This window comes from Bacillus sp. (in: firmicutes) (assembly GCA_012842745.1).
Classification (GTDB): domain Bacteria; phylum Bacillota; class Bacilli; order Bacillales; family Bacillaceae_J; genus Schinkia.
Genome location: DUSF01000027.1, coordinates 1 through 40597 on the forward strand (window position 1 = coordinate 1; position 40597 = coordinate 40597).

63 protein-coding genes are annotated in these 40597 nt (G+C 34.8%); 45 read left to right on the forward strand and 18 right to left on the reverse strand.

Annotated features, from left to right (window positions below; translation table 11 throughout):
- The coding region (locus tag GX497_03240) for a transposase (GenBank protein HHY72235.1) at positions 1-335 on the forward strand (335 nt) is incomplete at its 5' end.
- Between the two features lie 240 nt (positions 336-575).
- Here the strand turns inward: GX497_03240 and GX497_03245 are convergent.
- Positions 576-974, reverse strand: a complete 399-nt coding sequence (locus GX497_03245; protein HHY72236.1) for a DUF1259 domain-containing protein — start codon at positions 972-974, stop codon at positions 576-578.
- Positions 975-1237: 263 nt separating this feature from the next.
- Between GX497_03245 and glpK the strand changes: the two genes are divergently transcribed.
- Entirely contained in the window at positions 1238-2728 is a 1491-nt protein-coding gene (glpK, locus tag GX497_03250; GenBank protein ID HHY72237.1) for a glycerol kinase GlpK, read from the forward strand.
- An 83-nt stretch (positions 2729-2811) separates the two neighbouring features.
- Here glpK and GX497_03255 read toward each other — a convergent pair whose 3' ends face one another.
- Positions 2812-3408 (reverse strand): polysaccharide deacetylase family protein, encoded by a 597-nt coding sequence (locus GX497_03255; protein ID HHY72238.1) that lies wholly within the window; start codon positions 3406-3408, stop codon positions 2812-2814.
- A 334-nt stretch (positions 3409-3742) separates the two neighbouring features.
- Between GX497_03255 and queG the strand changes: the two genes are divergently transcribed.
- The 5 genes from queG to GX497_03280 all read left to right on the forward strand — a co-directional run bounded on the left by queG (position 3743) and on the right by GX497_03280 (position 7876).
- The gene (queG, locus tag GX497_03260) at positions 3743-4882 is read left to right on the forward strand and encodes a tRNA epoxyqueuosine(34) reductase QueG (GenBank protein ID HHY72239.1); all 1140 of its coding nucleotides are present in this window, start codon (positions 3743-3745) and stop codon (positions 4880-4882) included.
- Positions 4882-5403, forward strand: a complete 522-nt coding sequence (locus GX497_03265; protein ID HHY72240.1) for a methylated-DNA--[protein]-cysteine S-methyltransferase — start codon at positions 4882-4884, stop codon at positions 5401-5403. Before queG ends, GX497_03265 begins: the two co-directional genes overlap by 1 nt.
- A 66-nt stretch (positions 5404-5469) precedes the next feature.
- Positions 5470-6393 carry an amidase domain-containing protein gene (locus GX497_03270; protein HHY72241.1) on the forward strand — a complete coding sequence of 308 codons (924 nt, stop codon included), beginning with the start codon at positions 5470-5472 and terminating at the stop codon, positions 6391-6393.
- 82 nt (positions 6394-6475) lie between these two features.
- Positions 6476-6949: a tRNA (uridine(34)/cytosine(34)/5-carboxymethylaminomethyluridine(34)-2'-O)-methyltransferase TrmL gene (gene trmL / locus GX497_03275; GenBank protein HHY72242.1), complete on the forward strand. Its 474-nt coding sequence runs from the start codon at positions 6476-6478 to the stop codon at positions 6947-6949.
- 435 nt (positions 6950-7384) lie between these two features.
- Positions 7385-7876 (forward strand): serine protease, encoded by a 492-nt coding sequence (locus tag GX497_03280; GenBank protein ID HHY72243.1) that lies wholly within the window; start codon positions 7385-7387, stop codon positions 7874-7876.
- Here GX497_03280 and GX497_03285 read toward each other — a convergent pair.
- The 4 genes from GX497_03285 to GX497_03300 form a co-directional block, all read right to left on the reverse strand.
- The gene (locus tag GX497_03285) at positions 7838-9289 is read right to left on the reverse strand and encodes a recombinase family protein (protein HHY72244.1); all 1452 of its coding nucleotides are present in this window, start codon (positions 9287-9289) and stop codon (positions 7838-7840) included. The genes GX497_03280 and GX497_03285 overlap by 39 nt on opposite strands.
- Positions 9255-9758 carry an ImmA/IrrE family metallo-endopeptidase gene (locus GX497_03290; GenBank protein HHY72245.1) on the reverse strand — a complete coding sequence of 168 codons (504 nt, stop codon included), beginning with the start codon at positions 9756-9758 and terminating at the stop codon, positions 9255-9257. Before GX497_03290 ends, GX497_03285 begins: the two co-directional genes overlap by 35 nt.
- A gap of 87 nt (positions 9759-9845) precedes the next feature.
- Positions 9846-10235, reverse strand: coding sequence for a hypothetical protein (locus tag GX497_03295; protein HHY72246.1), 390 nt, complete (start codon positions 10233-10235; stop codon positions 9846-9848).
- Between the two features lie 419 nt (positions 10236-10654).
- Positions 10655-10999 carry a helix-turn-helix transcriptional regulator gene (locus tag GX497_03300; protein HHY72247.1) on the reverse strand — a complete coding sequence of 115 codons (345 nt, stop codon included), beginning with the start codon at positions 10997-10999 and terminating at the stop codon, positions 10655-10657.
- Positions 11000-11144: 145 nt separating this feature from the next.
- Between GX497_03300 and GX497_03305 the strand changes: the two genes are divergently transcribed.
- From GX497_03305 to GX497_03475, 35 genes are all read left to right on the forward strand, one after another.
- Positions 11145-11387, forward strand: a complete 243-nt coding sequence (locus GX497_03305) for a helix-turn-helix transcriptional regulator (protein ID HHY72248.1) — start codon at positions 11145-11147, stop codon at positions 11385-11387.
- A gap of 69 nt (positions 11388-11456) precedes the next feature.
- Positions 11457-11723: a hypothetical protein gene (locus tag GX497_03310; GenBank protein HHY72249.1), complete on the forward strand. Its 267-nt coding sequence runs from the start codon at positions 11457-11459 to the stop codon at positions 11721-11723.
- A 17-nt stretch (positions 11724-11740) separates the two neighbouring features.
- Positions 11741-12061, forward strand: a complete 321-nt coding sequence (locus GX497_03315; protein ID HHY72250.1) for a hypothetical protein — start codon at positions 11741-11743, stop codon at positions 12059-12061.
- A 72-nt stretch (positions 12062-12133) separates the two neighbouring features.
- The gene (locus tag GX497_03320) at positions 12134-12277 is read left to right on the forward strand and encodes a hypothetical protein (GenBank protein ID HHY72251.1); all 144 of its coding nucleotides are present in this window, start codon (positions 12134-12136) and stop codon (positions 12275-12277) included.
- Between the two features lie 85 nt (positions 12278-12362).
- Positions 12363-12686 (forward strand): hypothetical protein, encoded by a 324-nt coding sequence (locus tag GX497_03325; protein HHY72252.1) that lies wholly within the window; start codon positions 12363-12365, stop codon positions 12684-12686.
- A gap of 79 nt (positions 12687-12765) precedes the next feature.
- Positions 12766-15111: a DNA primase gene (locus tag GX497_03330; protein HHY72253.1), complete on the forward strand. Its 2346-nt coding sequence runs from the start codon at positions 12766-12768 to the stop codon at positions 15109-15111.
- 1 nt (position 15112) lies between these two features.
- Positions 15113-15532: a hypothetical protein gene (locus tag GX497_03335; protein ID HHY72254.1), complete on the forward strand. Its 420-nt coding sequence runs from the start codon at positions 15113-15115 to the stop codon at positions 15530-15532.
- Between the two features lie 89 nt (positions 15533-15621).
- Positions 15622-15768, forward strand: a complete 147-nt coding sequence (locus GX497_03340) for a hypothetical protein (GenBank protein ID HHY72255.1) — start codon at positions 15622-15624, stop codon at positions 15766-15768.
- A 37-nt stretch (positions 15769-15805) separates the two neighbouring features.
- Complete coding sequence (locus GX497_03345) at positions 15806-16261, forward strand: hypothetical protein (GenBank protein ID HHY72256.1); 456 nt, start codon at positions 15806-15808, stop codon at positions 16259-16261.
- A gap of 40 nt (positions 16262-16301) precedes the next feature.
- Complete coding sequence (locus GX497_03350; protein ID HHY72257.1) at positions 16302-16493, forward strand: hypothetical protein; 192 nt, start codon at positions 16302-16304, stop codon at positions 16491-16493.
- Between the two features lie 34 nt (positions 16494-16527).
- On the forward strand, positions 16528-17271 hold the full coding sequence (locus GX497_03355; GenBank protein HHY72258.1) for a hypothetical protein: 744 nt from the start codon (positions 16528-16530) through the stop codon (positions 17269-17271).
- A 199-nt stretch (positions 17272-17470) separates the two neighbouring features.
- Positions 17471-17914 carry an adenine methyltransferase gene (locus GX497_03360; protein ID HHY72259.1) on the forward strand — a complete coding sequence of 148 codons (444 nt, stop codon included), beginning with the start codon at positions 17471-17473 and terminating at the stop codon, positions 17912-17914.
- Between the two features lie 35 nt (positions 17915-17949).
- Positions 17950-18753 carry a DNA adenine methylase gene (locus GX497_03365; protein HHY72260.1) on the forward strand — a complete coding sequence of 268 codons (804 nt, stop codon included), beginning with the start codon at positions 17950-17952 and terminating at the stop codon, positions 18751-18753.
- 59 nt (positions 18754-18812) lie between these two features.
- On the forward strand, positions 18813-19226 hold the full coding sequence (locus GX497_03370) for a hypothetical protein (GenBank protein ID HHY72261.1): 414 nt from the start codon (positions 18813-18815) through the stop codon (positions 19224-19226).
- A gap of 16 nt (positions 19227-19242) precedes the next feature.
- Complete coding sequence (locus GX497_03375) at positions 19243-19857, forward strand: conjugal transfer protein TraX (GenBank protein HHY72262.1); 615 nt, start codon at positions 19243-19245, stop codon at positions 19855-19857.
- Positions 19858-20136 (forward strand): hypothetical protein, encoded by a 279-nt coding sequence (locus GX497_03380; protein ID HHY72263.1) that lies wholly within the window; start codon positions 19858-19860, stop codon positions 20134-20136.
- Between the two features lie 335 nt (positions 20137-20471).
- Positions 20472-20786, forward strand: coding sequence for a hypothetical protein (locus GX497_03385; GenBank protein ID HHY72264.1), 315 nt, complete (start codon positions 20472-20474; stop codon positions 20784-20786).
- Positions 20787-20792: 6 nt separating this feature from the next.
- Entirely contained in the window at positions 20793-21047 is a 255-nt protein-coding gene (locus tag GX497_03390) for a hypothetical protein (protein ID HHY72265.1), read from the forward strand.
- A complete protein-coding gene (locus GX497_03395) occupies positions 21038-21322 on the forward strand; it encodes a hypothetical protein (protein ID HHY72266.1) in 285 nt (94 codons plus the stop codon). Before GX497_03390 ends, GX497_03395 begins: the two co-directional genes overlap by 10 nt.
- Positions 21323-21335: 13 nt before the next feature.
- Positions 21336-21512 (forward strand): PTS ascorbate transporter subunit IIC, encoded by a 177-nt coding sequence (locus GX497_03400; protein ID HHY72267.1) that lies wholly within the window; start codon positions 21336-21338, stop codon positions 21510-21512.
- A 12-nt stretch (positions 21513-21524) separates the two neighbouring features.
- Positions 21525-21728: a hypothetical protein gene (locus GX497_03405; protein HHY72268.1), complete on the forward strand. Its 204-nt coding sequence runs from the start codon at positions 21525-21527 to the stop codon at positions 21726-21728.
- Positions 21729-21808: 80 nt separating this feature from the next.
- The gene (locus GX497_03410; GenBank protein HHY72269.1) at positions 21809-22000 is read left to right on the forward strand and encodes a hypothetical protein; all 192 of its coding nucleotides are present in this window, start codon (positions 21809-21811) and stop codon (positions 21998-22000) included.
- 91 nt (positions 22001-22091) lie between these two features.
- Positions 22092-23306, forward strand: coding sequence for a hypothetical protein (locus tag GX497_03415; GenBank protein ID HHY72270.1), 1215 nt, complete (start codon positions 22092-22094; stop codon positions 23304-23306).
- A gap of 13 nt (positions 23307-23319) precedes the next feature.
- Complete coding sequence (locus GX497_03420; GenBank protein ID HHY72271.1) at positions 23320-25026, forward strand: fibronectin type III domain-containing protein; 1707 nt, start codon at positions 23320-23322, stop codon at positions 25024-25026.
- On the forward strand, positions 25023-25178 hold the full coding sequence (locus tag GX497_03425) for a hypothetical protein (GenBank protein ID HHY72272.1): 156 nt from the start codon (positions 25023-25025) through the stop codon (positions 25176-25178). The genes GX497_03420 and GX497_03425 overlap by 4 nt, the downstream gene beginning before the upstream one ends.
- A complete protein-coding gene (locus tag GX497_03430) occupies positions 25178-25669 on the forward strand; it encodes a hypothetical protein (GenBank protein ID HHY72273.1) in 492 nt (163 codons plus the stop codon). Before GX497_03425 ends, GX497_03430 begins: the two co-directional genes overlap by 1 nt.
- Before the next feature lie 439 nt (positions 25670-26108).
- On the forward strand, positions 26109-26372 hold the full coding sequence (locus GX497_03435) for a hypothetical protein (protein ID HHY72274.1): 264 nt from the start codon (positions 26109-26111) through the stop codon (positions 26370-26372).
- Positions 26373-26521: 149 nt separating this feature from the next.
- Positions 26522-26920, forward strand: a complete 399-nt coding sequence (locus GX497_03440; protein ID HHY72275.1) for a hypothetical protein — start codon at positions 26522-26524, stop codon at positions 26918-26920.
- 2 nt (positions 26921-26922) lie between these two features.
- Positions 26923-27180 carry a hypothetical protein gene (locus GX497_03445; protein HHY72276.1) on the forward strand — a complete coding sequence of 86 codons (258 nt, stop codon included), beginning with the start codon at positions 26923-26925 and terminating at the stop codon, positions 27178-27180.
- Between the two features lie 17 nt (positions 27181-27197).
- Positions 27198-27545, forward strand: a complete 348-nt coding sequence (locus GX497_03450; GenBank protein ID HHY72277.1) for a hypothetical protein — start codon at positions 27198-27200, stop codon at positions 27543-27545.
- The gene (locus GX497_03455; GenBank protein HHY72278.1) at positions 27545-28222 is read left to right on the forward strand and encodes an ATPase; all 678 of its coding nucleotides are present in this window, start codon (positions 27545-27547) and stop codon (positions 28220-28222) included. Before GX497_03450 ends, GX497_03455 begins: the two co-directional genes overlap by 1 nt.
- A complete protein-coding gene (locus tag GX497_03460) occupies positions 28219-28560 on the forward strand; it encodes a hypothetical protein (protein ID HHY72279.1) in 342 nt (113 codons plus the stop codon). The genes GX497_03455 and GX497_03460 overlap by 4 nt, the downstream gene beginning before the upstream one ends.
- Positions 28561-28665: 105 nt before the next feature.
- Positions 28666-29031, forward strand: a complete 366-nt coding sequence (locus GX497_03465) for a hypothetical protein (protein HHY72280.1) — start codon at positions 28666-28668, stop codon at positions 29029-29031.
- Between the two features lie 39 nt (positions 29032-29070).
- Positions 29071-29352, forward strand: coding sequence for a hypothetical protein (locus GX497_03470; protein ID HHY72281.1), 282 nt, complete (start codon positions 29071-29073; stop codon positions 29350-29352).
- A gap of 46 nt (positions 29353-29398) precedes the next feature.
- Positions 29399-29740, forward strand: a complete 342-nt coding sequence (locus GX497_03475; GenBank protein HHY72282.1) for a hypothetical protein — start codon at positions 29399-29401, stop codon at positions 29738-29740.
- Here the strand turns inward: GX497_03475 and GX497_03480 are convergent.
- From GX497_03480 to GX497_03520, 9 genes are all read right to left on the reverse strand, one after another.
- Entirely contained in the window at positions 29730-30296 is a 567-nt protein-coding gene (locus GX497_03480) for a recombinase family protein (protein HHY72283.1), read from the reverse strand. The two genes, GX497_03475 and GX497_03480, sit on opposite strands and share 11 nt — an antisense overlap.
- A gap of 4 nt (positions 30297-30300) precedes the next feature.
- Entirely contained in the window at positions 30301-30609 is a 309-nt protein-coding gene (locus tag GX497_03485; GenBank protein ID HHY72284.1) for a hypothetical protein, read from the reverse strand.
- Positions 30610-30831: 222 nt separating this feature from the next.
- Positions 30832-31080, reverse strand: coding sequence for a hypothetical protein (locus GX497_03490; GenBank protein ID HHY72285.1), 249 nt, complete (start codon positions 31078-31080; stop codon positions 30832-30834).
- A gap of 46 nt (positions 31081-31126) precedes the next feature.
- Positions 31127-31483 carry a hypothetical protein gene (locus GX497_03495; protein HHY72286.1) on the reverse strand — a complete coding sequence of 119 codons (357 nt, stop codon included), beginning with the start codon at positions 31481-31483 and terminating at the stop codon, positions 31127-31129.
- Between the two features lie 405 nt (positions 31484-31888).
- Positions 31889-32074, reverse strand: a complete 186-nt coding sequence (locus GX497_03500) for a hypothetical protein (GenBank protein ID HHY72287.1) — start codon at positions 32072-32074, stop codon at positions 31889-31891.
- A 289-nt stretch (positions 32075-32363) separates the two neighbouring features.
- Positions 32364-32699, reverse strand: a complete 336-nt coding sequence (locus GX497_03505; GenBank protein ID HHY72288.1) for a hypothetical protein — start codon at positions 32697-32699, stop codon at positions 32364-32366.
- 146 nt (positions 32700-32845) lie between these two features.
- The gene (locus tag GX497_03510; protein HHY72289.1) at positions 32846-33100 is read right to left on the reverse strand and encodes a DNA-binding protein; all 255 of its coding nucleotides are present in this window, start codon (positions 33098-33100) and stop codon (positions 32846-32848) included.
- A 126-nt stretch (positions 33101-33226) separates the two neighbouring features.
- Entirely contained in the window at positions 33227-33559 is a 333-nt protein-coding gene (locus tag GX497_03515) for a hypothetical protein (protein ID HHY72290.1), read from the reverse strand.
- A gap of 56 nt (positions 33560-33615) precedes the next feature.
- On the reverse strand, positions 33616-33858 hold the full coding sequence (locus GX497_03520; GenBank protein HHY72291.1) for a hypothetical protein: 243 nt from the start codon (positions 33856-33858) through the stop codon (positions 33616-33618).
- A 237-nt stretch (positions 33859-34095) separates the two neighbouring features.
- Here GX497_03520 and GX497_03525 point away from each other — a divergent pair, with 237 nt between their 5' ends.
- Together GX497_03525 and GX497_03530 are read left to right on the forward strand one after the other, a co-directional pair.
- Positions 34096-35580 carry a protein prkA gene (locus GX497_03525; GenBank protein ID HHY72292.1) on the forward strand — a complete coding sequence of 495 codons (1485 nt, stop codon included), beginning with the start codon at positions 34096-34098 and terminating at the stop codon, positions 35578-35580.
- Between the two features lie 180 nt (positions 35581-35760).
- The gene (locus GX497_03530; GenBank protein HHY72293.1) at positions 35761-36255 is read left to right on the forward strand and encodes a flavodoxin; all 495 of its coding nucleotides are present in this window, start codon (positions 35761-35763) and stop codon (positions 36253-36255) included.
- A gap of 195 nt (positions 36256-36450) precedes the next feature.
- Here GX497_03530 and GX497_03535 read toward each other — a convergent pair whose 3' ends face one another.
- From GX497_03535 to GX497_03545, 3 genes are all read right to left on the reverse strand, one after another.
- Entirely contained in the window at positions 36451-37665 is a 1215-nt protein-coding gene (locus GX497_03535) for a reductive dehalogenase (GenBank protein HHY72294.1), read from the reverse strand.
- Positions 37666-37735: 70 nt separating this feature from the next.
- The gene (locus GX497_03540) at positions 37736-38419 is read right to left on the reverse strand and encodes a response regulator transcription factor (protein HHY72295.1); all 684 of its coding nucleotides are present in this window, start codon (positions 38417-38419) and stop codon (positions 37736-37738) included.
- 8 nt (positions 38420-38427) lie between these two features.
- The gene (locus GX497_03545) at positions 38428-39954 is read right to left on the reverse strand and encodes a hypothetical protein (protein ID HHY72296.1); all 1527 of its coding nucleotides are present in this window, start codon (positions 39952-39954) and stop codon (positions 38428-38430) included.
- 383 nt (positions 39955-40337) lie between these two features.
- Here GX497_03545 and GX497_03550 point away from each other — a divergent pair.
- A partial coding sequence (locus GX497_03550; protein HHY72297.1) for a hypothetical protein occupies positions 40338-40597 on the forward strand: 260 nt, incomplete at its 3' end.

Here is a 40597-nt window from a genome sequence, read left to right on the forward strand (position 1 = left end):
AAGAATTGGTTTCTGACTTTGACGCTGTCGTGATTGAGGACTTGAACATGAAAGGAATGTCTCAAGCCTTTCACTTTGGAAAAAGCGTTCACGACAATAGTTGGGGCATGTTCACGCTCTTTTTAGCATACAAGCTGAAAGAACAAGGAAAACAACTTGTGAAAATTGATAAGTGGTTCCCTTCCACTAAGAAATGTTCTTGTTGTGGTGCAGAAAAACCTATAAAACTATCTGAACGTACCTACCATTGTTCATGCGGTTATTCAGCAGATCGTGACTATAATTCCGCAATCAATATCAAAAATGAAGGCATTCGCCTATTGGCTTTAGCATAGAAACAAAAACTCTTGGAACAAGAGGGTTCGCTCGGTCAATTTTCGTTAGCTAGTAAAAGTAACGATAAGTCGAGAAGCCCCCACTTCAATTAGACCGTAAGGTCAATAAGTGGTGGGAGTAGTTCACTACATATTGAGGAAATTCATAGCCTTAAGCCAGGCCCAATGGCGGGTAAGAAAATTAGCTAATGTGAAAAAAATCACCTTTTGAAAAAACTTCGAAAAGGTGATTTTTTTAATCTAGTTTTGAAATAATCCAGCTTCAATGGCAGCATCAAAGCTATTTCTAGCAAATTCAAACGGATCGCCGATATTTTCCCAATGTATATACATTAATCGTGGGTCATCAAAAAGCCAGTGGTTGTGAACTGCTGTTACGATAATTCCTCTCTTACGTAGGGCAGATAGGAATGGATTTATTTCTTTTTGTAGTATAACAGTTTCTCCAAGATTTAAAGTTTTCCCGTTCCTATTGTTTTCAAAGGAAAGGGCAAATGGAAGTGCTAGTGCGGAACGCGTTCTACGGCCTAAAATAGTAGCGTTAATATTCCGATTACGTTGAACTACACAGGCAGGGCTTGATGTAATTACTTCGCCACCGATAATATTTGCAAGCTTTTGGCATGTGGATGTCCCCATATTTCCGCCATCATGATATTTGGAGTCACTATAGAAACTTTGATTACCAAAGTTATCATATTCTCTCCTTTCCAACTTAAATCACCTCCTCAACCTTGTATTCAATTACCAGTTTATTCCGCAAAATAAAACTTGAATGGTTATTTGTCCATCATTAACAGCCTTTTTATAGTAGTCTCCATTTATTTTTTTACAGCAAAAATCTATAATGATTTCAAATAGGGTGGTAAGAATAGGAATTAACTTTTAAGGGAGAGACTAGAATGGAAAAATATATTTTATCATTAGACCAAGGAACGACAAGCTCACGCGCCATTCTTTTTGATAAAAGTGGGGGAATTGTTCACGTTGCTCAAAAAGAATTTACGCAGTATTTTCCAAAGGCCGGTTGGGTGGAACATAATGCAAATGAAATTTGGGGATCGATTCTTTCTGTCATTGCAGCGGTCTTATCTGAATCTGGCGTAAAACCTGAACAAATTGCCGGAATTGGCATTACAAATCAGCGTGAAACAACGGTTGTGTGGGATAAAGAAACAGGGGAGCCTGTGTACAATGCCATTGTGTGGCAATCCCGTCAAACAAGCGAAATATGTGAGGATCTAAAAGAAAAGGGTTACAATGATTTATTCCGTGAAAGAACTGGCTTGCTCATAGACCCTTATTTTTCAGGGACAAAAGTAAAATGGATTTTGGAACATGTCGAAGGTGCTCGAGAGAAAGCTGAACAAGGAAAGTTATTATTTGGGACAATCGATACTTGGGTGGTTTGGAAGCTTTCCGGTGAAAGAGCCCATGTTACAGATTATTCCAATGCGTCAAGGACCTTAATGTATAATATTCATGAGCTGAAATGGGATGAAGAGCTTTTAGAGATTTTAAGTGTGCCAAAATCAATGCTACCTGAAGTTCGCCCTTCATCGGAGATTTATGTAAATACAAAGGATACTCATTTCTTTGGAAAAGAAGTTCCAATAGCTGGAATAGCAGGCGATCAGCAAGCAGCGTTGTTTGGTCAAGCTTGTTTTAGTGAAGGAATGGCCAAAAACACCTATGGCACAGGCTGCTTTATGCTGATGAATACAGGGGAAAAAGCGGTGCACTCTGAAAATGGCTTGTTAACAACCATTGCTTGGGGAATCAATGGCAAGATCAACTATGCGCTAGAAGGCAGTATTTTTGTTGCAGGTTCGGCCATTCAATGGCTCAGAGATGGCCTTCGCATGATTAAAAACACCAAGGATTGTGAGGGGTATGCTACAAAGGTTGCATCGACAGACGGGGTTTATGTTGTACCAGCATTTGTCGGTCTTGGTACCCCATATTGGGATAGTGATGTCCGCGGAGCAGTTTTTGGACTTACACGTGGTACTTCAAAAGAACATTTTATCCGTGCGATGCTTGAGTCATTGGCCTATCAGACAAAAGATGTTTTATCAGCAATGGAAAGAGACTCTGGGATTGATTTGAAAACATTGCGGGTTGATGGTGGGGTTGTTAAGAACAACTTCTTAATGGAGTTCCAAAGTGACATTCTCAATGTTCCGGTAGAAAGGCCGATTATAAATGAAACAACGGCACTAGGAGCTGCTTACTTGGCGGGACTAGCGGTTGGATTTTGGGAAAGTCAGGGGGAAATTTCAACACAATGGGCGATTGATAAAAAGTTTGCTCCAAAAATGGATGAAGTTAGCCGTGATAAATTATACAATGGCTGGAAAAAGGCTGTTCAAGCCGCTATGGCATTTAAGTAAAAAATTAAGATAATAACCTTGTAGGAGAACGGGAGAGACCACAAAGCATTATCATTCAAGGATCGTGTTTTTGTGGTCTCTTTTTAGAATAATGTAAATTCAAATCCCTTTGCGTGAATTCCATCAATCATTTGCGGCAATACGGAAACGGTTTGCGTTAATTCATGCATAAGAATAATAGAGCCATTTTTTACATTTTCGACGACATTCTCGACAATATTTTTAGGTATATTTTTATGTTCCCAATCAAACGATGTTATTTCCCACATAATGGGCACTAAGCAAAAGTCTTTTAAAATGTCCATCGTATCTTCGTTGTATTGGCCAAATGGCGGCCGGAAATAGCGGATTTTTGTCTTTATAATCCGCTCCATTTTATCAATGCTGTATTTTATTTGTTCGAATTGCTGTTCTTTATTTAACTTGGTGAGGTTTTTGTGATTATAGGCATGTGAGCCAATGAGATGGCCTTCTGCTACCACTCTTTTCCATGGCCTTTCGTCATAAAATAATTTAGATTGCCAGAAAAAAATCGCTTGAACATTTTTTTCTTTTAAGATATCTAAGATTTGATTGAGCTGCCGACTTGGCCCATCATCAAAGGTTAAAACGACTTTATTCTCAACCGTTTTTAGCTGATTTAAATTTTTTAACCAACGTTCATCTTTAAGACCGTACACGATCTGTCCGCTTTCTACTACTCAAGGGCAATGCATTATACATCCCTTCCTTTTTTAATTTACAGTATGACTCGTACTATGCATTTATTATATTATAGCTTAAATATGTTTTAACTTCTTAAATTTCGACATTTTTTTCACTAAACCTATTGCTTGAACAATGGCCTGATGATATAATGTGAAACATCGAGCATTAAAGTACTTGAAAATTGTTATCAACGCAGTGTTTCGTTTCATAGATAAACGAGGCATTGCGTTTTTTAATGATGAAGGAAAATTAACAATATTTTGTCCAGTGAATTTGGGATTTTTGTAGAAAGGTGGGGAAAGAAAGATGGACTTTTCTAAACTAAAAGATGAGCTTATTGCCTATAGCAAGGAAATTGGTATTGATAAGATTGGCTTTACTAGTGCTAACCCTTTTCTTGAATTGAAAAATCGTCTCTATATGCAACAAAAGCTAAATTATCAATCAGGCTTTGAAGAACAGGATATTGAAAAACGAACATCTCCTAAGCTACTTTTGTCTCGTGCCGAGTCCATCATTTCTATTGCTTTAGCCTATCCTTCAAAATTGAAAGATGCTCCACGTAGCACACCGTCTAATCGGCGCGGTCTTTTTTGCCGGGCATCATGGGGAATGGATTATCATCATATTTTACGAGCTCGTTTAAATAAATTAGAAGCATTTATTCTGGAAAAAGTTCCGGAGGCTAAGGTTAAGTCAATGGTTGATACAGGAGAGCTGTCTGATCGGGCTGCTGCGGAACGTGCGGGGATTGGCTGGAGTGGAAAAAATTGCGCCATCATTACACCGGAGTTTGGGTCATATGTTTATTTAGGGGAAATGATTACAACAATTCCATTCCCATCGGATCAGCCTGTTGAAGATATGTGCGGTACTTGTACTAAGTGTTTGGATGCTTGTCCAACTGGCGCTTTAGTGCAGGGGGGACAGATTGATGCAACGAAATGTATCGGATTTTTAACACAAACAAAGGGTTTTTTAGAGGATGAATACCGAGTTAAAATTGGCAATCGTGTGTATGGTTGTGATACGTGCCAAATGGTTTGTCCCCATAATAAAGGGAAGGATTTTCATCTCCATTCTGAAATGGAGCCCGACCCAGAAGTGGTCAAGCCACAGTTAAAATCATTGTTGTTTATTAGCAATAAAGATTTTAAAGAAAAGTTTGGCCCAGTAGCTGGCTCTTGGCGTGGAAAAAAACCAATCCAAAGAAATGCCATTATTGCTTTGGCACATTATAAGGACGTGACAGCCATTCTTGACCTTGCAAAAGTTCTTGTGGAAGATTCTCGTCCGGTTTTGCGAGGAACGGCAGCATGGGCGATTGGAAAAATCGGCGCACCTGAAGGAAGGGCAATCTTAGAACGTGCAAAAGAAAGTGAAAAAGATGAAGTCGTATTGCAGGAGATAGAAAAAGGGCTTCAATTGTTGAAGGAAAGGCTATGATGATCATGACACAAAAAATCTATTACACGGAAATGGATAGCTCGATTGGTCCGCTCACCATTGTCGGTACAATTGAGATGGGCTTGTGTAATATTGAATTCGGTTCTATAGATAGTGTACAAGACAACCTCGCTAATTGGTTGAAAAAACAATCGATTAAGGGCGAGTTACTATACAGCAATGAAGTTTTACAACCAGTTATTGAAGTGCTAAATCAATATTTTGCTGGTAACCATAAGAAGAATTTTGACATTGCTATTGATTTGCACGGAACCCCCTTTCAAAAAAAGGTTTGGAATGAACTTTTAAATATAGAGTATGGAACAACAAAATCTTATAAAGAGATTGCAGAAGCTATTTCCGCCCCAAAAGCGGTGAGAGCAATTGGTACGGCAATTGGGCAAAATCCTATCCCCATCATTGTTCCGTGTCACCGCGTCATCAACAGCAATGGAAAACTTGGTGGTTTTACCGGAGGCTTAGAGAAAAAGATGAAGCTCCTAGAAATCGAAAAACTGTAGGTGCCAGCCCCTAGAAGCTATGCATATACTTTAACTATGAATGTCACGAATGAAAGGATGAATACCGTGTCTACATGGTTAGAGGAGCTAGAACAGCTTGTGAATGACCGACTCAACACATTGGTCGGCAATAGTAAAATGGGAAGAAGAAATCCGTTTTTTAATGAAAAAGACCAACGTATCCTTGATAACAAAATAAATCAATTCCAAAAACGAAAATCACAAATTGTTAAGGCAACCGCAAATGGGCAAATCGTTAGTCAAAAGGAAGTCGATGGCCTTCACTTTATCGATTATGTCCTCCATCAGCAATATTTAGTGAAACAACCGAAAGAACATTTTTATATTGAGGAAAATATCGAAAAGAGACAAGCGGTCATTACAAATAATAAAATTATTAAGGATTTTGTTCTTGAACAAGATCATTCAGCTTTAGAGGAGGAAATTATCCATCCAATTAAGCTCGAAGATGTAAATGATATCCGCGACAACCGCCAAAAGTATACTTATAACCGCCGCGCTGCTGTCCAATATGCTGAAACATGGTGGAACAGCTATAATCCAAAATATATAAGGTTCAAAGATAACTGCACAAATTTTATTTCACAATGCTTACATGAGGGTGGCATCCCAATGACAGGCTTTGGAAATCGGAATAAAGGCTGGTGGTATAGTGGAAAATCCTGGAGCTATAGTTGGGCAGTTGCCAATTCTTTACGCTGGCATTTAAGTGGGAGTAAGCAGGGAATCAATACGCAAGAGGTACCTTCCGCCAGCGACCTCATTGTTGGCGATGTGATTTGCTATGATTTTGAAGATGATGGGAGATGGAATCATAATACAATTGTTGTAGCAAAGGATGCCAACAATGAGCCGTTAGTTAATGCGCAAACCTATAACAGCCGTATGCGCTACTGGGCTTACGAAGACTCGTCGGCGTATACGCCAAATATTAAATATAAGTTTTTTCATATCCTTGATCGAAAATAGCTTACTCTTCCAACGTAACTTGCACTCTATGTTATAATTAAAATGTTAACAATGATAATGGATAGAAATACGGGGTGAAAAAATGGGTATACACGTTGTATTATACCAACCTGAGATTCCAGCTAATACGGGGAATATCGCGAGAACATGTGCAGCTACAAATACGCCATTGCACTTAATCCATCCACTTGGATTTTCAACAGAAGATAAATACTTAAAAAGAGCGGGATTAGACTATTGGGAATTTGTAAAAATCCATCATTATGATTCATTAAATATCTTTTTTGAGCAAAACAAAGGCGGAAAATATTATTTTATAACGAAGTTTGGTGAAAATAGACATACTGATTTTGATTATAGTAATACTGATGAAGAAATTTATTTCATTTTTGGGAAAGAAACAACGGGGCTACCGAAGGATGTTATTGCCGAGCACCCTGAAACTTGTTTGCGTTTGCCGATGACGGAACATGTGCGCTCCCTGAATTTGTCCAATACAGCGGCTATTTTAGTATATGAGGCTTTACGGCAGCAAAATTATCCAGGTTTAGCATAAGCGGAAAAAAGACACGAATTTTGTCATGATTGGGCAAAAATCGTGTCTTTTTTAATCACATCTTTTTAGTTCTTGTTTGGCTTGTCATTATATCCAGCAGTGAAAATAGCTGTTAAAAATGCTAGGATGACAATCATAATTAATGTAAAGCCCATGGAAAAATTCCTCCTTATGTAAGAGTACAATAAGACCAAATATAGTTCTATTATATCCCAACTTGTCCTTGGTGTGAATGAAAAGTATGAAGAAATTTCAACATTATTCAATTAAGGACTCCGATCTTTCATTAACGAAATTCAATATAGCTGCATAGGCTATAGTAACATATCCTTTTAATTAATTTTCCATTCATTAATAAAAGACATGTTAAGTTGGGATAACGCATAGAGTGATATAAACCACTAAATTGATGATCAACTTAGAGGGAGGTACTGTATGGACATCTTAAAAAAGATTCAAATGCATCGTGAAGAAGAGGAACGACTGGCGTGGGAAGGTACCTTCGCAGAATATTTAGAGATTGTAAAGCAAAAACCATATGTAGCACAAACGGCTCATTCCCGAGTATATAATATGATTAAGGATGCCGGAGTTGAGGAGATTGACAGTAAAAAGAAATATTCATTTTTCCGCAACCAAATGTTTGGGATTGACGAAGCCATCGAGCGGTTGGTTGAGGAATATTTTCATCCGGCTGCCAAAAGACTAGATGTAAAAAAACGAATTTTACTGCTGATGGGACCGGTCAGTGGTGGGAAATCCACATTAGTTACTATGCTAAAAAGAGGTTTGGAGGCATATTCAAGAACTGAACAAGGTGCTGTCTATGCCATCAAAGGCTGCCCAATGCATGAAGATGCATACATACGACAAAGCAACCTCAAGCGACTACTTAAAAGAGTAGTCGCTTATTTTAACTACTGCTAATTTATTTGGTTTGCTTGGTTCAACTATTTCTATAGTTATATATTTAAATAATAAATGAATGGCATGTTTTTTTGATTCATAACTAAGTTCCTTCCATTCTTCTTTTATGCTGCTTAATATCTGTTTGATATCTTCTGTAGAGGCATGTTGTTCTTGTTCTTCTAGTAGTCCCCTCAATTCATTTTCCTCAATCGTTAATTGATTCATTTTCTTTCTATATTCCGCTTTCGTCATATCGCCATCAGTATAAATCTCTTTTGTTCTTTCTTTTTTACACAATATCTTCTCTAATTGCTTATTCAGTTTATTGCGATCAATGTCAGTTTCCTGATTTTGCTCAACATCAATTTCATTTACTAATTGATTGATATTTATGTCAAGTATTTCTAAAAATGCTTTTTCAATTGATAACTCAGGGATTACTGGAGCATCACATATACCAAATCTGAATCTACCTTGACATTTATAAAATCTGTGTTCGAAACCATTGCTCCTTACTTTTTTGTTACCAATTATACTTTTTCCGCATTTTGCACATTTACCTATTGATGAAAAAGGATAATGATTTTGTGAACGAAAAGCCATATTGTACCTATCGTCTATAATCTGTTGTATTTCATCCCATTTTTTTTTAGTTATTATTGGTTCAAAATCTTCTTGTTCAAGTTTTACTATTACTTCCTCGCCTGTTTTTTTTCTATGGCCACCAGATACTGATTCATAATTCCATCTTACATATCCGGAATAAATTGGATTTTTCAAAGTATACCTGACAGAAAAGTCACTCCATATTTCGCCCTTTTTCGTAGTTATTCCTCTAGAATTTAGCTTTTTCGCGATATTTTGTGAACCGTGAGTTAAATATTGTGCAAATATGAATTTAACCCATTTCGCTTCGTCATAGTTTAATATAAGTTTCCCATCCTCTAGATCATACCCATAGGGGGCAGGAGCACCGTTTCTTTTCCCTGTCTCTGATCGCTTTAGCATTGCCTCATATACACGTTCAGCAATTGTTTCCCGTTCCCACTGTGCTATTGTAGCAACTAGTGTAATAAACATTCTTCCAGTCGCTGTTGTTGTGTCAAATGCCTCTGTAGATGATTTAAATTTAACGTCATACCTATCCATTAGCTGCAATAGTTTGTGTAGATCCGTAACTGTACGAACAAAGCGATCGAGTCGATAGACTAGGATAACATCAAACTTTTTCTTTTTCATGTCCTTAATCATTCGTTGAATATGAGGACGTTCAAGATTCTTTGCTGAATACCCATCATCACAATAATCATCTACAATCGTCCAACCCTGAGATAACGCAAAGGCCTCTAGGCGCATTTTTTGAGCTTCGAGCGAAAACCCTTCTTCCTTCTGCATTTCAGTAGATACACGTCTGTAAATAGCGACTCTCAAGCAAATACATCTCCCTTCTTCTATTGATTTGTTTTAATCGTTCTACAATTAAATTTTCTGTTACTAAGAAGGTATCAGACAAGTGTTTTATATTAACATATTCGTCATCATTAATTAAATGAATCATGTGGTAAGGAATGGCTGCATTAAGCATAAAGTTTTTGGCATCCCATTCCTGCCGATCAGTAAATGGTTTTGGCATTTTCAATTGATCACCTGCGTGTCTTAATATATGACATAATTCATGATAAAATTGTTCTCTTTGTCCTTTTTTTGTTTCGTATTTATCTATGTTGATAAATTTAAAATCATCTTCCTCATATGCAAATGGTTTATGCCTGCTGTACTCAAGTTTGATTTCTAGCTTATCAGCTATGTAAATTTTATCAATCTCGTAAGGTTGATAGATATGTAGATTTTTAAAAATAGTAGATACATAATGTTCCAGTCTGGTAGGTTTGTACAACATTGTCAATATTTACACCCCCTACCACCATTATAAGAACGTGCGTTTGTTTTGTCGACAAAAAAATAACCCTTTTCAACGAAAAGTGCATTAAAAAGGCTCTTCAAAAAAATTAACTGTTTCAGCGTTTGGATTTTCTGACGTTGCCACAGTTGCTCTTGCATACGTTCCTTTGTTTGTCAACAGCTGTATTTGTATACCATAAACATTTTCATTATTAAAATTAAATTGTTGATTATTTGTATAAACTTTTTGAGATAACAATGATCCTTTTGCTCCATATGTTCTTAAGACGAAAGAACCGTCCGATTGAACGTTAAATGTCAACCATCTGTGCTTATCTTTTATCCCTGCTTGGATTACTGGTGTCTTTTTATTTTTCGCGTCAGCTCCGAAATATCCATAGTCAAAGTCTTCTGCAAAAGCACTTATTGGAGTTAATGAGATTAATAGAGCAAGAGCAATTATAAGTTTTTTCAATTTTATCACCCCAGGTAATAGTTTTCTTTATAGTAAACTATTATCCTAAATTTTACAAACTTATCTTCTTTGCTTTAGATATTATTCCCCATAATATTAACTTTTTAATCGCATTGAACTGTCTAATAAATTTGATTTAAATAAAAAAAGTAACCACCCTGATTAATATGGTGAGTTACAATTTAGACTAATTTCTTTATTTTTTCTTTACGCCATTTTCCAAATTTCTTATTTCGGAATTACTTATTTTATTTGTTCCCCAATTTTTACACTGTACTGCTTTTTTTAACCAAATTTTATATAAACGTTTGTATCCGGGATAATTTTAAATAACAAATACCAACTTCCAGCCAAAAATAATAATGATACAATGCCAGCGATTGTATCCCTATCTCTTTTACTCATTTTATTCACCATTATTATTCTTTTCTTTGTTTTGCTTGCCATTTTACAAATTCAATGTGTTTTTTAATGTCTTCAATATCCTGTTCTGTTAATTCGTCCTTATTAAAAAAGAACAAGTTTGAGTTAGTCTTTTTTTCGTTTATCTGCTCATCCCCAGTAATAAGATAGTCAATCGTTACGTTATATAGTTTTGCTAACTTTTGGAGGATATCATAATCCGGTTGTCTTTTGTCAGATTCGTATTGGGATAAGGTATTGTTTTTCACCCCGATCTTATCCGCAACGTCTTTTTGCTCCATTTCAATCTTCTCTCTAAGTTTTTTTAATCTATTTCCTAATGTCATTAAAATCCCCTCCATTAAGACTTATTTTACCTTTATTTTCTCACTTTGAGAAAATAATTCACAAAGAGAGATTTAGACTATTGACATTCACAAGTTGTGAATTTAAAATAAAGTCATAAGGTGATTCACAAAACGAGAATCAAAAAAAGGAGGTGAAAAGATGAAAAGATTAATCGGTAAAAACATCAAAAAATATCGAAATATTAAAGGCTTTACTCAGGCTTTTGTTTCAAAAGAGTTGGGTTATAAATCATCATCAACAATTTGTGAAATTGAAAATGGAAAAAAAGGTGTAGATGCTGATAATGTGCCAAGAATTGCAAAAATTCTTTGTGTTAATATCGAAAATTTATTTGATGATGAAGACGATAATCACATATTGAGAAAAGGCAATTCGTCATAAGATGAAATAAAAACACCCTGATTTATTACTAAATCATAACTATATATTGAAAGGAAGTGTCTAAGAAAAATGAACTGCTACCACTACACAGTACTGAAAGATGAAAAAGTAATTAAATCCGGCTATTTGCACGCTTCTAATGATGTAGTGCTTGAAAAACGTTTGTCAGATGAGATTTTACCGAAAGTTGGCTCTTGTACCCATATTTCATATGAAAAGGCATTTTGCCAGAAATGCAATAGCAATCACGACGTTACTAATTTATATTTTAATGATCATGAACTAGTCCTTTGCCAAAGTTGCCGCGTTGATATTTTTAAAAATCTTAAAACTTAAAAAAGGAGCTATCTAAATTGACTACTAAAGAAAATGTTATTCCGGCCCACTTAGCAAATGACCGCTACTGGAGAGGAACTTTATATTTATTTCAAAATCATTACAGATTAAATCAATTTTTAACTACAAAATATTTTGATTTCAATGAAGAAACAATAAAAATGCAATCTTTAAAACGTGCATTTGCTCCATTTTCAAACAGTGAAAAGATAATGTTGGATCTTGCACTACATTTGTTCAATGAAAGAAATAAATTTAATTTAAGTCAATTAGATTATCTCGACAGTAATAATACTGCTCTTGCTTTAAAGGCAATATCCTTGAGATTTAACCAATAATGATAGACTTCTAATTTACTAAAAAAATAGTGCATATATTGCTCCAAATACAAAATGGGGGAGCTGATTGAAATGTTACGTATTCAATTGGATAAGGAGCAGACTTTAAAATTTTTAAGCTGTTTTATCGAAGATGCCAGACGAATTGTGATTGAACGAAAGCAAGCTGCCCAGAAAAAAGCTGTTTCTAATCAAAAGGAGGGTACAGCAAGCTAGGGGCCGTGGCTCCTTTTACGCTAGTTTGCAAAAAATGTTGTCGCTTATTTCATTTTAATCTAAATAAAAAATGGAGGTTGTCGAAATGAAGAGAATTGAAAAAAATGTGACTAAAGTGCTAGGTGAAGATGTGGTAAATTATTTTCGCGAAATGGATGTTGCTATCAGCTGCATTGAAGAAATGAAGGATTCATTGCTTGATGGAGATTTGGAAGACGTGTTTCTTTGCGTAAAGGATTTACAAGAAGCTGTTCAATTGCTTCAGGTTATGTTTGTTAAAAAAGAACGGAGGGACAAGCTTATTGAAGTAGTGAATGATTTGAGAAGCAGGGGAATGAAAGTTGATTTTGTGAGCAGGCTGAAAAATGAAGAAGCAGCAAGTGCGGCAACACTTACTGCGACAAACTAATAATAAATATTTCATTAGGTCCATTATATCAAAATTCGAAAGTTTGTAAATGCGGGGTGAGGGTATGCCAGAAGCAGCAATGATTGAAAGAGAAATAGACTATGGAAGTTTATTTCCATCAGCTGACACGATTAAGATTATTCGATTACTAGGATATTCCAAACAAAACAGTGAGCAAGATGCTCACAAAAAATATAACGCTGCCAAGCGCCCTTTTATGAAAGATTGGCAAAACTTTGAAAAGCCAGGGCTTAACGAAGGTGAAGCTGCTGAATGGTTAAACAAAAAGGGATGGACGGGCCTTGTCATTCCAAATGGTTATGACGTTGTAGATATTGATGATGTTAATGAAGGGCGTTTTATATATAAAGCATTGTTGAGAGAAAAATTTAACTTCCATGCGATCAAAACTGTGCGTGGTTTTCAATTCTTTTTTAAATCGTCCAATATGATTACTGGACAAGATGCAGTGGTTCTTATGGCCTGTGGTTGTGTAGGTGATTATCGTCTTGCCGGAAGAGGGCAAGTTGTACTTCCTAGTATCAATACAAATGGGCGTGAATGGATTCATATTTCCGACTGTGAACTTGATGAAATGCCCATATATTTTAACAGATTAAAAAAACTTGACAAAGACGGTAGACCGTTTCCGATTCCGTGCCAAGAAGGGGTTGATGGTCGAAACAATGCATTATATAAACATGCATGTCGTTTAATTGAATTCGGCTATTCTCATGTTGATATATTAAAAATTTGCAATTTTACGAATCAAACCTTTTTCTTTCCACCATTAGAACCACGAGAATTTGAGCCGACTTTAAAAAGTGCTTTAAAAAAACAACCAAGTGGAACGAATTACAGTTTTTCAGGTGGTGGGGCTTCTCCAGAAGTTGCATCTCCACCTTTGGTTGACAAACCAAACTTCAATTTAACTGAAATGGGGAACGCGGAAAGGCTTGTTCATCGAAATGGTGATGACTTGCGATATTGCGTTGAATTTGAAGAATGGATGATCTGGAATGGCAGCACATGGATTGAAGATAAGAAAAAACAGATTGAACGTATAGCAATCAAGACTTTTCGTGAAATGTATATAGAAGCATCAAAAGAGAGAAATGAGGATACAAGAAAAAACTTAGTCAAATGGGCGCAATCGAGTGAACGTTCATCAGTTTTTTTAAACTCTATCGACAGGGCAAAAGCTATTCTGCCTATTTCACAAGATGAGCTAAACACAAATAAATATTTATTAAATTGTTCGAATGGTGTCGTTGATTTACGGACAGGAGAACTAATACCACACGATCGTACATACTTCATGAGCAAAAACACACATATACACTACGATCCACAAGCATCATGTCCAACATGGAATTCATTCCTTGAAAGCGTCATGAAAGATGAAGAAGGTAACGTAAAAGATGAATTGATTAAATTTTTACAAAAAGCAATTGGGTACACACTTTCTGGAGATATAAGTGAACAAGTTGTTTTCTTCTTGTGGGGAACAGGAAGAAATGGAAAATCAACTTTCATTAATATAATTAAAGAGCTCCTTGGTGACTATGGTAAGCAAACAAATTCTGACACGTTTACGAGCAAAGGAAATGAAGGAGGCGGAATTAATAACGATATTGCTAGATTAGTAGGATCTAGGTTTGTTTCTGCTGTTGAGAGTGAGGACGGGCAAAAGCTTTCTGAATCGCTGATAAAGCAGCTCACAGGCGGTGAGCCGATTATGGCTCGTTTTTTACGAAAAGAGTTTTTTGAGTTTACACCTGAGTTTAAGATTTTTTTTACGACGAATTACAAACCCATCGTAAAGGGAGATGATGAAGGGATTTGGAGGAGGATTAGGCTAATTCCCTTCACTGTGACGATTCCAAAAGAAGAAGTGGACAAGCATCTTCCTGAAAAACTACAATCTGAACTTCCCGGAATTTTTCGATGGGCGGTTGAAGGCTTCCTGAAATGGCAAGCAGAAGGTCTTGGAGAGCCAGATGAAGTAAAGAACGCTACGGATGAATATAAGGACGAAATGGACTTATTGTCTAATTTTCTTGATGAATGCTGTGTAATTCTTCCACAAGCTAAAGTTCAAGTGAAAGATTTACATAAACGTTATTTAGAATGGGCTGAGGAAAATAGCGAATATCCGCTAAAGTTACGTTCTTTTTCGTCAAGATTAGCGATGAGGGGCTTTTCTAAACGTAAAAGCACCGGGAACAGGAGTTTCTTTTTTGGTATCGGTATTATTGAATTATATAAAGATGAGTTACCTAAAAGTTACCCAGTTACCCAAAGTTACCTAGATTCAGGTATCCCCCCATATAATAAAAAATTTGGGACGTTGGGGGAAAATGAGCAACTTAGGGTAACTTTTAATCAAAAAGTAACTTCCAATGTAATTGAGGAGGAGATTTAGTATGTTAAATCAACTTCTAAAAGAAATGTATAACAAAAATATACAAATTGAGGTAAAAGAAAAGAATACATTAAATCTTATATATGAACAAGGTGTTTTAACACCAGAACTCAAGCAATTTATTAAAAAAAATAAACAACAATTGATTAAAAGACTAAAAGAGAATGATGCAGCACAAAAAAAAGGATTTCTAGTTTACGAGTTTGGTATGTTATACGAATATCGTTATGGCTTGGGGGCCTTTCTCTTTATCGAAAGAAATCCAGAAGGATCTACAACGTCCTGGAGAGCAAATTATGGAACTGGTGATAGTAAACCTTATAAGATTAAGTTTTTACGTCGTGATGTTGACTTTGAGGATGCTTACCGAGAGGCTGCTAATTTTGTAGATTGGCTGAAAAAGAAAAGGAGGGCTGGGTAGGTGTATTATTTGTTGGCATCGATATTTATCGCTTTGATTTTGCGCCTTGTTTTTGTTTTAGGTGAGTCATTAGAAAATGAAAAGGGTGAATGATGATGGAAACATTAGTTAATCATTTTATGAACGAATATGGAATCACCAGGGATGAAGCTGTTGAGCTTTTATATGAATCTCTATCAGACTTTGAAGTGATGAAATCAATATTGAAAGCAGCATATTTAAAAAATGCTAGTTAAACATTTGATAAAAATTGCGAAGCAAGGAGCGATGAAAATGAAAGTAGAAACAAGGGAAATTATTAAAACGGTGTATATAGCTGATGATGGAACAGAGTTTGATAACGAGGATAATTGCATTTGCCATGAAATGGAACTGGGGCAAGAAAGCCTCGAAAAAAGGGTTGAAACAGAATTAGGAATTAAAACAAAGGCAGATTTTCCATCCATGCTTAATCTTAGGCATAAACATGAATACAAACTGTTTTTAATTAAAAATGAACAAGATTTAGACTTGTTCGTAAAAACATATGAGTATTGGTTTACAAGGTTAGAAACTTATTGGGAAGTAAATAAAGAAACATTTGTTTATCCAGAGGTGCTTTGCATATTAGATTTTCCAACAGGTGGTGACGAACACAGACTGTATAGAATGTCACATTTATGCAATCAATTCAACGCATTTGTAAGTGAAATTTCGATAAAGGCAGAAGATATATTGAAAGAAGTGTAGTTCGCCTTTCGAAACTTTCATCTGGGAAATGGTGAAAAATATGTCAAAAGTAATTTTAACAAAAGAACAAGCGGAATCATTAGAAAGTGAAGTTGCTTACCGTAGTAAAGAGATGATAGTCAGGCTTCACACTTTAGGGCCGAACGGCTGGAAAGGTGAAGCTTGTGGACTTAACGGATTGCCGTTAGAAGTATTAATTAAAGCATTAACACACGGTTATGAAGTTAGTTAAAGATCCAAACTGTAAAGTAAAAGGAGAGGTAAATATGAACTTAGAAAACAGTATTAAAGATGTCATTACTAAAAAGTTAGAAGAAGGATTCGTTGAGAAGCTAATTGCAGAGCAATTAGAAAATGGTGTGAAAAATGCACTTAAAGATTTGCTTGGTACTTATGGTGACGTAACAAAGGTAATTGAAAAGCAAGTTAAATCTGTGATGATTCCTTATCTCGAAAGCTATGATTATAGCCGATACATCACAAAATTAGATTCTGTATTAGTTGACGTATTAAAAAGTTCAGCATTGGAAAATAAAAAACTTCTTGATAACTTCAAAAAATTGATGATTCCAGAGGAAGACAAAGACATAAAAGTGACAGAACTATTTGAACGTTGGAAGAAATATGTTGCAAAATATGTAGAAACGAATGGTCTTGAAGTTTGTTATAACGATGAGCCAACTTACGAAAACGTAGAAGTAAGAATGGAAATCGACTATAACAACGAAAGATCATGGAGCGAAATTGAACGAGCAGTATTGGTATTTGAGTGTGACCATGATGAAGATATGAATTTTGAAATTAATATTCATCGATGGAAAAAAATCAAAAAAGAAAAATGGATAATTGATTATGATTCTATTCATGACTTAAATTCATTAAGAAATTTAGGTGAATTTGAAATTCTGTTGATGAAATTAAAGCAAAATTACACAAGTCTTATTATTGATTCTGATTATGAAACGGACGAAGTGAAGCCTAAAAATAAGCCTGAGCCTACATGGGAATAGTGCGCACTTCGACCAGAAAGGATGTTAATTATGAAAACGGTATATATTGTCCAAGAAAAAGAAACAAAGGAAATTATTTTAGTAACAACAAAAAAAGGAAAAGCATTGTCTTATCTTGATGAAGGTCATACTGTGAGCGGTTTTGAACTAGAAGATTGATAAATGATATGTACTAAGAGAGAAGGTGAAATAGTTGAGTATTAATAATGGTTTATTTACTAGTAATACAGATTTATGGGCTACTCCACAAGATTTTTTCGACAAGATGAATGACGAATTTCATTTTGAATTAGATGTATGCGCTAATTCTGAAAATCATAAGTGTGATCAGTATTTTACCGAGGAAACGGATGGATTAAAACAGGAATGGAAAGGTGTTTGTTGGATGAATCCACCTTATGGTAGAGAAATAGGTAAATGGGTGAAAAAAGCTTACGAATCATCTTTGAAAGGCGCTACAGTCGTATGTTTACTTCCTGCAAGAACAGACACAAAGTGGTGGCACGAATACTGTATGAAAGGTGAAATTAGACTTGTTAAAGGTCGTTTAAAGTTTGGATACAGTAAAAATTCAGCACCGTTTCCGAGTGCGATTGTTATATTTGGAAAACAAGCAAAAGTAAATACAGTAATTGCGATTTAGTTATGTCGCATTTCGACCAGATCGGAGGTTTGAGAATGACAAGATCACCATTAATTTGGTTTGGAGGAAAGTCAAGAGTAGCCAGTCATATTATAAGTAAAATGCCACCACATGATTGTTATGTAGAGCTTTTTGGAGGTGCTGCTCATGTAATTGCTCAAAAGGCTCCAATCACAAATGAAGTGTATAACGATATTGACGATGTTGTTGTTAACTTTTTATTAGTTGCTCGAGTTGAACCTGAAAAATTAACTAAAGCTTGCGAATCATTACCGTATAGCCGAGCTTTATATGAAAAATGGAAACGTGAGCCGTGGCCACAAGATGAATTTGAATGTGCAGTTAGATTTTTTTATATCAATCGTTCTGGAATCGCTAAAGGAAATGCAGACTATAACACTGGATGGCGACATAGCAGGGAACATAACACAGCTAGAACATATCAATCTGCTTGTCAGCTGATAGAAAGTTTTGCAAAACGAATGAGTACAGTGATGATTGATAATCGTGATTTTCGAGAGATTGTAAGAGTGTATGATTCGCCAACAACATTGTTTTATGTTGACCCGCCTTATATTGACAGAGAAAAGCGTTATAAGCTCACAGAAGAAGATAAAAAGAATCCGTTGCAATTACATTATGATTTAGCAGAATTACTTCATAAGGTGCAAGGAAATGTTATTTTATCTTATTACGAGCATCCACTTTTAAATCAATTGTACTCGAGCTGGAACAAAGAGACATTCAAAGCGGTAAGGCAAGTAGTTAACGGCCACAATAATTCATCAGAAGAAATGTTGTTAATGAACTATGAAATTAAGCAACTTAGCTTGTTCTAATGCTGCACATTTCGACCATAAGAGCCACTGGATCAATATTTCGAAGGAGTGAATAAACATTGAGTAAAGAAGGAAAATGGCTTATTAATTGGAATGAAGATGGAATCTGGAACAGTTTAGATGAATTTGAGACAAAAGAAGATGCTATCTCTTATGGAAAAGCCAACTTTGAAGAGATATTTGAAGATGAAATCGGAACTGAGTTTGACAGTGAAATCGAAAATAAAGTATTTTATGTCGGTCAAATCACTTGTTTTTCACCTGGTATTAATGCTGAACATGTTTTAGAACAAATTGCTGAACATGCTTATGATGAGGTAGGAGAAGTTGCAGAAAGCTATTTAGAAAATGTTAGTAAGGAAGATTGCAATATCTTAGAAGAAAGATTGAATAACGCTTTAAATGAATGGCTAAAGGAAACTAAAAACAAGCCTAACTTTTTCAAAATTGAAAAAATTGAAGAAATAAAATGAGGAGGCAAGTAACAAGATGATTGAAATAATCGCTATGCTTTCCATGCTAATTGACCACATCGGGGTTGTGTTTTTCCCCGATGATCCTTTTTTTAGAATCCTAGGTCGGCTTGCTTTCCCCCTGTACGCATGGGGAATCGTTCAAGGTTACTTTTATACTAGGAACATCAAAAACTATCAAAAACGGCTTCTGTGGCTTGCTGTGTTGTCTCAAATTCCATTTATGTTTTTATCATTATTCCGGTTGAACGTAATTTTTACATTTTTACTTTGTATTCTGATATTAAAGATTCTGGATAGCGATTACAGAGAAAAATATTCATTGATTATTATAATTGCTTTATTTACACAATTTTTTAGCGATTACGGAGCCTATGCCATCTTATTAGTTTTGATTTTTAAATTTTTCAAGGGATATAGCATTTTAGCAGCTCATTTGTGTCTTGATTTATTTTATCTTGTCATGTTCGGGTGGTGGTTGCAGCCATTTAGTGTTATTGCGACTTTGATTATTTTAAATAGGGACAAGCTAAAAAAAATCAAAGTGAATAGATTGTTTTACAGATCATTCTATCCAGCTCATTTAGCGTTATTAGTTTTAATTCAATTATTTTTTAAAGGGGGACTGTAAGTGGCTTTTCTATCGTTTGTAAGGTCAAGGGACAATGAATATGTTTATCTAACAGAATACTGCGGATACAAGGATCATTCAACTAAGAAAACAGTACATATATATCCTTTAGGAAAAAAAGTAGAAGCGGTTTTCACTTTGCAAGCCTGGTATTTAAATTATGATAATTTTCCTAATGAATTAAAGCAAAAAGGGTATAAGAAAGAGGATATAAAAAAATGGATTCAATATTTAAAACAAAAGAAAAAAAATATACACCCATCCATGACAAATATATAATTATATATTTGTTTTTTTGTTCACATACGTATCGCGTTTTAATGATATATTTATATCTATTTTAATTAACGCGCGATAAGGTTTGAAAGAACATTCCTTATACTTTTTGAGCGAATTATAATTTCGTAATTTCGATGATATATCTCATATCAACCCCTTTAAAAAAATGATGTTTCAAATTTTTGTTTTTCAAAAAAAAATAATTTTTGAAAAACGATTTTTTGAAAAAAAAGTTATATATGGATTTATGCCAAATTTTTTTTGGCACTTTCAGAAAATTCGAAGTAATTATACACTAAAACAAAATATACGTTCTCATAAAGCAGGTGAAAAACATGCAAGATGAGGAAACAACTATAGAAATGCCTGGTACTGTAACTGTCGATAAAATCGAGAAGCCAGTGAAAATCGAAAATATTGAGAATGGTTCGATAATCATTCAGAATCCAGATGACCAACCTTTAACTATAGATAATTTCAATAAACAACCATTGAAGGTTCAAGAGGTTAATAAAACGATAACTGTTTTCAAAACCGAACATGGAAAAATAAATGTAATACATGAAATGACGTTAGGTGACGTTGTTACTTCAACTCTTTTACTATTAGTACTGATTTTCTTCGTTATCGAAAGATTCATAAGGAGGTAAAAAACTGTGGATGATACAGAAATTCAAGAAATCCCTGCCTCTTTTGATGAAAATATAGACTTAACTGATGATGCTGTTGAGAAATCACAAGAAATGCTAGATGCAATTGACCAGCTTTTATCACAATATGAAATACTGGCTGGTAGTCCTAAAGATGTTTTGTTTACTTATATAGTAATAATTTTAGCTTGTATTGTTATATTTCCACTTGCGCTAATGATTGTAAATAGCATCGTTAAGGGGTTGTCAAGATGGAGATAAATACTGAAAATACTGAACAAGTTGACATTATAGATAGTGGGATAACTCACGATGTTGACTTTGATTCTTTAAATCCAATGTCTAAGCTATTAGATGAATATGAAAATATCAATATTATTGAGCCTTATATGCTACCTGATGAAGTTGGTGGTCTTGTTGCAGAGGCATTTAAAATCATTCTTGGTAATCCAGATGTGATTGTAACGCTAACAGCGTTTTCAATATTTATAGCTTTAAGTTTAACAACCATTGAAATTTACAGAAAGTTTCGTTAGGGGTGAATGACCAATGTATTTATTATCAGTTCCAGCAAATATGGGAAATGTTTTTGATTGGTCATTTTTCTGGGGAACTTTCGGATTTTTGATGGGAGTTGCGGGTCCTTTTGTTATGTTAAGTGTTGCTATTTCCGCAGTAGGTTTATTGATTTTCGTTATTGTAAGAGCTGTTAGAAATAAAAATTAGGGGGCGTTATGAATGCCCGAATTTCAGACGTTTTTTACTGGAGCAAGACTTGCAGATTTTTGGTATTACGTAAAATGGTTTTTGTTCTTAGTCGCGCCAATAGTCATGATTTTTATTGCAGCTGAAGTAGTTGGAAGAATAATAGGAGTCATCAAAAGTGCCTTTAGTAATGACAAAGACAAAGACGATGATGATTATGACGTTTATCGGTATTAACTAGCTGTTGATATCATTTTGATAGCAATAGCTAGTAATAATAAAAAAACAAAATTTTAAAATCTAGGGAGGAATTTTTCATGCCAATTTTAGGTGCAGCAATTGACTTTTCAGGAGTAACGATGCCGTTTAGTGCCAATGATTTATTGAACAGTTCAATGGGGTTAATCGGTCTTGTTGCAGCATTTGTTTTATTAGGTATTGCAATTGGATTTGCCCCACGTATTGTCAACTTTATCAAAGGTGCAATTCTTGGACGTAAGTCTGCTTAATACAGGATTGCGAACGAAAACAATTTAATTATTAGAAAAGAGGGCTAAAATTTGCTCTCTTTTTTACTATATTGACCGTGTGGTGAGTTAATTGATTAAAAAGCTGAGTTTTTTAATAACGTTGGTTGTTAGCTTAGTTTATATATTGAATCCCATGAAATCGTATGCGTGGGATTTAAGATTTACAGAATATGAGATACACAATGATAGATACAAAGTTTCACTAGATTTAACTCCAAGAACAGAAATCGCATATTTTAAAGCAAAATTAACAAAGAACGGTAACGTTATTTCAGATGATAAATATACAGTTCCTGGACAAAACTATCCTAATCTCTATATAGAGTGTAATGCAAACGTTACAGTTACTTTTCACAAGTCTAATGACACAGTAATAGCGACTTATAATTTTACTACCACGCAAATAGTAAATGAAGGGCCTAACTGTAGTCGTAATAGTGGTGAAAATCCACCACCTGGAGGAGATCCACCACCGGGAGGGGGTGGGGACGAAGTCGAAGATCCTTGCAGCGGTTATTTATCATTGATTAATCCCGAATGTCCTGATTATCAAGGTGGCGGAGGAAATCCACCACCGGATGGAGAAGACCCGCCGCCGGGTGGGGGAGATTATCCACCGCCAGACGATGGCGGAGATTTGCCACCATTATGCGATGGTTGTGCGGTATTCGAATGCCCAAAATGGGATGATTACATGGGGAAAATTGATGAAATAATTTCAGGCATTCCAACAATTGAACAGGCGATACGCAGACAAACGAGAGACATTGAAGATGCCATAATTAATCAAACGGAGACTTTTAGAAATGAAATTGTGGGAACCCCTCCAAGTTTGCCTGATGCGCCTGCTTTTCCAGACTTACCAGATACGTATGGATTTGAAAACGAATTTCCAGAATTTATTGAGAATCCTGATTTAACTGATGCTGGCTTTACATTAGATGACTTGGAAAGAGAGGCTCCTGAGATTCCGTTTAGGGACGATCCAACGGGTGGCTTTAACATCGTGAATCCGGTTGAGGCATTGCCGAAACCTCCGAAAAAATTTCCGATTCCTGGGGAAACAGACGCGGGGGAATGGGACAAAGGTAAACCGGAATCAGTGATACCAAAACCGCCAATTGTGGAGCTGCATCCATATATGCCGTATCCACCACAGCCTGATGTAGAACCAGTGGGGCCACCGACACCGGGAGGAGGGGGAGATGCACCAGTGCCTGGAAATGAGGGGCCTGATGCTTCGATGAAATATAAGACTCATCCGGAGAATCCGGATGGGGTGTAAAGGAAGTGAGAAGATGAAGAAATTAAGTGTAGTACTTGCTGCTGTACTGATGCTTGCTGTTATGCCAGTAGCAGCAAGCGCGAGTAATTATGGATTTAAGCAGGGGGATTATGTAAAGCTGAATGGGTATAGGTTTATTGTGCTGGATCCTGAGGCGGATTACATGTTTGCGGATTTTATGTTAGAAAATAGAGCCTTTGATACAAATAATAATACTAAATATAACCCAAGTAATAATAATAATATTGCAAACTATTTAAATAATACTTTTTTAAATAATTTAGGCGATTTATCAAATTACGTAAAAACTCATTCTTGGTTTATTGGTATTGAAAAAAACGAAAAATCTATAGTGGTTGACGCAAAAATCGGAATGGTTTCTTATTCTGAAGCAAATAAATATATAAGTTTGATAGGTCCATCTGTAAGAGATAAGGTTGCTATTTGGACTCTTACACCGAGGAGCGGTTTAACTTTCCCAGTTCTTTGGGTAGTAGGAATAAGTGGTGGGTTCCACGGTACTCAAGCTAACGGTACAAATGGTGTTCGTCCTACTTTTTATCTTGAAGCCGGATTATTTAAATCTGGCAAAGGTTCTTTGTCAAATCCATATGTTTTATCAACAGAACAAATAATTATTTTATCTGATATAAGAGATTTATCACTATTAAATACAACATATAAAGAAATAACCTTATCATGGAAAAATCCATCAGAGTCAAACTTTTCACATTTGAATATTTATCAAGACGGAAATTTAATAAAAGAAAACTTTACAAATGAAACATATACATTTAAAGATTTAAATCACTCACAGAAGTATAAATTTACAATAAAAGCCGTTGATGCAAAGGGAAATGAAACAGAAGGAATATCTATTGTAGTTTCAACAGACGATGTTCCACTTGTTCCAGAAGTTCAAAAACTAAATGCAACTACAAAACACGACAGAATCAACTTATCGTGGAAAAACCCTGAGAGTGAATTTTTCCATCATGTAAAAATTTACAGACGTACTGAACAAGTTCACACACCAACGGCAGTAAGTCAGTCAAGTAAGTTTGAGGAATTGTTAATTGGTAAAGTTGTTTTAGCTGCGGAAACAGGACCGGATTTTGACCCAATGTTTGAAACAAACGGCACGTTTTGGAATGACTTAACAGTTGAGCCATCTACAACATACGGTTATAAGTTAACGACCGAAAATATCGCAGGAGCTGAGTCTGAAGGTGTAATCATTCAGGCAACTACTTTAGCTGAGCCACTTCCGGAAATGGGAGGAGGAAAAATTGAGAAAGAAGAAAATGGTGACTTCAAGCTAACATGGACAAGCCCAACAAAAGGAAAGGTTAAGATTTTAGTAGATAACAAGGAATATAAAATTGTTGATGCTAGTTTGAAAGAATATGTAATTCCTGCTACTGATATGGTGTATGACTTTTTGGGCAAGCCAAAAGTGAAACTGGTTGCAATCGCTGAGGACGGAAAGGAAGGAAAGCCGTCAAATCCTCCTGTGAATAACGGAGGAGGCGGTGGATCTGTCGGTGTCAATATCCCTGACAGTTTTACCGCTAATGAACTTTTAAAAACAGTTATGGCACTAATTACATGGGTAGGACCATTTATATTATTAGCATTAGCAATTCGCTTTGCTCCTCGGATTATACGTTTTTTAAAAGGAGTACTAGCAAAGTATAAAGGGGGTAAGTATCGTCTATGAATACACAAATATTACAAGCGGTAATAGAAGTTGTATTTGGTAGTATTTTTGCATATTTGACTCCTGCTTTGTTTCTGCTAATGGTGGTGTTGTTTGGAGATAGGTTGGTTGGTTTGATTTATGATGCCGTTGTGAAACGCAGGTGGAATTGATGTTTTGGATGAGTTTAATGTTTGTTCCTGTGTTGGGGGCCGGGTTAATTAGCGACATGTTCAAACGTCTTTTTGATTTAATCTGGCAAGCTTTTGAATGGCTTGCTAGATTTATCAAGGCCGTGTTCCAAAAACTGATTGATATTTTAGTTGCTTTTTTTAGAACAATCTACATGCTAATTGAAGGGATTTTTTACTTTTTATATAAAATAGGTGTCGTTGCGGTTAAGATATTTGCAATATTTTTTGAACTTGGAAAATTAATTGTAGCTATTTTTGTTGGATTTGCAAAAACGTTAGCAAGTTTGTTTTATGTATCTAGTTCTAGTGGTGGAAATGGATACAGTGACATGCTAGGAAAGCTTGTAACGGTTGCAACGACAAATTTACAGCTTAATGTCATTGCTTATGTATTGTTGTTTTTAATTTGGTTCGTGTGGGTCATAACAGCAATGAAGTTAATTTCCTCTATTAGAGTGGGAGGAGATTGATTTGTATAAAAAAACAATTGCTTTGGTATTAATTTTATTTTTAACCGTGACTTCTTTGACAGCATCGGCGGATTTAAACTATTTTGCTGTCGGTAATGGATCAAGGGCTAGTGTTCAAGATGCAAGTGGTATAAATAAAGTTAGTTTTATAGCAAATTCTAACGATACAACAATCGACGTTTACACAAATGGAATTAAACATAGCACGGAAATCGCTTCTAGTGACAGTACTAAATCATTATCATTTTCGGGAAATAGTACTAAATCTGTAGAACTGGAGATAAAAAGCGGTGGAAACCAAACAATGGTTTGGTATACATCGGCTGAATACGGTGACGGATCAAAAGAATATTTTTCAACACCTAGTTTGCCACCGCCAAATCCTGACCCGCCACCAGTCAAAAAGAATGCATGTGGAAATCCGCGCTGGGATAATCCTATTAAAAATTGGGTTGACGATATTTTTTGTCCTGTTATCACTTTTTTGGATTTAGCAAAGAAAAAGCTTGCGGATGTAAGATTAGTAACAGCACAGGGTTTGAACATTGGACAGTATTTTAAAATATTTGGAGATTTGCCCGCGAGTTGGCAATTGGTCATTACAAGTTTACTACTAATGATCACAACGCTTGGAGGTCTGTTGATATTTAGATCAGCCATGAGAATTTATTACGCAATAAAAGAAGGAGTGAAATGGTGGTGAGGACATGGAAGATGTTTTTATGTACATGTATTTGTTCGGACTAGGGATTTCGCTTGGGATTGGAACAACAGTCTTTATCGGCTGGCAGCTCGTTAAGCGAAGTAAAAGAAAAGCGATGAAAAATAAATCTATTGTGTGAGGTGTAGTACATGTTTTTTAATCGTAAGAAAAAAGATGAAATCTTTCCTGAGACAAATGATATTCTCATAATTTTTGACGATGAGAAAAAGACTAGCGAGATTCATAGGATTAATGAATTTACGGAAGAAAGTGCTATTGTAACAGGTAAATATAATGTGCCAATTCTAGATTGTGAAATTACAAACAGCGATGAGGGCCGGAATTTCTTTTACAGGGCACCGTCGCAAATGGTGGAAGAAACGAAACGACTTGCACAATTAGAAAAATCAATTGTCTTGACTCAAATTACAAATTATAAACCTGTCGAAGATACGCAAAAAGGAGATTTAACAAAACTATTTTTAATCATCACAATCATGTTAGCATTTATTGTTTTTGGAATATCAAGTTGCTCAGGAGGAGCTTAATCATGAATAAAAACATAGACCAAAGACTATTTCCAAGTTCCGAAGTGGAACTAAATTTTAAATTTAAAAAAGAACAAATGGTCGGATATTTGCTCTTTGAGATTAAGGGAATTGTGGATTCAATGGAAGACTTTGCTAGATACGAGGACGTATTTGAACATCCAACACTTGATCGTTTAAAAAATAAAGTTAATGCAGCGGTTGAATGTTTTATAAGTGCCGGAGAAATCGATTCTAACGAAATTAACTTTGAAAAGTAAAGGGGTTGTACAGTTAAATGCAAAATTCAAACGCTGATAAACTCCAATCAGTTATAACAGATAATTTATTTCCAGAAGTGCAGCATATTTCAGATGTAAAGCAAGTACTAGAAGAAATGAAAACAAAAGCGCAGGAGCTACGATCTGAGCAAATTCGGGCGATCCTCCTGCTGAGACAAATGGGAGAAAACAAATATTTGCATGGTGATAAAAATCCGTATGACGGCATCATCAAATTTATCATGGAAGGTAAAGTTCTCGTTGCTGAACCGGGATTCTATATTGACGTAATTGAAGCGTTAATTCCAAAACCGCCTAAGCCTATTATTATGGCTGAGAAGATGGAGAAAGGGGGCAAACGGTAATGCCTTTTCACGTATTTGTACAAGGTGGTCTAGGAACTGGAAAAACATTTTTAATGACACTACTCGCACATCATTGGAGAGAACGAGTTAGACAGCAAGGTGGAGAAATAAAACTTTTTAGTAATTACGAGATGAAAGATGCTCACCAAATGGATCACTATACAGACTGGTACGAAGTGGCAAAAGCGCAAGGTAGTATTTGCTGCTGGGATGAAGCACAAATGGCCTTTGACAGTAGACAAGCATTAAAAGCAACACAAGTTTATGCCACTCAATTATTAATGTTCGTCCGGAAAATGAAAAGTGTACAGTTTTATGCAAGTCCCTCGATATTGAATGTTGATTCGCGTATTAGGCAAGTGGTCGAAGTGCTTATAAACGCAAGGAGTAATGGTAAAAAAGGAATAGCATTTGATTTTTACGACTATCAAGCGAAGCAATTCGGGGCAAACGGCAAGTACTTGCATACACAATTTATACCTCAATGGAAAGTAAATAAAATCTTTCAGCTTGAATTGTATGATTCGTATGCAATGGTGCAAGGTTTTCCACTGCCGGAAACACCTAGACAGGCTAAAGATTTTTTTGAAAAACTTGAAGAAATTCATAATCAAGCCCGTGGGAAAGTTATTTATGAAGCAAGAATGGATGAAAAAAACGAGGTGTCGGTAATATGATGAACATTTCTGTTGTTCCTAAAAAGTTTTCAGAGAACGATCCTCGTAGTTTACCGTATCATTTTCCAAACTTTCCGATTGTTAAATATGCAAAAATTATGAATGAATACAACTACTATTATGCTCTAAAAGCAGCTGAAGAAGTTGCAAATAAAAACGGCTTTTTCTTGCTGCCTACCAGCTGCATGCACTGGCAGCGCAAGGCAAAATTTACTGAAATGAATCGTAAAATAAAAGTTGGGAACTACACATTTTTTATGATGCGTGAAAACGAATTAACTGAAAGTGAACGACAAAAACTAGAAAGATATTTAGAAGAATTAAACGAATCAGCGTAAAACGCATTTAAAGGCTTATAGTAAGATTTTTCAATGTTCTAGACCCTTTTTATTAATTTGTTTCGAAATAGCCCATAGAAGCGAAAATAAGAGGAGGTTTTTCCTGTGAAATTAACTTTATCAAGCGAAGAATTGGCTGTACTTTTTACTCATATAAGTTTAATGAAAAAAAGCATTAAAAAGGGCTTTAAAAAGACATATAAAGGTGATTGGGAAGAAAAATATACTGACTATTTATCTGTTATTAAAGTTTTAGAGGATTTAATGAAAAATGAAGAAATTGAACAGGACTTTTATGATATTAGCTTAGCAGCTGAAAAATTTACAATGCTGCATAGCTTTATAAATTTCTATGTGAATGAGCTTAACAAGAAAGAGAATAACAAGGATAAGTTAAAACACGAAACAATTAAACTTATGGCAATATTAGAAAGTATTCAGATGAAAACAAACAAATTGGCTGCTAGTTAATACAAAAATAAATTTAAAATTCGAATTGGAGTTTTTAAAATGATTGATTTTTCAGGTTTAACATTGTCGTTTAATGTGAATGAACTACTTAAAGCATCAATGAATTTAATCATGATTGTCAGCCCATTTGTACTTTTGGGAATTGCTTTAATGTTCTCTAAAGAAATTATGTTTTTTCTAAAGACTTTAGTGATTAGGGAACAATATAGAAAAGACTTTATGAAAAACGATTGGAAAACAGGTGAAAAAAAATGGACTAGAAGGGATAGCGTAAGTATGGCTTGGAATGCAAGCAAATATAAAAGGTTTGGGAGAAGATAAACAAAAAAATAACGAAAGCCAGAATAGATGTCTTTGGAGGTGTATTATGAAAAAATGGAAAGAACGAATCAAATTTTTATTTAATTTTGATGAGCTTCGTTTTGTCTTTGATAAAATTATCTTGATGTTGTATTTTTTATTTGGTGGGGCTGTAGGCGGTTTAACAACCATCTTTACTTTAAAAGATGTATTAAACATCAATATTGATGAAAAATTTATTGCATTTACAATTGACGCTGTAGTAAGTTCATCGGTTCAAATATATATTATATTAGCATTTACAATGCTTGCTATTGTGTTAATATTCAGAGTGCTATTTTTAGGAATCGGAAAATTAATTGAATCAATGATTAATAAAAAACAAGTAAAAGAGGATGCTAGTTTATAGCAGCCTCTTTTCTTTCGTTTAAATATCTGTAAAACGTGGTTTTCCCGATTCCAGTAGCTTCAGATATTTCTTTAATAGAATATTCTTTACTATCGTACATTCTGTATGCCATTTCAAGTTTTTTAGGACTCTTTTTAGGTCGCCCACCATTCCTTCCTCTAGCTCTTGCAGCTTCCAGACCGCTTTTTGTACGCTCACTGATAATATCTCTATCTAATTCGGCAATACTAGCCATTATTTTAAAAATAAATTTACCCATAGCCGTTGAAGTATCAATATTTTCGTGTATTGATACAAAGTCAATTTGGTTTTGCTGAAAATATTCCATCAACTCTATTAAATGTTTCGTGCTTCTACTTATGCGATCCAACTTATAAACTACAACTTTGTCACCAGGTCGAAGGTAGTTAAACATTTCCTCCAGCTGGGGGCGATCTTTGCGCGTTCCTGTTATCTTTTCTTCGAAAATTCGCCAACATCCGTACTTTTCTAGTGCATCGATCTGCATTTCTAGTTTTTGGTCTTGGGTGCTAACGCGGGCATAGCCGAAAATCATGTAATCACTCCTTTGTTAATAAATGTTGATATAGGGTTTTGATTAAATTCTCCAAAATATTTTTATCTATTGATTTATCAAATCCTTCAACTTCAACAAAACCATGCCATTCTATAATTCTTCTAATCTTATTCAAAGATAATGTAACCGAAACAATGGCAGAAATATCATCTTCATTGCTATTTGGATGAGTTCCGTAGTAATCTTCATCGCTTAAAACAACAAAATACGAACATGGAATACAAACACTATCATCATTCAAATAATCGGTCATTTCATATTGTTCCCTACCACATTTTATGCATTTCGCCAAAGTCATCATCTCCATTAATTAAGAATGAATGTTCTTATTTAATTATACCAAAAAGGGGTAATTGAAATCTATTAGGAACTTTGATTTGGTAAAGGTTTTTGGGCCTATTTTAAATTTGTTTTTCATTCTATATAACCAAATTTCTAAAAGTTTATAAAATGGTCGTTTACGGGAATAAAAATGCCCCTCTACTCGTTTGAGTGAGGGGTAATATTGTTATCTTTAAACGATTTTACAAAAAAGTTCTATTACTTGGTTTCTGTCGTTCCAATCTGGTGTATTTCCGTCAATCTGTTTAACAAAAACAGATGAATTATTTTCTGTTTGATACTCGTTAACAACTTCTTCGCCGTTGTCTGTATTGAAAGTCCAAGTTTTGTAGACATCTTCCAGTTTGTGTTGATGATGTTCTATATTTGTCATTCTAGCATTGTTTCCTACCCAGTTTTCAATTGTTTTGATAATATTCATTTCTCATTGCCCCTTTATTTTGTAATTTTGTAGTTGGTAATCGTTATTAAGCGGTTACTAGGTCATAACGTTTTTTAAATTCTTTAAATAAATCAAAGTCAAAGCAATGATTTCTATTTTCTATTCGTAAAAATCCTTCTGGTGAAATTTCGAATTTCTTGTTATTGATAATTGCATCAATAACTGCTGAAAATGTCGGACTACTGAAAAAAGATGTTTCGCAAAATTGATATTCGTAATAGTAGCCGATTGTTTTATAACTTTCTGTTCTCACAGCAAATTCGTAATCTGCATTTTGCTCAATTTTGTACATAGGACTTGATTTTTCAAGAGTGATAATAAGACCTAATTGTTTTATTAAACTTCTTGCATCTTTTTTGTTCATTTCTAAATTTTTAAACATTTCTCATTTCCCCTTTACTTTTTAATTAAAAATAGATATATTAGCTACATAATAGTCTTTACAAAGAGTATCTACTAGGGGATTGGAAGATTATTTTAATCTTTGTTTAAAGTCTTTAATGACTTTGAATATGCCCCGCCAGATACTCTTTTTTATTTTGTAGATTCGTAATGCTCTTTAAAGTAGTCTTGGCATTTCTTACAATAACTAGCACTCACTTTACTTTTAAACGGTGATATAGCAACATTCATTTCACCGCCGCACTGGGGACAAAGCCCTTTCTTTGCTCTCTTTTTGTACAAGCGGCGTTTGTTTTCACGCCACTTGCATTTGTCAGAGCAGTATTTTTGAAATGCTATCTTCGGTTCGAAACGGTTGTTGCAATCGCTGGCAGCGCAGATGATTTTAGTCATTAGAATCATCGCTTTTCGGCTCTTCTCCATATACTTCAATCATAGTTTTCGCGGTTACAAGCCAAGTCTTTCCTGATTTCCTTACCCCTGTGCGGCTTTTTAGTTTTCCACGGGTGATAGACTGGCGCACGAATCCAGGAGTAAGCCCCCATTTTTCTTCAGCTTCTTGAGTTGTCATAACTGCTTCTAATGTCCTGACATTCTCGTACTGAAGCTCATCTTTGATTTCGTTTAAAGTAGATCTAAGTTCATCAAGTACCCACTTCTCTGTTTCAATTGTTTGCTCAATATCTTTAATTCTTTTTTCGCTGTCGTAACCAGCTATCAATTCAGATGTAGCTTTCGCTACTTCGATTTGCTCTTTGTTCGCAGCGATTAATTTTTTATACTTATCAATTCTTTCTTCTAAAACACTTTCCCAAATATCCATTTTATCTCCTTTCAGGAGCGCTGTATGCGCTCTGTTTTTAATATTCTACTTTAAGTTCTTTTACAACAACGGTAGCCGGTAAGCCGACTTTGTTTAATTGTTCAAAAGTTCTTTCGCTTACTGAGATAGTAACAGCGTTAACTAATTTATCGACAGTTTCTTTTATTTTGTTCATGTCTTTCCCCACGATGAAAACCCAAGCTTTTTTGGATTTATCAAATTTAGCACCAATTTCTTTTAGTTTTTCTTTATCGTCGAAACTTTCTTCGACTACGATTTCTAAATTTTCGCTGTTGTAGTTGCTGATTGTTGTGTAATTGTTAGAGCGACGAGGCATTTCTTTCCACACTTTGATTACTATTTCTTTGCTCATTTCTGTTCGCCCTCCCTTTTTTTAATAATTTATCTTATACTCTTATTATACACGTTTTAGTGTAATTGTATACACGTTTTAATGTAATTTTCAAAATTTCTTTTCGACAAACAATGTCAAATAAAAAAAAGCCCGCATTTAGCGAGCTAACGTTTAAAATTATTTTTTTCAGGACCAAACCATTTTTCCATAGCAGCTGAGCTTATGGTCCATTCTTTATATTTTCCTTCTGGATGTTGAAAATATTTTAGTAATCCTTGTTCAATCATGGCTTCTGTTTGTTCCCAGGCTACAGGGAACGCTGGTTTAAGTTTATTTTTAATAGTTTCCTTCTTTACATTCCAACGGTAGGCTGCTTCCGCAACCGACATGTACTTATCTATTTCTTTATCCAATATCATTTCCCCCTGTATTTATAGTTAATTTCATTATAACTCATAAACCATAAAAGGTTGAGTTTGTTTAAATTTCTTTTCGTTTCCCCTCTGGATGCTATCAAAAAAATTAAGTAAATGAAAAAGAGAGGATTAAGATTCATCCTCTTGTTTTTTAAAACTAAAATATATAATTAAGGCAATAATATCTGCGACTAATAATAGGTTTATTTTCTCTATTATACTTTCATTTTTTTGAATAAAATCAGCTATTAGATATAATTTCATGTATAGTGCGAAAATAATAATGATTAATTCAAAAATCTTATATTTTTCTAAAAAATCGATCGCTTTGCTTGTTTTTTTTGATAGTGTTTCATTTTCATCACTGTCAAACTTAAAAAATATGGGTACTACAAAATTCCACATAAAGTAAGCAACTACAATAAATGATACATCCATAATAATCATTAAATATAAGTTCATTTTACATTACCCCATTTCTATATATTCAAAATTTTATAGGAGGGGGGGAACCCCTCTTATAATGTTACAATCTCATCCACTAAATCTTTGTATCGTCTTACAAATTTATTAAGGTGTGTCTCATAACAAAAATCATGACTTTCTTTTGTAATCACATCTTGTTTAACGTTGTATGCGCGATGGTTATCTTTCTTGTTTTTCTTCTTAAACCATTCCCAAATATCGCCTTGACAAGTGAATGTTACTTCCGATTTACCACACTCTAATTTTTGAATTATCATTGATACTGTGTTTTTCATTTTGATTACCACCTTTTTATTTGTTACCCTCATTATAAACCCTAAAAGGTTATTTGTAAACCCTTTAAGGTTAATTTTTAACAAATAAAAAAAACTGGTTTAGAGAGCTTTTTAAATGTCAAAATAATCTTCAGTTTTAACATATTTACGTTAAATACTTTTCTTTTCAAACAACCCCCTGTATTATGTTGTTAAGAACCCCTATGATATCAATGTTTAAAAAGGTTGCTTTATAAGATGCATGAAGATCCCCTCCATATGATCCCGCCTAATCTTCGAGAGGATTTTTACAAGCAATATGGCATCCGAATTGAAGGGAATCTTTCACCATTAAATATGATGAGGGTTGAAGAGGAGTATGGTGGGCGCATCGAAGATGTAATCGTTGAGAGAATCTTTTTTTCAGAAAATAAGCGGATTGGGATTGGGACATTTAGTCCATCCGATCCAAAATCACAGGATATTGCCGATTTAACAGGAAGCATCGACTTTTCCACGATTGCCGAATTCGGCTCTGAATCAGATCCACGCGCCTACCGTTTTGACGGCGAACTGAATAAAGCAAACCGTGGGATGATGGAATTCCAAGAGATGTTAAAATGTGATGAAAAGTTTCTATGGCATTTGCTCTCATTAACGCAAGAAGGGAATTTCAAAGCAGGCCGTTTTGCATTGATTAGTGCAGATGAATTAATTATCGCTCATACAAATGAAGCGGAATACCGCTCGTTTATCTCCAATAAGAAAAATGAAGCGTTGCACTCTCGAATTATCGTCATGCCTGTTCCTTACAACTTAAGCTATAGTGAGGAAGAGCGGATTTACGAGAAAATGATTAATGAAAGTGAAATGGCCCATGTTCATATTGCCCCGCATACTTTAAAAGTCGCTGCTATGTTTACAATTTTAACCCGTTTGAAGGATTCTAAAAAAGGTGGGATAGACCTTGTAAAGAAAATGAGGCTTTATGATGGAGAAATTATCGAAGGTTTTAATGATGTTGATGTTGAAGAAATGAGAAGAGAGCATGTGGATGAAGGAATGAAGGGGATTGACCCGCGCTATGTCATCAACCGCATCTCTTCAGCTATTATTCGCAAGGACGCCCCATCAATCAATGCATTGGACGTGTTACGCTCGTTGAAGGATGGTCTAGATCAGCATGCATCGATAACAAATGAAGATAGAGAACGATTCATGAATTTCATTTCTGTTGCCCGCAGGGAGTATGACGAAATTGCAAAGAAGGAAGTTCAAAAAGCGTTCGTATACTCATATGAGGAATCAGCTAAAACATTAATGGATAATTATCTCGATAATGTAGAGGCATTTTGTAATAAAAACAAGATTCGCGATCCATTAACTGGTGAAGAAATGAATCCAGATGAAAAATTAATGCGTTCAATTGAAGAGCAAATCGGAATCTCTGAAAATGCGAAAAAAGCATTCCGTGAAGAGATTCTTATCAGAATTTCAGCCTATGCCCGTAAAGGAAAGCGCTTTGACTACAATTCACACGAAAGACTCCGTGAAGCCATCCAGAAAAAGCTGTTTGCAGATTTAAAAGATATTGTAAAAATTACAACATCATCGAAAACACCGGATGAACAGCAGCTTAAGAAAATCAATGAAGTTGTCGCAACTTTGATTGATGAATATGGCTATAATTCAACATCGGCGAATGAACTGCTACGGTATGTGGGAAGCTTGTTAAATAGATAGAAAATGGAGAGATGAAAAAGCATCTGCGCTGGAGCGGATGCTTTTTGGTGTGGTGATATATTATAAAGTTCATAATTCATTCAATTATTTTGTAAATCGACTCACCAGAAGTGGAAAAAAGTACATTAAAATATATGTAAAATCATTGCTTTTATAAATAATGTAGGAAGGGGAATTGAAATGAAGATTTTAATAGTTTTTACTTCTTCTCATGGGACTACTGAAAAAGCAGCATATATACTGAGCACCCTTTTGGATGGGGAAGTAGATATAGTTGATTTACGTGTAAATGCATCTCAAGATGTAATGGTATATGATGCAGTTATTATTGGTGCATCTATACATGCAGGTTCTATTTCACGCAAAGTAAAACATTTTATAACAAAAAATCAGGACGAATTAGCTTCCAAAAAAATTGGCCTTTTCCTTTGCTGTATGTGGGAAGGAGAGGTTGCTCAAGAACAGTTTGAACAGTCATTTCCTAAACAGTTGCGGGATCTTTCGGTATCCAATGGACTATTTGGTGGTGAATTTATTTTCGAGAAGATGAATTTCATCGAAAAGCAGATTGTCAGAATAGTGAATGGTGCAACAGAAGATGTATCAAAGCTTGATGTTGAATCAATTAAGGTCTTTGCAAATAAATTTAATGCTGTTATCCCTTGTGGAGTTTAATTAATGTAGTGAGTCAGCTACATTTGGCTGTTTTTTTCCTTTACGATTTCCTTGATTAATTTCTTTGGTAACTTCATGTTGAAAAATCCTCCTTAGCAAAAATTATTTATCCTAATTCTTGCAAAGGAGGATGCACTTCAAACTTTTTTACACAACTTTTGCCGCACTGTCCATGAAATTTTTCATGCGCCTACTTTATTCCCAAAATTTCATTGAGTTTTTCTCAGCTTTACCGTAGTCATCAATGTTATCAATTTTCTCATAGAGTTGGTGAATTAAGTTTTCATCTTTTCCAAGTTTTAGTTGTGCAACACTCGAACTCCATCGTTGACCTCTATTGAAAGGACATACATACATGCAAACGCTACAATCTGTACCACATTCACTCCAGTATCGATAACATTTTTTTTGATCGATAACCCAGCGTAAATAATGATTAGCACCAGTTTCATCGATAGCGGTCTTTCCTTGCCCCCCTTTAGAAAGTGCTCCAGCTGGACATTGTCTAGCACATTTTTTACATGATTCACAAAATTCAATAATACCATAATTTTGCGGTTTATCTGTGCTCATTGGTAAATCTGTTATAATCTTTGCAATTCTGATTTTTGCTCCTAACTCTGGGTGGATTAGTTTTCCACTTCTACCCATTTCACCTAATCCAGCATCAATTGCTAAAGGGATACTTAATGCAGTACAGTTAATACTAGGGATTGCATTATAGCCAAGTGATTTAATAAATCCCGCAATATTCAATGTAAGGTTGGTTAAGTCTGCGTATGCTTTTACACTAGCAGCCCTAGCTAACATGGTTGGTGCATATTTTAATGATTCATTATCCATATCTATCAAGATGACAACGGCATATTTCATACTAGCAGGAATGATTCTTGTGCCATCTTCCAGTTTTGTAGGCTTTATAATATTCTCATATTCAGGATTTTCATCTGAAAATCGAAGTGGAAAACTCTCTTTTTTCTCATTATCATACCAATGGGAATACACCCATCTTCGATTAATTTCAGTTATGCCAACAGCACTTGCTCCAAATTTAATGGCAGCTTTTTTTACAATTGCTGCCATTTCCTCCTTAGAGGGTAATTCAACTTTTGGCTCCTCGGACTTTGCGTTTGACCAGGAATTAGCGGGTTGATCACATAGATTAAGTCCAAATTCTAGAGTCTGCAATTGGTTCATTATTCCTTGATAATAGGCATAATCGAATAAAGAATACCCAGCTTTCTTATTTTTTATATGTTCCTTCAATGATGAGGACATTTTCTTATCATTTTCAATCATTTCATCATTCCATAGAGCTCTAATTAATAAATTATTTTTTTGATCAAAGCGCTCGTATTCTTCATCAACTTCGTATATTTCAGTTAATGATTGGCTTTTATTGTTATTCATTTTATTCACCTCATATCCTAGGGATTTTTAAAAAGTAAAGAAGGTATAAGTTTGGCTGGCACTTTTCTAATTACCCTAGCATTTTGTAGCCCACTGTTGGAATCGTTTGAATAAAGCCCTTCTCACTTTCCTTAATAGGTACTTTTTTTCGTAATCTCGCAATGCAAACTCTCAAGTAGTGGGTTTCATTTATATAATCCTGCCCCCATATATGACTTAATAAGTATTCGTGAGTCAATACACAGTCCAGATTTTTGGCCAGCTCAACTAACAAATTAAATTCAGTTGGAGTAAGTGAAACTTTTTTATTCTCATACATTACTTGATAATTGGTTAGATGAATATATAAAGCTCCAACTTGAATGACCGGCTCATTTACAGCAATTGTACTTTTACTCCTCCTAAGGACAGCTTTTACTCTTGCGATAAGCTCATTAATATCAAAGGGTTTAATAATATAATCATCAGCCCCTAATTCAAGTCCTTGAATAACATCTTGAGAAGCCCCTTTTGCAGTTATGATAATGATGGGGACGTTAGAGTATTGTCTAATTTTTTCAATACATTGAAGTCCCGACATTTTCGGAAGCATTAAATCCATTAATATTAAATCAGGAAGATGCTCTTCATACGAATCTAAGGCTTCAAGACCGTCATGAGCTAAAAAAACAGTATATTTACTTGCAACTAAATTTGCACGAATAAACCTCATAATTTTATGATCATCTTCAACAACTAATATGCGTTCTGACAATTTCTCTTTCACCTTCTAACGATGGGTATTGAAAAATGAAAGCTACTTCCGTATCCTTCACAACTCTCTACCCAAATCTCACCATTGTGTGCAGTAATAAAACCTTTACAAATAGCTAGACCAAGCCCAAAGCCGGCGGTAGCATCATTTGGATTCTTTTGATAATATTTCTCGAATATTTTATCAAGATTTTCCTTTGGGATGCCTTTTCCATTATCTTTAACTGTAATTTGAATATGATGGTCAAAGCTCTGAATCTCTATATGAATGGAAATATTTCCTGAATTATGTTTAAAAGCATTGTCTATTAAATTAAAAACTACTTGTATGATTCTTTGCTCATCGATTTCTATTCGTTCTTTTTTCGTAAGCATATCGATTGAAATTTGGTTGAACTTTTCTTTGTAACGTTTTTTAAGTTGTGCAGTAAGGTTTCTCACAAAAACTTGAATTGTTAAGAGTGTTGAATCCAATCTTAATGCCCCTGCATAAATTTTGGAAAAGTCCAATAGTTTACCAATTAAATCGTTTAAACGATCTGACTCCTCATAAATATCCTCTAAAAATAATATTTGGTCCTCTCTCGGCCAAACGATATCAGTCCTTAATAAGGCACTCGCATTTCCTTTAATGCATGTTAAAGGCGTACGGAGTTCATGACTGACAGTTGCTATCAGGTCGTCCTTCAACCTATCCGATTCTTTATATCGAGTGAAATCACTTACAATAATTCCCCAAGTGAACGATGTATGAGATTTTTCTAAAGGGTATTTTTTAATGCGTAGATATTTATTTGATTTAGTTTCAATAAAAAAACGGTAATGGATAACTGAATCATTTTGTAAAGTATCTATTGCGAGCCTTGTGTTTAGCTTATCTTTAGATATTGTTATTAACTGATTGAAAAATTGATCAATATCATAATCTGTCCACGACTTCCTCGATTCAATTAAACTATTTAGTTTTCGATTCCAAAAAAATATACTTTGATTGTTTATAACCATTATCCCTTCTGCAAAGCTGTCAAGAATCATTAAAGAACTCTTTGATAGTCTTTTCGTGTTCGTATTGATTAACTCGTTATCGATTGCCAAGCCCACTTGATTCATAATGATTCTTAAAGAAGATAAATCTTCGTTAGATAGGATGGCATCCCTTTTACCAATTAGTATAAATGTGCACCTTATGTCTACATCATAGGAAAGGTGTAAAGAGGTGCTATAGTGATGACAGTCTTCCCCCCTATTAGAAGTAAGTATGTCATGCTTGAAGTTTCTAATTTTACGATTTGTATGAAAGCAAGCTGAGAATTTCTCTGATTCAAAGTAATTTTTGTACTTTTGAAAACGATTAGGGTGGCTACATGACAATACAAATGTCTCGTCTTTCGTATTTTTTATAAAAATAGCAGCCAAATCGAATTGTGAATCCTCGACAATTGTGATTAATGTCTCTTGGAGAATGCATGTGCAGCTTGGTGACATTGTGAGCATTTCTGAAAGTTGCTCAATCAGTTGTAGATTAAATTTGGACAACCAACTTCATCTCCTATTTTCCCTACGGTTAGTTCCTTTAAGCCTGTTTAAATCTTACAGGCAGGAATATTTCGGATTCTACTATTATCATATTAACATATTAGGTCTTAGCATAAACCCCATATGAATGAGTCTTTTATGAATTAATTTTCACAAATTCACCATTTTTTTTTAACATTTTTTTTATATTTATCACCCTTCTTTAACATTTTTTTAATGAATCATAAGATAATCTGATAATAAAGTAATTGTTTTATTACTTTTAAGATTTTATGAAGTATTTTGATTAGCAAAAGCTCTTTGTCGTTGGGAGGGGGTTCTTGATTAGTCGTTTAAAAAGGTACTTTTAAAATTACGAGTTGTATAGAGATGGAGGTGTGAATATGAATAAGACTTTTCAATGGATACTCTTTTTAGTAATTGGTGTCGTCTTAGGCTTTATGGGTTCTCTTTTATTTAATGGCGGAGAAAAAACATCTACGGAACCGCCGCTACAAACAGAAACTGCAACATCTACAAAACCAGCTGAACCGACTGAACCAACAGATACGGCTGGAAATAATGCTGATACGGAACAACCTAATTTAGCAGAGCATACAGATAATGTCTTATTTAAAAAAGGATGTATCGCATGCCATGCTGT

What these genes read in the sequence shown, in the direction of transcription:
- GX497_03450 (HHY72277.1), top strand. Translation starts at nt 27,198, where the DNA reads ATGCAAAATTCAAACGCTGATAAACTCCAATCAGTTATAACAGATAAT.
- GX497_03300 (HHY72247.1), bottom strand. Translation starts at nt 10,999, where the DNA reads ATGGAGGGGATTTTAATGACATTAGGAAATAGATTAAAAAAACTTAGA.
- GX497_03410 (HHY72269.1), top strand. Translation starts at nt 21,809, where the DNA reads ATGCCAATTTTAGGTGCAGCAATTGACTTTTCAGGAGTAACGATGCCG.
- GX497_03460 (HHY72279.1), top strand. Translation starts at nt 28,219, where the DNA reads ATGATGAACATTTCTGTTGTTCCTAAAAAGTTTTCAGAGAACGATCCT.
- GX497_03385 (HHY72264.1), top strand. Translation starts at nt 20,472, where the DNA reads ATGCAAGATGAGGAAACAACTATAGAAATGCCTGGTACTGTAACTGTC.
- GX497_03510 (HHY72289.1), bottom strand. Translation starts at nt 33,100, where the DNA reads ATGATATTGGATAAAGAAATAGATAAGTACATGTCGGTTGCGGAAGCA.
- GX497_03530 (HHY72293.1), top strand. Translation starts at nt 35,761, where the DNA reads ATGAAGATTTTAATAGTTTTTACTTCTTCTCATGGGACTACTGAAAAA.
- GX497_03440 (HHY72275.1), top strand. Translation starts at nt 26,522, where the DNA reads ATGTTTTTTAATCGTAAGAAAAAAGATGAAATCTTTCCTGAGACAAAT.
- GX497_03325 (HHY72252.1), top strand. Translation starts at nt 12,363, where the DNA reads ATGAAGAGAATTGAAAAAAATGTGACTAAAGTGCTAGGTGAAGATGTG.
- GX497_03430 (HHY72273.1), top strand. Translation starts at nt 25,178, where the DNA reads ATGTTTTGGATGAGTTTAATGTTTGTTCCTGTGTTGGGGGCCGGGTTA.
- GX497_03455 (HHY72278.1), top strand. Translation starts at nt 27,545, where the DNA reads ATGCCTTTTCACGTATTTGTACAAGGTGGTCTAGGAACTGGAAAAACA.
- GX497_03490 (HHY72285.1), bottom strand. Translation starts at nt 31,080, where the DNA reads ATGAATATTATCAAAACAATTGAAAACTGGGTAGGAAACAATGCTAGA.
- GX497_03355 (HHY72258.1), top strand. Translation starts at nt 16,528, where the DNA reads ATGAACTTAGAAAACAGTATTAAAGATGTCATTACTAAAAAGTTAGAA.
- GX497_03245 (HHY72236.1), bottom strand. Translation starts at nt 974, where the DNA reads ATGGGGACATCCACATGCCAAAAGCTTGCAAATATTATCGGTGGCGAA.
- GX497_03405 (HHY72268.1), top strand. Translation starts at nt 21,525, where the DNA reads ATGCCCGAATTTCAGACGTTTTTTACTGGAGCAAGACTTGCAGATTTT.
- GX497_03345 (HHY72256.1), top strand. Translation starts at nt 15,806, where the DNA reads ATGAAAGTAGAAACAAGGGAAATTATTAAAACGGTGTATATAGCTGAT.
- GX497_03350 (HHY72257.1), top strand. Translation starts at nt 16,302, where the DNA reads ATGTCAAAAGTAATTTTAACAAAAGAACAAGCGGAATCATTAGAAAGT.
- GX497_03500 (HHY72287.1), bottom strand. Translation starts at nt 32,074, where the DNA reads ATGACAACTCAAGAAGCTGAAGAAAAATGGGGGCTTACTCCTGGATTC.
- GX497_03425 (HHY72272.1), top strand. Translation starts at nt 25,023, where the DNA reads ATGAATACACAAATATTACAAGCGGTAATAGAAGTTGTATTTGGTAGT.
- glpK (HHY72237.1), top strand. Translation starts at nt 1,238, where the DNA reads ATGGAAAAATATATTTTATCATTAGACCAAGGAACGACAAGCTCACGC.
- GX497_03525 (HHY72292.1), top strand. Translation starts at nt 34,096, where the DNA reads ATGCATGAAGATCCCCTCCATATGATCCCGCCTAATCTTCGAGAGGAT.
- GX497_03305 (HHY72248.1), top strand. Translation starts at nt 11,145, where the DNA reads ATGAAAAGATTAATCGGTAAAAACATCAAAAAATATCGAAATATTAAA.
- GX497_03340 (HHY72255.1), top strand. Translation starts at nt 15,622, where the DNA reads ATGATGATGGAAACATTAGTTAATCATTTTATGAACGAATATGGAATC.
- GX497_03420 (HHY72271.1), top strand. Translation starts at nt 23,320, where the DNA reads ATGAAGAAATTAAGTGTAGTACTTGCTGCTGTACTGATGCTTGCTGTT.
- GX497_03375 (HHY72262.1), top strand. Translation starts at nt 19,243, where the DNA reads ATGATTGAAATAATCGCTATGCTTTCCATGCTAATTGACCACATCGGG.
- GX497_03400 (HHY72267.1), top strand. Translation starts at nt 21,336, where the DNA reads ATGTATTTATTATCAGTTCCAGCAAATATGGGAAATGTTTTTGATTGG.
- GX497_03365 (HHY72260.1), top strand. Translation starts at nt 17,950, where the DNA reads ATGACAAGATCACCATTAATTTGGTTTGGAGGAAAGTCAAGAGTAGCC.
- GX497_03470 (HHY72281.1), top strand. Translation starts at nt 29,071, where the DNA reads ATGATTGATTTTTCAGGTTTAACATTGTCGTTTAATGTGAATGAACTA.
- GX497_03535 (HHY72294.1), bottom strand. Translation starts at nt 37,665, where the DNA reads ATGAATAACAATAAAAGCCAATCATTAACTGAAATATACGAAGTTGAT.
- GX497_03395 (HHY72266.1), top strand. Translation starts at nt 21,038, where the DNA reads ATGGAGATAAATACTGAAAATACTGAACAAGTTGACATTATAGATAGT.
- GX497_03335 (HHY72254.1), top strand. Translation starts at nt 15,113, where the DNA reads ATGTTAAATCAACTTCTAAAAGAAATGTATAACAAAAATATACAAATT.
- GX497_03495 (HHY72286.1), bottom strand. Translation starts at nt 31,483, where the DNA reads ATGTTTAAAAATTTAGAAATGAACAAAAAAGATGCAAGAAGTTTAATA.
- GX497_03480 (HHY72283.1), bottom strand. Translation starts at nt 30,296, where the DNA reads ATGATTTTCGGCTATGCCCGCGTTAGCACCCAAGACCAAAAACTAGAA.
- GX497_03290 (HHY72245.1), bottom strand. Translation starts at nt 9,758, where the DNA reads ATGTTGTACAAACCTACCAGACTGGAACATTATGTATCTACTATTTTT.
- queG (HHY72239.1), top strand. Translation starts at nt 3,743, where the DNA reads ATGGACTTTTCTAAACTAAAAGATGAGCTTATTGCCTATAGCAAGGAA.
- GX497_03505 (HHY72288.1), bottom strand. Translation starts at nt 32,699, where the DNA reads ATGAGCAAAGAAATAGTAATCAAAGTGTGGAAAGAAATGCCTCGTCGC.
- GX497_03320 (HHY72251.1), top strand. Translation starts at nt 12,134, where the DNA reads ATGTTACGTATTCAATTGGATAAGGAGCAGACTTTAAAATTTTTAAGC.
- GX497_03445 (HHY72276.1), top strand. Translation starts at nt 26,923, where the DNA reads ATGAATAAAAACATAGACCAAAGACTATTTCCAAGTTCCGAAGTGGAA.
- GX497_03475 (HHY72282.1), top strand. Translation starts at nt 29,399, where the DNA reads ATGAAAAAATGGAAAGAACGAATCAAATTTTTATTTAATTTTGATGAG.
- trmL (HHY72242.1), top strand. Translation starts at nt 6,476, where the DNA reads ATGGGTATACACGTTGTATTATACCAACCTGAGATTCCAGCTAATACG.
- GX497_03265 (HHY72240.1), top strand. Translation starts at nt 4,882, where the DNA reads ATGATCATGACACAAAAAATCTATTACACGGAAATGGATAGCTCGATT.
- GX497_03520 (HHY72291.1), bottom strand. Translation starts at nt 33,858, where the DNA reads ATGAAAAACACAGTATCAATGATAATTCAAAAATTAGAGTGTGGTAAA.
- GX497_03330 (HHY72253.1), top strand. Translation starts at nt 12,766, where the DNA reads ATGATTGAAAGAGAAATAGACTATGGAAGTTTATTTCCATCAGCTGAC.
- GX497_03515 (HHY72290.1), bottom strand. Translation starts at nt 33,559, where the DNA reads ATGAACTTATATTTAATGATTATTATGGATGTATCATTTATTGTAGTT.
- GX497_03310 (HHY72249.1), top strand. Translation starts at nt 11,457, where the DNA reads ATGAACTGCTACCACTACACAGTACTGAAAGATGAAAAAGTAATTAAA.
- GX497_03280 (HHY72243.1), top strand. Translation starts at nt 7,385, where the DNA reads ATGGACATCTTAAAAAAGATTCAAATGCATCGTGAAGAAGAGGAACGA.